We start from the raw sequence: 56515 nt of genomic DNA, 5'->3' as shown, positions 1-56515 counted from the left end.
CGCGGCTCATCTTCTCGATGTTTTCCGCAGGGTGCAGGTCGTCGCCGTCGAGATAGTTCGCGCCGATACGGGCGGCGAGCGCCGCGCCGACGGCGGACTTGCCGCAGCCGGCAACGCCCATCAGGACGATACGCCTGTTTTCCTCAGAGCGAGGCCGTGATGCCGCCGTCGACATAGAGCGTGTGTCCGTTCACGAAGGAGGAAGCGTCGGAGGAAAGGAAGATGCAGGCGCCAACCAGCTCCTCCACCTTGCCCCAGCGGCCGGCCGGCGTGCGCTTTTCCAGCCAGGCGGAGAAGGCGGGATCGGCGACGAGCGCGGCGTTCAGCGGCGTGTCGAAATAGCCGGGCGCGATGGCGTTGCATTGCAGGCCGTATTTCGCCCAGTCCGTCGCCATGCCCTTGGTGAGGTTGCCGACCGCGCCCTTGGTGGCGGTATAGGGGGCGATGCCCGGGCGGGCGAGCGCCGTCTGCACGCTGGCGATGTTGATGATCTTGCCCGCGCCGCGGCGGATCATGTGGCGGGCGACGGCTTGGCCGACATTGAAGACGGTGGAGACGTTGGTCTTCAGGAGCTGCTCGAAGGCGTCGGCGGGAAAGTCCTCCAGCGGCGTACGGTGCTGCATGCCGGCATTGTTGACGAGGATGTCGATGGCGCCGACCTCCGTCTCGAAGGCATCGATTACCGCGCGCACGGCCGCGTGATCGGTGGCGTCGAAGGCGAGCGTGTGTTTCGCGCCGAGCTCCTTTGCCGCGGCCGCCAGCTTGGCTGCGTCGCGGCCATTGAGGATGACCTCTGCGCCGGCATCGGCAAGGCCTTTGGCGAGCGCAAGGCCGATGCCCTGCGAGGAGCCGGTGACGAGGGCGCGCTTGCCAGTAAGGTCGAAGAGTTGCGTGCTCATGGATCCTTTGTCTCTTTGTTCCCGCAAGGGTGGATGAAAGCCGTCTTACGCTTTCCTGCCATTGCCGTCAGGCAAAAGCGATCTGCGTCTTCATCGATTGCCCCTTGTCCGAGGCGATCTCGAAGGCCTTCAGGGCGTCGGCGAGCGGCAGCGTATGGGTGATCAGCGGCTTCACGTCGATCAGCCCGCCCTGCATGAGCTTCACCGCCACGGCGAATTCCTCATGGAAGCGGAAAGAGCCGCGCAGGTCCAGTTCCTTGGCCGTGATCGCCATCATCGGCAGGCTCATTTCGCCGCCGAGGCCGAGCTGCACGATGACGCCGCGCGGGCGCAGCGCCTGGATGCCCGCGACGAGTGCCGGCTGCGCGCCGGAGCATTCGTAGAGCACGTCGAAATATCCTTTGTTCTCGCTGAACGGAACAAGGCCGTCGCGGTCTTCCGACAGGTTGACCGTACGGTCCGAGCCGACCGCGCGGGCAAAGCCGAGCGCCCGTTCGGAGAGGTCGGCGGCGACGATCTCGGCCGCGCCGGCCCGCCTTGCCGCGAGGATCGACAAGGTGCCGATCGGCCCGCAGCCGGTGACGAGCACGCGCTTGCCCAGCATTTCGCCGGCCCGGCGCGTGGCGTGCAGCGTGACCGAAAGCGGTTCGGCCATCGCGGCCTCCCCGGCGGAGAGGCCGTCGGCCTTCACGCACTGGCTGGCCTTGGCGACCAGCCGCTCGCGGAAAGCGCCCTGGATATGCGGGAAGGGCATGGCCGAGCCGTAGAAGCGCATGTTGAAGCAATGGTTCGGCAGGCCCTTGAGGCAATAGTCGCAAGCCCCGCAGGGCCGCGAGGGCGAGACGGCGACGAGATCGCCGATGGCAAGGCCGGAGACACCCTCGCCGAGCGCGGCGACATGGCCGGCCACTTCATGGCCGAGGATCATCGGCTCTTTCAGCCGCACCGTGCCGAAACCGCCGTGGTTGTAGTAGTGCAGGTCCGAGCCGCAGATGCCGCCGGCGGCAAGACGGACCTCCACCTCGCCGGGGCCGGGCGCCTCAACGGCGCTCTCCTCGATGCGCAGGTCCTTCGCCGCGTGGATGACGATCGCTTTCATGGTCTCTTCCTCACAGGACCGGGGTCGGTAGCGGGCGGCCGTCGAAATGGGCCGACAGGTTGTCGAAGACGAGCTGGCCCATCGCCTTGCGCGTCTCGACCGTGCCGGAGGCCATGTGCGGCTGGAGCAGGACGTTGTCGAGCGCAAGGAAGCGCGGATCGAGGTTCGGCTCGCCCTCGAAGACGTCGAGCGCAGCCGAGCCGAGCGCCTTGCTTTCGAGCGCGTCGAGAAGGGCGTCCTCGTCGATGTTGGAGGCGCGGGAGATGTTGATCAGCATGCCCTCCGGCCCGAGTGCCGCGATGACCTTGCGGCCGACGATGTGGCGCGTCTCGGCGGAGGCGGCCAGCGTGACGAAGAGGAAGTCGGAGCGGGCGGCCAGTTCCACCGGATCGGCGATGAAGGTCCAGTCCCCGGCAAAATCCTTCGGGCCGGTGTCGCTGTAGGCGATGCCCATGTCGAAGCCGGCAAGGCGCTTGGCGACCTCGTAGCCGATGCGGCCGAGGCCGAGAATGCCGGCGCGCTTGCCGTGCACGCGGCGCTTCAGCGGGTAGAGGCCTTTTTTCGCCCAGTCGCCGCTTTTGACCCATGTCTCGCCACCGATGACGCCGCGCGCCTCGGCGAGCATCATCGCCACGCCGAGGTCGGCGACGTCCTTGGTCAGCACGTCGGGCGTGTTGGTGACGCGGATGCCGCGCTCGCGGGCGGCGGCAAGATCCACCGCATCATAGCCGACGCCGTAGACGGAGATGACCTCCAGCTTCGGCAGCGCCTCGATCATCGCCCGGTTCGCGCCAAGCTCGCCGCGCGTGGCGATGCCGCGGATGTTCGCCCCATGCGCGGCCAGGAACGCCGCCTTGTCGGCCGCCTCGAAATAGCGGTGCATGGTGAAGTTGGCGTTCAGGCGCTCTTCGTCCCACGCTGGGTACGGCCCAACCTGCAACAGCTCGATCTTGCTCACGGGATTCCTCCGACATGCGTTTTGTTATCGATAACATATCGAGCTGAAGGGAATTGTCCAGCCCCATTTCGAAAAGCTATGGGGGGAGTCGAAGAGGCTTATGCAGTGCCCTTGACAGCTATGTTATCGATACCATACGATCATCCCATCGGCTTTGGGAGGAGCAGGTGGAAACGCAGAAACTTCTGGAATTTCGCGCCGTTTCGAAGGAATTCGGTGGCACGAAAGCGCTGACGAACGTGTCGCTCGACCTCAGGAGCGGCGAGATCCTCGCGCTTCTCGGCGAAAACGGCGCCGGCAAGTCGACCCTCATCAAGACGCTCGCCGGCATCTACCGGCCGGACGGCGGGGACATCCTGTTTCGCGGCGAGCCCTATCACCATCGCCCGCCGAGGCCGAACGAGCGCCAATCGGTCGCCTTCATCCACCAGGACCTCGGCCTCATCGAATGGATGACGGTGGCCGAGAATGTCGGCCTGGCGCAGGGCTTTTCGCTGCGCCGCAAGCTGATCGACTGGAACGCCACGGCGCGGCGCACCGCCGAGGCGCTGAAGCTGGTCGGCTGCGATTTCGATCCCTCCACCCGCGTGCAGAGCCTGACGCGCACCGAAAAGTCGCTGGTCGCCATCGCCCGGGCGCTCGCCGTCGAGGCGGACGTGCTCGTTCTCGACGAACCGACCGCGAGCCTTCCGGCCGACGAGGTGGAGCGCCTGTTCGATGCGATCCGGCCGCTCAAGGACCGCGGCGTGGCGATGATCTACGTCTCGCACCGCCTCGACGAGATCTTCCGCATCGCCGACCGCGTCGCCGTGCTGCGCGATGGGCATCTCGTCGGCGAGACGGCCGTCGCCGACACCAATCCGGACGAGCTGATCCGCATGATCGTCGGCCGCAAGGCGGACCAGCTCTTTGCCAAGGCCCATTCGACACCCGGTCCGGTGCTGGTGTCGGTCGGCGATCTTGCCTGCCGTGGTGCCGGCCCCGTCTCCTTCGAGCTCAGGCAGGGCGAGCTTCTCGGCCTTGTCGGCCTGCGCGGCGCGGGGCAGGAGCTGATCGGCCGCGCCCTCTTCGGCGCCGAACCCGCGACGGGCACGGTGACCATCCGCGGTGCGGCGCCCGATCTTTCCAGCCCGGAAACGGCGATCGCCTCCGGCATCGGGCTGATCGCCCGCGACCGGACGGAGGAATCGGTCGCCATGTCGCTGTCGCTGCGCGAAAACACTTTCCTCAATCCCGGCGCCTCCGGCCGCAGGCTCGCCGGCTTCCTGTCGCCGGCCCGCGAGGCCTGCATGGCCGCGGCCATCGGCGAGAAGGTGGGGCTGCGCCCCAACGACCAGGCGCTCGTCATCGAGGCGCTGTCGGGCGGCAACCAGCAGAAGGTGGTGGTCGGGCGCTGGCTTGCGACCGGCCGCAGGCTGCTGATCGCCGAGGACCCGACGGCCGGCGTCGATGTCGGTGCCAAGGCCGACATCTACCGCCTTATCGCGGCGGCGGTGGAGGAGGGGCTCGCCGTCCTCGTGATCTCCACCGACTTCGAGGAGATCGCGCATATCTGCCATCGGGCGCTCGTGTTCTCGCGCGGACGCATCGTTCGCGAACTGTCCGGCGCCGACCTCACCACCTCCGCCGTCATCGCAGCGGCCTCCGCCTCCGAGGCGGCCTGATTTCCGGGAGAAAGACGATGCAATCCATCCAGTCCAACGCGCTCGAGCCGACGCCCGCCGAACTGAAGGGGCTGTCGACCGGCGAGAGGCTGAAGCGCCTCCTGCCGGTCTATGGCCTCGTCATTCTGACGGTCCTGCTCATCCTCGTCTTCTCGGTCCTGCTGTCCGATACGTTCCCGACGCTGCTCAACCTGCGCTCGATCATCGCCAACAAGACGATCATCGCCATCCTGTCGCTGGCCGCGATGATCCCCATGGCCTGCGGACGCATCGACCTGACCATCGGCTACGGCATCGTGCTCTGGCATATCCTGGCGATCAGCCTGCAGACCATGCTGGGCCTGCCCTGGCCGCTGGCGGTCGCCGTCGTGCTGGTGCTCGGCGCGTTGACCGGCCTTCTGAACGGCCTGCTGGTCGAGGTGGCCAGGATCGACAGCTTCATCGCGACCCTCGGCACCGGCACGGTCATCTATGCCATCGCGCTCTGGCATACGGGCGGCCGGCAGGTGGTCGGCGTCTTGCCGGACGGGTTTCTCGCGCTGAACGGCACCATGCTCTTCGGCCTGCCGATCACCGGCTTCTACGTGCTGGCGCTGGCGATCGTGCTCTGGATCGTGCTCGAATACCTGCCGATCGGCCGCTATGTCTATGCCATCGGCGCCAATCCGAAGGCGGCCGCGCTGAACGGCATTCCGGTCCGCCGTTTCGTCATCGGCGCCTTCATCGCCTCGGGCGTCCTCTCGGCCGTCGCCGGCGTGCTGCTCGCCTCGCGGCTGCGCATCGGCCAGGCGAGCGTCGGCCTCGAATACCTGCTGCCGGCGCTCGTCGGCGCCTTCCTCGGCTCCACCACCATCAAGCCGGGCCGCGTCAATGTCTGGGGCACGATGATCGGCGTCATCATCCTTGCCGTCGGCATTGCCGGCATCCAGCAGTTCGGCGGCTCCTTCTTCGTCGAGCCGCTGTTCAACGGCGTCACGCTGCTCGTCGCCATCGGCATTGCCGGCTATGCCCAGCGCCGCCGCGGCGCGGCGGGCGCCATCAAGCCGAAGGGCGCGCCGGGGAAGGGGCCGGCAAGCCATCCTGAACCTTCGTTCCATCGTCGCATGTCTCACGTCCAAAGGGAGGACACTATCGTGAAACGCAGAGATTTCCTGGCCACCACGGCCGCCGCCGCCTTCGGCCTGATGCTCGCAAGCCCGGCCTTCGCGGATGCCATGGCGGATGCGAAGGCCGTCGTCGAGAAATATGCCAGCAAGGTCGAGAAATGGGACGGCCCGACGAGCGGTCCGAAGGCGGCGGAGGGCAAGACCGTCGTCGTGGTCGCTGCCGACATGAAGAACGGCGGCATCCTCGGCGTCGTCAACGGCATCGAGGAGGCAGCGGCCGCTATCGGCTGGAAGGTGACGGTGCTCGACAGCGCCGGCTCGATCGAGGGCCGCACCGCCTCCTTCGGCCAGGCGCTGACGCTGAAGCCGGGCGGCATCATCATCACCGGGTTCGATGCCATCGAGCAGCGCCCTTCCATGGAAGAGGCCAAGAAGGCAGGCATCCCGATGGTCGCCTGGCATGCCGCCCCGGCGGTCGGCCCCGTCGAGGATGTCGGCGTTTTCGCCAATGTGACGACGGATGCCATGGAAGTCTCCAAGGCGGCGGCCGACTATGCCTTCGTCGATGCCGGCGGCAAGCCCGGCGTGATCATCTTCACCGATTCGACCTATGCCATCGCTATCGCCAAGGCCGACAAGATGAAGGAGGAGATCGAAGCGCTCGGCGGCACCGTGCTGGAGTATGTCGATACGCCGATCGCCGAAACCTCGCAGCGCATGCCGCAGCTTACCACCTCGCTGCTCCAGCGCCATGGCGATCAGTGGACGCATGCGCTGGCGATCAACGACATCTATTTCGATTTCATGGGCCCGTCGCTCGCCGCGGCCGGCATTGCGGGTGATGGCGCGCCGAAGAGCGTTGCGGCCGGCGACGGTTCGGAAAGCGCCTATCAGCGCATCCGCGCCAGGCAGCACCAGTCCGTCACCGTGGCCGAGCCGCTCAACCTGCAGGGCTGGCAGCTCGTCGACGAGCTGAACCGCGCCTTTGCGGGCGAGCAATGGTCGGGCTACGTCTCGCCGCTCCATGTCGTGACGGTGGACAATGTCGAGTTCGATGGCGGGCCGAAGAACAGCTTCGACCCCGACAACGGCTATCGCGACGAATACAAGAAGATCTGGGGCAAATAGGCCTCCTTCCGGCGCCTGGGGGCGGGAAGACCCGCCCCCAGGCGAGATCAAAGCCCGGTCTCCATCGCCCTTGCCCGGGGCGGCATGATCGGTATCTTGCGCGGACGTGTATTGTGAAGGAAGAGGAGCGCCATGTCGTTTTTCGAGGCCGAGGATGCGCTGTTCTCAACCTTCGTGCTGGGAAATGCACCGCTGAAGACGCTGGCCGGCGGGTTCGACTGGGTCGAGGGCCCGGTCTGGTTCGGCGATCATGATTGCCTGCTGTTCTCCGACATTCCCAACAACCGCATCCTGCGCTGGAGCCCGACGCTCGGTATAAGCACGTTCCGCGAACCCGCCAATTTCTCCAACGGCAACACGCGTGACCGGGAAGGCCGGCTCGTCACCTGCGAGCACGGCACGCGCCGCGTCACCCGTACCGAGCATGACGGCTCGATCACCGTCATCGCCGACCGTTACGAGGGAAAACGGCTGAACTCGCCGAACGATGTCGTCGTCGCCTCGGACGGTGCCGTGTGGTTCACCGATCCGCATTACGGCATCGCCTCCGACTACGAGGGCACGCGCGCCGAGCAGGAGCTGCCCTGCAATGTCTACCGGGTCGATCCGCATTCGGGGGAGATCCGGGCGGTGCTCACCGATTTCCAGGGCCCGAACGGCCTTGCCTTCAGTCCGGACGAGACGCGGCTTTACGTTGCCGATACGGGCCGCATGTTCTCCAGCGATCCGCGCCATATCCGCGTCTTCGATGTCGGCAAGGGCTGGTCGCTCACCGGGGGCGACGTCTTCCACGTCGTCGGTCCCGGCTGCGCGGACGGCATGCGCGTCGATGCGGCCGGCAATCTGTGGACCTCGGCCGGCGACGGGGTGCACTGCATCGCGCCGGACGGCCGCCGGCTCGGGAAAATTCTCGTGCCGGAGACCGTCTCGAACATCTGCTTCGGCGGCCGGCATGGTCACCGGCTCTTCATCACCGCCTCCACCTCCCTCTATGCCGTCTCGCTCGCCATCCGCGGCGCGGTCCGGACCTCGCAATAGGAACGACAGACATGCCATTCACGGAAACGACCGCGAAGCTGACGGACGAGGGCGTGCTTGCCATGCTGAAGGGCGCCATCGAGGCCGCGAAGGCCTCGGGCCAGCCGCAATGCATCGTCATCGTCGACCAGAGCGGTGTGGTGCTCGGCTCCTTCCGCATGAACGGCTCGCGTTATCTCTCGCTGAAGAGCGCGACGGCCAAGGCCCGCACCGCCGCCTCCATCGGCGCCCCGAGCCACAGCCTGCCCGACCATGCGAAGCTGCCGCTTGCGGCGGCCACCCAGGGCGAGGTGACGGGCCTGCGCGGCGGCTTGCCGATCCGCTCGGCCGGCGTGCTTCTCGGCGGCATCGGCGTCGGTTCGGGGTCGGGGGAGCAGGACGAGGACGTCGCTCGCGCGGCACTGGCGGCGATCGGCGCGGACGCGGCGTGACCGGCCTTTGCGCGCGTGGGGATAACGGAACGCTCCGCTGTCGCCCGGCTTGCGGCATGGAAGGCCGGCGCGCTACGGTGTGGTAACGATAACGGAGCACGGGGAATGCGCAACGACAAGGCACCGACCATGGCGGACATCGCCCGCAAGACGGGTGTCTCCCCGATGACGGTATCGCGCGCGTTCAAGTCCGGCAGCCTGATCAGCAAGGACACGCGCGACGCGATCCTGAAGGCGGCGGAAGAGCTCGGCTATGTCTTCGATTCCACCGCCTCGAACCTGCGCTCGCAGAAGACGGATTTCATCGCCGTCACCATCCCGTCGATCAACAATGCGAACTTCGCCGATACGGTCGGCGGCCTTTCCGAAACGCTGAGTGCCCGCGGCTTCCAGATCCTGCTCGGCTATACGAACTACGATGTCGAGGAAGAGGAGCGGCTGATCGAGCAGCTCTTGCGCCGCAAGCCGCAGGCCATCGTCGTGACCGGCGGAAAACACACGCCGCGGGCGCGGAGGCTGCTGGAGAACGCCAGCGTGCCCGTCATCGAGACGTGGGACGTGCCGGCCGAGCCGATCGGTCATTTCGTCGGCTTTTCCAATGCCGACGCCGTGCGCAGCATGGTCGATCATTTCGTGGCGGCCGGCTATCGCCGCATCGCCTTCATCGGCGGTGATGCGAGCCGCGACACCCGCGGCAGCGACCGCCGCCTCGGCTTCATCGCCGCGCTCGCCAACCACGGCCTCGACGCCTCGCGCCTCATCGATGCCGGCGTGCCGCCGATCTCGATGCGGGAAGGCGCCAATGCCATGGCGCGGCTGCTGGCGGAATTCCCCGATACGGAGGCGGTGATCTGCGTGTCCGACCTTTCGGCCTTCGGGGCGCTGACGGAGTGCCAGCGCCGCGGCGTGCCCGTGCCCGGCCGCATCGCCATCGGCGGCTTCGGCGACTACGAGATCGGCGGCATCTGCGTGCCGGCGCTGACGACCATCGACGCCCAGGCGCGGCAGATCGGCGAGCGCACCGGCCGCCTCATCCTCGACCTGCTCGACGACCGGCCGGACGTGCCGCATGTCACCATCGAGCCGCGGCTGATCGTGCGCGATAGTAGCCGCTAGGCCTTCAGCTGTGCCCGGAGCCTGCCGGCGGCAAGATCCATGAAGGCCTGGATGCGCGGCGTGCGGCGCAGGTCCGGATGGACGAGGAGCCAGACTTCCGATTCCAGCGCGCCGATGAAATCGCCCTGCCGGTCGAGATCGAACGACCGGTGGAGATAATCCGGCAGAAGCGCTCTTCCGAGGCCGGCTGCGGCGGCCTGGGCGGCGGCCCACATGCTGTTCACCCGCAGCACGATCTCCTCCTGCGCCACATGGGCGGCCAGCCAGCGCGCGGCGGGAATGGTTGAAAGACTGTCGTCGAGCGCAATCCATGGCAGGTCTTCCCTGGTTCCGCTTTTCGCATAGATCGCATAGCGGAATGCGCCCGCCCGCTGGCCGACCAGCGTTTCCGGCGGGGAGCGGGTGGGGCGAATGGCCACTTCGGCCTCGTAGCGCGCCATGTCGGCAAAGGTGTTGGAGACCACGAGATCGAAGCGGATGCCGGCATGTTTCCGGCGTACCGGCGGGAGCAGCGTGGAAACCAGCGGGACCAGGGAATCGGGCGTCGTGAGGGTGATGCGGCCCGCAAGCCGCTGCTCACCGCCCGCCAGTTGTCGCCGCGCCTCGGCAAGGTTTGCCTCCATGGCTGTCGCGGCGCGGACGAGTTCGCTGCCGAGCGGGGTCGGGACGTATTGCCCGCCGAGCCGCTGAAACAGCGGCGCCCCGGCCTCCTGCTCCAATTCCTTCAGCCGGCGATAGACGGTCGCAAGATGCACGTTGAGACGGGTCGCCGCGGGGACGGGCTTTCCGCTGCGTGCCAGGGCTGCGATCAGAAGAAGGTCGTCGGTCGACAGCATTTTCGCACCTTTGCGAATTGGTTTCGCAATTCATGCAGAAGAATTCGCGACGGTGCAAATTTATATGTCGATCCAGCAAAGGAGATCGACATGACCGAACTGTTGCACATCAAGGCTTCGCCCCGTGCGGACCTCTCCCATTCCGGCAAGGCGGCGGCGGGTTTCATCGCCGCGCTTGAAAAGCATCGCCCCGGCCTCCGGGTCCGCGAGATCGACGTCTGGAAGGCGGACCTGCCGGCTTTTGACGGTCCCCTGCTTGCGGCGAAATATGCGCGTCTTACCGGCCGCCCCTTCACGCCGCAGGAGGCCGAAAGCTGGGCGGCGATCGAGGAACTGGTGCAAAGGCTCGACGCGGCGGAGGCCATCCTCATTTCCACGCCGATGTGGAACCTCTCCATTCCCTACCGGCTCAAGCATTATATCGACCTCGTGACCCAGCCGGGTCTCAGCTTCCGCTTCGATCCGCAGACCGGCTACACGCCACTTCTGCGGCCGCGCCCGGTCGTTGCGATCCTCGCAAGCTCCGGCGATTTTTCCGAGGGCCCGTCCTGGGGCCGGCCCGATCTTGCGACGCCGTATCTGCGGCAGGCCCTGAAGTTCATCGGCCTTCGCGATGTGGACATCGTCCCCGTCGGCCCGACTGTCGGCAAGCCGGATGACGTGCTGGCTGCGGCGGAAAAGGCACAGGCGCAACTGGCCGCCCTTGCGGCACGGCTTGCGCGGGTGCACGCATGAGCGCCGCGACGGGGTGGGTCTTCCTGGTCCTGTCCGGCGTGCTGGATGTCTTCTGGGCCCTGGCGACCAAGAAATCGAACGGCATGACCCATTGGGGCTGGAGTCTCCTTTCCCTCCTCCTGCTGGCGGCTTTCGTGTTTTCGCTCGCCAGGGCCCTGTCCGTCCTGCCGCTCGGCATGGCCTATGCGGTCTGGACGGGCATCGGCGCGGTCGGTTCGGTCCTCGTCGGCGCCATCATGTTCGACGAACCGCTGGGCGCCCAGCGCATCGCCTATGTGGCGATCATCGTGATCGCGATCGTCGGTCTGCATCTCGGCACAGGGCGGGAGGGTGCTGGCTGAGCAGGGTGGGGCCGGACCGTGCCTCGCGACGGGACCGTCCGGCAAACTTGCACGTATGCCCCGGCCGGGCATCGTCTATGTCGGTGTCTCCCGGCGAAAACCGGCCGGGCTCTTCGCCGTCCATTTGCGGAAGGCGCGGTGGAAGGCGCTGGGCTCGGAGAAGCCGAGCCGGGTGGCGATCTCCCCGACCCCGAGCGTCGTTGTCTGCAGCATCTCGATGGCGAGATCCCGCCGGATTTCATCGCGGATGGTCGCGTAGTTCTGGCCTTCTGCATGGAGGCGATGCCGGAGGGTCGAGGGGGACATGCGCATCTGCGCGGCGAGATCGTCGAAGGCGCCCCACGAGGTGGGGGGCACCTGACGAAGCCGCTTGCGGACGTTCGCCGCTAGGCCGGCATCGTAGCGGTAGCGCACCAGGATGTTGGCGGGGGCATTGCGCAGAAACTGTTTCAAGGCTTGCTCGCTGCGGGCGACCGGCAGCTTCAGCACGGAGGCGTCGAAGGCGAGCCGGCTGACCGGTTGCAGGAAGCGTACGGGGGCGCCGAAGAACAGCCGGTAGTCGGCGCCGTGATCCGGTTCGGCACAACAAAAATCGACCATGCGCAGCGGAATGCGTCGTCCGACGAGCCAGCACGTGATGCCGTGCAACAGGATCCAGTACGTCCGGTAGGCGAAGGCGGAGCGCGGGCCTGCAAGATCTTGGAGCACGATCTGGGCAAGCCCGTCGGAAATGTCGAGATGGCCTTGCGGGTCCTCCAGCATGGCGTTCAGGAAGCGCAGCGCGCGCCGCAATGCCTGGTCGAGGGTCTTGGCATGCAGGATGCAATGGCACAGCAGGGTGAAGCTGCCGCTGCGCATCGGCCTGCCGCCCATGCCGAAGAACTCGTCGTCCATTTCGGCCGCGATCGCCAGCCACAGGGCACCATAGCTTTCGGCGGAGATCGGTGCGTCGATCCGGGCGGGCAGGCCGACGGAGGCCAGCACCTTTCCAGGCGCCTTTCCCTGCCGTTTCAGGCAGTCGATCGCCTCTTCCACGAAGAAGGGTGATATCATCCGCCGTCCGGTTTCCGTCATCGTCATGCCCTGCGGAATATGGTAAAACTGGCCGAAAGTTCGAGACGCTTTGGTCATCGCATGCAATACCGCGCCATCGTAGAGTGAGGCAAGATGGATGGGCGGGCGCCTGTCGAAGCTGTGCGGCTCTGCAAGGCTCACGACACTTCGCGCCGGCCCTACGGACATGAACTGTGCTGAGGGAGAGCAGCCATGTTGATCCGCGCAAAGACCTTCGTCGTCACCGGCGGCGGTTCGGGCCTCGGTGCCGCCGTGGCGCGCATGCTGGTGGACGAGGGTGCGAATGTCGTGATCGCCGATGTCAATGCGGAGGCCGGCGCGGCCACAGTCGACGCGTTGGGAGGCAGCACCGCTTTCATCCGGACGGACGTGACGCAGGAGAAGGATGCGGAGGCCGCTATCGACCTCGCGCTGGCCCGCTTCGGCCATCTGCACGGGCTGGTGAACTGCGCCGGCGTCGCGCCCGGCGAGAAGGTGATCGGCCGCGACGGGCCGCACCGGCTCGACAGCTTCGCCCGCACCGTCGGCATCAATCTCATCGGCACGTTCAACATGATCCGGCTCGCCGCCGCGGCCATCGCCCGGCAGGAGCCGGCGGCGGACGGCGAGCGCGGCGTCATCGTCAACACGGCCTCGGTCGCCGCCTTCGACGGGCAGGTCGGCCAGGCAGCCTATGCGGCCTCCAAGGGGGGCGTCGCGGCCATGACGCTGCCGATCGCCCGGGAACTGGCGCGCTCCGGCATACGGGTGGTCTCCATCGCGCCGGGCATTTTCGAGACGCCGATGATGGCGGGCATGCCGCAGGAGGTGCAGGATTCGCTAGGGCGCAGCGTGCCCTTTCCGCCGCGTCTCGGCAAGCCGGTGGAATTCGCGGCCCTGGTGCGCCACATCTTGGAGAACGTCATGCTGAATGGCGAGGTCATCCGCCTCGACGGCGCGTTGCGCATGGCGCCGCGCTGAGGCTGGTTCGGGAGGTTTATGATGTTGCAGGATCCCATCGTCATCGTCGGCTCCGCCCGCACCCCTATGGGCGGCTTCCAGGGCGACCTCAAGGATGCCACCGCGCCGGAACTCGGCGCTGCCGCGATCCGCGCGGCGCTGGAGCGCAGCGGCGTCAGCCCTGAGATCGTCGAGGAGACGGTGTTCGGCTGCGTGCTGCCGGCGGGCCAGGGGCAGGCGCCTGCCCGCCAGGCCGCCATCGGCGCGGGCCTGCCCTTCGCCGCCGGGGCCACCACCGTCAACAAGATGTGCGGCTCGGGCATGAAGGCCGTCATGCTGGCGCATGACCTCATCGCCGCCGGCAGCGCCTCGATTGCCGTCGCCGGCGGCATGGAGAGCATGACCAATGCACCCTACCTGCTCGACCGGGCGCGCGGCGGCTACCGGCTCGGCCATGGCCGGGTCATCGACCACATGTTCCTCGACGGGCTGGAAGACGCCTATGACAAGGGCCGCCTGATGGGCACCTTTGCCGAGGATTGCGCCGAGGCCTACCAGTTCACCCGCCCCGCCCAGGACGATTACGCCGTCACCTCGCTCACCCGCGCCCGAAATGCCATCGAGAGCGGCGCCTTCGACGCCGAGATCGTTCCGGTGACCGTGAAGGCAGGGCGGTCGGAAACGGTCGTCAGCCGAGACGAGCAGCCCGGCAAGGCGAAGCTGGAGAAGATCCCGACGCTGAAGCCGGCCTTCCGCGAGAGCGGCACGGTGACGGCGGCGAACGCCTCCTCCATCTCCGACGGTGCGGCGGCGCTGGTGCTGATGCGCCGCTCCCAGGCGGAGCGCGAGGGTTTTCGCCCGCTCGCCACCATTGTCGGCCATGCCACGCATGCGCAGGCGCCCAATCTCTTCGCGACCGCGCCGATCGGGGCGCTCAAAAAGCTCGGCGAACGCACCGGCTGGGCACTTGGCGATGTAGACCTGTTCGAGATCAACGAGGCTTTCGCCGTCGTCGCCATGGCGGCGATGCGCGACCTCGACCTGCCGCATGACAAGGTGAATGTGCATGGCGGCGCCTGCGCGCTCGGCCATCCCATCGGTGCTTCCGGTGCGCGCGTGCTCGTCACGCTGCTGGCCGCGCTGGAGCGCTACGATCTGAAGCGCGGCATGGCGACGCTCTGCATCGGCGGCGGCGAGGCGACGGCGGTGGCGATCGAACGGCACTGAGCGGTTTCGGGAGGAGGCCGGACATGATCCTGACGGAACAGCAGACCCAGATCCGCGACATGGCGCGCGATTTCGCCCGCGAGCGGCTGGCGCCGGGCGCGGCCGGGCGTGACGCGGAGAGCCGCTTCCCGCGCGAGGAACTGAAGGAGATGGGTGAACTCGGCTTCCTCGGCATGCTGGTGCCGGAAACCTATGGTGGCTCGGAGACGGGCGCGGTCGCCTATGCCGTGGCGTTGGAAGAGATCGCTGCGGGCGACGGCCCCTGTTCGACCATCATGAGCGTGCACAGTTCCGTCGGCTGCGTGCCCATCCTGAAATACGGCACGGAGGAGCAGAAAGAACGCTTCCTGCCGAAGCTGGCCTCCGGGGGATGGATCGGCGGCTTTGCGCTGACCGAGCCGCAGGCCGGCTCCGATGCTTCGAACCTGAAAACCCGCGCCCGCCGCGACGGCGATCATTATGTCATCGACGGCGCAAAACAGTTCATCACCTCGGGCAAGAACGGCAACCTCATCATCGTCTTCGCCGTCACCGATCCCGATGCCGGCAAGAAGGGCATTTCCGCCTTTCTCGTGCCGACCGATACGCCCGGCTACGAGGTCGTGCGCGTGGAAGAGAAGATGGGCCTGCATTCCTCCGACACGTGCCAGATCGCCTTCAACGCCATGCGCATTCCGGTGGAGAACAGGCTCGGCGCGGAGGGCGAAGGCTACCGGATCGCGCTTTCGAACCTCGAAGGCGGGCGTATCGGCATCGCATCGCAATCCGTCGGCATGGCGCGGGCGGCCTTCGAGGCGGCGCGTGACTATGCCCGCGAGCGCACCGCCTTCGGTGTGCCGATCATCGACCATCAGGCCGTCGCCTTCCGCCTTGCCGACATGGCGACGCAGATCGAGGTGGCCCGCCAGATGGTGCTGCACGCTGCCCAGTTGAAGGAGGAGGGCCTGCCCTGCCTCACCGAAGCCTCGATGGCAAAGCTGTTCGCATCGGAAATGGCGGAAAAGGTCTGCTCCGACGCGATCCAGATCCATGGCGGCTATGGCTACATGTCGGATTATCCGGTCGAACGCATCTACCGCGATGTGCGCATCTGCCAGATTTACGAGGGAACGAGCGACGTCCAGCGCATCGTCATCGCGCGCAATCTGTAGTGTTTGGGCCGTGCCCGCCGCGGGGAGAGCGGTTGGTATGGCCGATAGGGAGGTATGACAGGGCATGACCGAGGTTCCGCATCTGAGCCTGCACGTCCCCGAGCCGGCGGTCCGGCCGGGCGGCGAGCCGGATTTCTCCAACGTCAAGATCGCCAAGGCCGGGTCGGTGCCGCGCCCGCCGGTCGACGCGGCGCCGGAGGACATCCGCGATCTCGCCTATTCGATCATCCGCGTGCTCAACCGCGACGGCGAGGCGGTCGGTCCCTGGGCCGGGCTGCTTTCCGACGAGGAGCTGCTGACGGGCCTGCGCAACATGATGAAGCTGCGCGCCTTCGACGCCCGCATGCTGATGGCGCAGCGGCAGGGAAAGACCTCCTTCTACATGCAGCATCTCGGCGAGGAGGCGGTCTCCTCCGCCTTCCGCAAGGCGCTTGACAAGGGCGACATGAACTTCCCGACCTACCGGCAGGCGGGGCTGCTCATCGCCGACGACTACCCGATGGTCGAGATGATGAACCAGATCTACTCGAACGAGGCCGATCCGCTGCGCGGCCGGCAATTGCCGATCATGTATTCCTCCAAGGCGCACGGCTTCTTCACCATCTCCGGCAACCTCGCCACGCAATATGTGCAGGCCGTCGGCTGGGCCATGGCGTCCGCCATCAAGAAGGACACGAAGATCGCGGCCGCCTGGATCGGTGACGGCTCGACCGCCGAATCCGACTTCCACTCCGCTCTCGTCTTCGCCTCCACCTACAAGGCCCCCGTCATCCTCAACATCGTCAATAACCAGTGGGCCATCTCGACCTTCCAGGGCATCGCCCGCGGCGGCTCGGGCACCTTTGCCGCCCGCGGCCTCGGCTTCGGAATTCCGGCACTACGCGTCGACGGCAACGATTACCTCGCGGTCTACGCCGTCGCCAAATGGGCGGCCGAGCGGGCGCGGCGCAATCTCGGCCCGACGCTGATCGAATATGTCACCTACCGCGTCGGCGCCCATTCCACCTCGGACGATCCGAGCGCCTATCGCCCGAAGACCGAATCCGAAGCCTGGCCGCTCGGCGATCCCGTCCTCAGGCTGAAGAAGCACCTGATCGTGCGCGGCGTCTGGTCGGAGGAGCGCCATACCCAGGCCGAGGCGGAGATCCTCGACGAGGTGATCCAGGCGCAGAAGCAGGCCGAAAGCCACGGCACGCTGCATGCCGGCGGAAAACCCTCGGTGCGCGATATCTTCGAGGGCGTCTATGCAGAGATGCCCGCCCATATCCGCCGCCAGAGGCAGAAGGCAGGATACTGACATGGCAAGAATGACGATGATCGAGGCCGTGCGTAGCGCCATGGATGTCTCGATGGGACGCGACGAAGATGTCGTCGTCTTCGGCGAGGATGTCGGCTATTTCGGCGGCGTTTTCCGCGCGACGCAGGGGTTGCAGGCGAAATACGGCAAGACGCGCTGCTTCGACGCGCCGATCAACGAATCCGGCATCCTCGGCACGGCCATCGGCATGGCGGCCTATGGCCTGAAACCCTGCGTCGAGATCCAGTTCGCCGACTATATGTATCCGGCCTATGACCAGATCACCCAGGAGGCGGCGCGTATCCGCTACCGCTCCAACGGCGATTTCACCTGCCCCATCGTCGTGCGCATGCCGACCGGCGGCGGCATTTTCGGTGGCCAGACCCACAGCCAGAGCCCGGAAGCGCTCTTCACCCATGTCTGCGGGCTGAAGGTGGTCGTGCCCTCCAACCCCTATGACGCCAAGGGCCTGCTGATCGCGGCCATCGAGGATCCGGACCCGGTGATGTTCCTCGAACCGAAACGCCTCTACAACGGTCCCTTCGACGGCCATCACGAAAGGCCGGTCACGCCCTGGTCGAAGCACGACCTCGGCGAGGTGCCGGAGGGGCACTACACGATCCCCATCGGCAAGGCCGAGATCCGCCGGTCCGGCAGTGCCGTCACCGTCGTCGCCTATGGCACGATGGTGCATGTGGCGCTCGCGGCGGCCGAGGAGACGGGGATCGACGCCGAGGTGATCGACCTGCGCAGCCTGTTGCCGCTCGATCTCGACACCATCGTCCAGTCGGTGAAGAAGACCGGCCGCTGCGTCGTCGTGCACGAGGCGACGCTGACCTCCGGCTTCGGCGCGGAGGTCGTGTCGCTGGTGCAGGAGCACTGCTTTTACAGCCTGGAAGCGCCGGTGGTGCGCGTGACGGGCTGGGACACGCCCTATCCGCATGCGCAGGAATGGGACTATTTTCCGGGACCCGCCCGCGTCGGCCGGGCGCTGAAAGAAGTGATGGAGGGCTGAGGGATGGGCGAGTTCGTCATCAAGATGCCCGATGTGGGCGAGGGTGTGGCCGAGGCCGAGCTGGTCGAATGGCACGTCAAGCCGGGCGATCCGGTGCGCGAGGACATGGTGCTCGCCGCCGTGATGACTGACAAGGCGACGGTGGAGATTCCCTCGCCGGTCAACGGTACCGTGCTCTGGCTCGGCGCCGAGATCGGCGATACGGTGGCTGTGAAAGCGCCGCTGCTGCGCATCGAAGTTGCGGGTGAGGGTGGGGGCGACAATGAGAGCGTGACGGAGGAGGGGCGGCAGCCTCTCCCTTCCCTCCAGCGGGGAGAAGGTCTCGCCGGAGGCGAGCCTGAGGACAGGCTTCGGGCGGATGAGGGGGTTTCTCCGCCCTCTCGGAAGGAGCCGCCCGCACCGAAGGAGCCATCCCCCTCATCCGGCCCTTCAGGCCACCTTCTCCCGAGAGGGAGAAGGGGAAAGCCTCGACGGCGGAGACAAGACCGCTTGCCTCGCCTGCCGTGCGGCTGCGCGCGCAGGAGGCGGGCGTCGATCTCAGGCAGGTGGCGGGCAGCGGCCCGGCCGGCCGTATCACCCATGACGACCTTGACCAGTTCATTGCGCGGGGCGCCCAGCCCGTCGCCGTTGCGGCGGGCCTTGCCCGCAAGACCGCCACGGAGGAGATCAAGGTCACGGGCCTGCGCCGTCGCATCGCGGAAAAGATGCGGCTCGCCGCCACGCGCATTCCCCACATCACCTATGTCGAGGAGGTGGATGTCACCGATCTCGAAGACCTGCGCGCGACGATGAATGCCGGCCGCAAGCCCGACCAGCCGAAACTGACCATCCTGCCCTTCCTGATGCGGGCGCTGGTCAAGACGCTCGGTGAGCAGCCCGGCGTCAACGCCACCTTCGATGACGATGCCGGCATCGTCACCCGCCACAGCGCCGTCCATATCGGCATTGCCACGCAGACGCCGGCCGGCCTGACGGTGCCGGTCGTGCGGCATGCCGAGGCGCGCTCGATCTGGGACAGCGCCGCCGAACTCACGCGCCTCGCCGATGCCGCCCGCAACGGCACGGCCGCGCGTGAAGAACTTTCCGGCTCCACCATCACCATCACCTCGCTCGGCGCGCTCGGCGGCATCGTCACGACGCCGATCATCAACCATCCGGAAGTGGCGATCGTCGGCGTCAACAAGATCATGACGCGGCCGGTCTGGGACGGCACCCAGTTCATCCCGCGCAAGATGATGAACCTGTCGTCGAGCTTCGACCACCGGATCGTCGACGGCTGGGATGCGGCGGTGTTTGTCCAGCGCATCAAGGCCCTGCTCGAAACTCCCGCCCTGATCTTCATCGAAGGCTGATGACATGAAAGAGATCGTCTGCAAGCTCCTCGTCATCGGTGCCGGTCCCGGCGGCTACATTTGTGCCATCCGCGCCGGACAGCTCGGCGTCGATACGGTCATCGTCGAGAAGGCAAAGGCCGGCGGCACCTGCCTCAATGTCGGCTGCATCCCCTCCAAGGCGCTGATCCATGCCGCGGAGGAGTTCGACACGGTGCGCCACATGACAGGCCCCAACGCGCTCGGCATCACGGTCGAGGCGCCAAAACTGGACCTTGCCCAGACCATCCGCTGGAAGGACGGCATCGTCGGCCGGCTGAACAGCGGCGTGCTCGGCCTCTTGCGCAAGGCCAAGGTGAAGATCGTGCATGGCGATGCGCGGTTCCGCGACGGCAAGACCGTGGAGGTGGAGACGGAGACCGGCACCCAGCTCATCCGCGCCGAGACGGTCGTCATCGCCACCGGCTCCGAGCCCGTCGAACTGCCGGTGCTGCCCTTCGGCGGCGCGATCCTCTCCTCCACCGGGGCGTTGTCGCTGCAAAGCGTGCCGCAAAGGCTCGCCGTCGTGGGCGGCGGCTATATCGGCCTCGAACTCGGCACGGCCTTCGCCAAGCTTGGCTCTGAAGTGACCGTGGTCGAGGCCATGTCGCAGATCCTGCCGCAATACGATGCCGAGCTCGTCAAGCCGGTCGCAAAGCGCCTCGCCGACCTTGGCGTCAGCGTGCTGACCGGCGTCAGGGCGAAGGGCTATTCCGGCGAAGCGCTGGTGATCGAGACCGCGTCCGGCGCGGAAAAGCGCATTGCCGCGGACAAGGTGCTCGTCACCGTCGGCCGCAGGCCGCGCACCGAGGGCTGGGGCCTTGAAGAGCTCGACCTCGACCGTGCCGGCCGCTTCATCCGCATCGACGAGCGCTGCCGTACCTCCATGCGCGGTGTCTACGCCATCGGCGACGTCACCGGCGAGCCGATGCTGGCGCATCGCGCCATGGCGCAGGGCGAGATGGTCGCGGAGATCGTCGCCGGCCGCAAGCGCACCTGGGACAAGCGCGCCATTCCCGCCGTCTGCTTCACCGATCCCGAGATCGTCACCGCCGGCCTATCGCCGGACGAGGCCCGGGCGCACGGCTACGAGATCCGCGTCGGCCTCTTCCCCTTCAATGCCAACGGCCGCGCCATGACGACCCAGTCGGAAGACGGCTTTGTCCGCGCCGTGGCGCGCGCGGATACGAACCTGGTGCTTGGCCTGCAGGCGGTCGGGGCCGGTGTGTCGGAGCTTTCCAGCGCCTTCTCGCTGGCGCTCGAAATGGGCGCGCGGCTGGAGGACATCGCCGGCACCATCCACGCCCACCCGACCCGCAGCGAAGGCTTGCAGGAAGCCGCATTGAAAGCCCTCGGCCATGCCCTCCACATCTGACCCGCAGACCCTGATTGACCGCACCGGCACGCTCGGCCGCATCCGGCTCAACCGGCCGAAGGCGCTCAACAGCCTGACGCTCTCGATGGTCCGCGACATCGAGGAGGCGCTGGACACGTTCGAAGCCGATCCCGGGATCGCCGCGGTGCTTATCACCGGCGAGGGCGAACGCGGGCTTTGCGCCGGTGGCGATATCCGCATGATCTATGACGGCGGCAAGGCGGGCTCCCGGGAGCCCGTCGATTTCTGGCGCGAGGAATACCGCCTGAACGCACGCCTGAACCGGCTGCAAAAACCCTTCGTCGCCTTCATGGACGGCATCGTCATGGGCGGCGGCGTCGGCGTTTCGGTCTATGCCAGCCACCGCATCGTCACCGAACGCACGCGGCTTGCCATGCCCGAGACGGGCATCGGCTTCTTCCCGGATGTCGGTGCGTCGTGGTTCCTCACGCGCCGGAACAACGAACTCGGCACCTATGCCGGATTGACGGGCGAACCGCTTGCGGCCGCCGACGCCATCGCCTTCGGCCTTGCCGACAGCCATGTGCCTTCGGATCGAATGGCGGACCTGGCCGAAAGGCTGTCCCGCCTGCCGGCTTCCGCCACGCGGGCCGATGTCTCGGCGGCGGTTGGCGCCTTTGCGGTTGCGCCGCCACCGGCGCAGGTGGCGGGACAAAAGCCATTAATCGACCGCCTCTTCGCCTTCGACACGATCGAGGAAGTTCTGGATGCGCTCGCGCAGGATGGGTCGGAGTTCGCCGAGAGGACACGCGGTGTTCTGCGGACGAAATCGCCGCTCAGCCTGAAGGTGACATTGCGCCTGCTCCGTCTCGGACGCGCGGAGGCGTCGCTCGAAGCCTGCCTGGAACGGGAGTTCGCCGCCACGGCGGCCGTGCTGCGCAGCCATGATTTCTACGAGGGTGTCCGGGCCGCGGTCGTCGACAAGGATCGCAATCCGCAATGGCGCCCGGCGCGGCTGGACGAGGTCACCGCCGAGGATGTCGCCGTCTTCTTCGAGCCGTCGGCAGGCCCGCTCTTTGCCGCGGATGCAGGGAAAGGAGAACGCTTATGAGCCCCGTCGCATTCATCGGCCTTGGCCATATGGGCGGCCCGATGGCCGCAAACCTCGTGAAAGCTGGCTACAGCGTGCGCGGGTTCGACCTTGCGCCCGCCTCGCTGGAACTGGCCCGGCAGAACGGGGTCTCGACCGCGGCCTCGGTCGCGGAGACCGTTTCCGGCGCGGGCATCGTAATCACCATGCTGCCGGCCGGCACCCATGTGCTTTCCGTCTGGCAGGAACTGGTCGCCATCGTTCCCTCGGGCACGCTGCTCATCGACTGCTCGACGATCGACATGGCCAGCGCCCGCAAGGCGCATGCGCTGGCCGAGGCACATGGCTGCCCGGCGCTCGACGCGCCCGTCTCCGGCGGGACGGGCGGCGCTTCGGCCGGTACGCTCACCTTCATGGTGGGCGGCGATGCCGATGTCTTTGCCGGTGCGAAAGCCGTCTTTGAAGCGATGGGCAGGAAGATCATCCATTGCGGCGGCGCCTCCGCCGGCCAGGCGGCGAAGATCTGCAACAACATGATCCTCGGCATCAGCATGATCGCCGTGGGCGAGGCCTTCGTGCTCGGCGAACGGCTCGGCCTCACGCATCAGGCGCTGTTCGACGTCGCCTCCGTCTCGTCGGGCCAATGCTGGTCGCTGACGACCTATTGCCCGGTGCCGGGGCCTGTCCCGACCTCGCCGGCCAATCACGAATACGAACCCGGCTTCGCCGCGGCGCTGATGCTGAAGGACCTGAAGCTTTCGCAGGCCGCGGCGGCGGATGCCGGCGCGATGACGCCGCTCGGCGCCAGGGCGGCAGCGCTCTATCAGCGCTTTGCCGACGACGGGTTCGGCGACAAGGATTTTTCCGCCATCATCACCATGTTACGGAACAAGACGGACACGGAATAGCCGGCATGGCATCGATCATCGAGGGAGTGGCTGCGGTGGAACAACCTGTTATCGTCGAGCGGCAGGGCCGCGTCGTCATCGTCACGCTGAACCGGCCGGCGGCTCGCAACGCGCTGAATTCCGAAATCATGCTGGCCTTGGCCGATGACCTTGCCGTGCTCGACCGCGACCCCGGCGTCGGCTGCTTCGTCGTCCGCGGCTCGGAAAAGGCCTTTGCCGCCGGTGCCGACATCAAGGAGATGGCGGACAAGACCTTTGCCGAGATGTACAGCGAGGACTTCTTCGCCGCCTGGGAGCGTTTCGCCGCGCTGCGCACGCCGAAGATCGCCGCGGTCTCCGGTTATGCGCTCGGCGGCGGCTGCGAGCTTGCCATGATGTGCGACATGATCTTCGCTGCCGACACCGCCATGTTCGGTCAGCCCGAGATCAAGCTCGGCGTGATCCCCGGCATGGGCGGCACGCAGCGGCTGACGAAGCTCGTCGGCAAGGCGAAGGCGATGGATCTCATCCTCACCGGCCGGATGATGGATGCGGCGGAAGCGGAACGCGCGGGCCTCGTTTCCCGCGTGATCGCGGCCGACAGGCTGATGGAGGAGACGCTCGCCGCCGCCGCGACGATCGCCACCTATGGAAAGGCGGCGGTGATAGCCGCCCGCGAGGCCGTGGACCGCGCGCTCGAAACGGGCCTGCGCGACGGGATCGCCTTCGAGCGGCGGCTCTTCCACGCCCTGTTCGCAACGGCGGACCAGAAGGAGGGCATGGCCGCCTTCATCGAGAAACGCACGCCGACCTTCACCGGAAAATAAGCGGATCGCCGCCAGCCTGAACGTATATTCGCTCCCAACTCGACGGGTGCGCCGGAACACGCGCCCGTGAACTTTCGGCCGCGCCCGATTGCCGCAGCGAGCGATTTCCCCTATGTTGACCAAGTGGTAAAAAAAGACGCTTTTCAATGAATTGCGCGATAAGCCAGAGGGGAATCGAATGCATCGCAATCCGTTCAATTTCGGCATTTCCAGAAGAACCCTGATCAAGGCCGCCGGCGCGTCTGCTGCGGTCGCTGCCGCGGGCCTGCCGGGCCGCGTGCTCGCCGCCGACCCGCTCAAGGTCGCGGCCATCTATACCGTGCCGGTCGAGCAGCAGTGGGTCAGCCGCATCCACAAGGCGGCCAATGCCGCCAAGGAGCGCGGGGACATCGAATATGTCTATTCGGAGAACACCGCCAACAACGACTACGAGCGCGTCATGCGCGAATATTGCGAGGCCGGCCACAAGCTGATCCTGGGAGAGGTCTTCGGCGTGGAGGACGCCGCCCGTGCCGTCGCCAAGGATTATCCCGACGTCGCCTTCCTGATGGGCTCGAGCTTCAAGCCCGATGCCGCCGTGCCGAACTTCTCGGTCTTCGACAACTATATCCAGGATGCCTCCTATCTTTCCGGCCTCGTCGCCGGCGCGATGACCAAGTCGAAGAATATCGGCATGGTCGGCGGCTATCCGATCCCGGAGGTCAACCGCCTGATGAACGCCTTCATGGCCGGCGTGAAGGAAGTGTCCCCGGACGCCAGGTTCCAGATCGCCTTCATCGGCTCGTGGTTCGATCCGCCCAAGGCCAAGGAAACCGCCTTCGCCCAGATCGATGGCGGTGCGGACCTGCTCTATGCCGAACGTTTCGGCGTGTCCGATGCGGCGAAGGAAAAGAACGTCCTGGCCATCGGCAATGTCATCGATACCCAGGCGGACTATCCGGAGACCGTGGTCGCCTCCGCGCTGTGGCATTTCGAGCCGACGCTGGACAAGGCGATCGCGGAAGTGAAGGCCGGCGCCTTCAAGGCGGACGACTATGGCGTCTATTCCTTCATGAAGAACGGCGGCTGTTCGCTCGCGCCGCTCGGCACCTTCGACAGCAAGGTTCCCGACGACGTGAAGGCCAGGATCGCCGAGAAGGAAAAGGCGATCAAGGACGGTTCGTTCACCGTCGAGATCAACGACGCAGAGCCGAAATCGAGCTAGCCTTCCACGTTCTGACGATCGCGGGGAGAAATGGCTGGCGGCATGAGGATATTTCCCTTGCTGCGGCCACTTCTCCCTGCGAGCAGAGCAACCCTGCCCTCAAAGTCCTTTCCCGGTCGCCAACGTGTCCGATACACCCGTCCTCCGTCTTTCCGGTATCAGCAAGCGTTTCGGTCCGCTGAGGGCCAACGACGACATTTCCTTCGACCTGAAGCGCGGCGAGGTCATTGCGCTGCTCGGAGAGAACGGCGCCGGCAAGACGACGCTGATGAACATTCTCTTCGGCCACTATGTCGCCGACGCGGGAACCGTGGAGGCCTTTGGCGAGCCGCTGCCGCCGGGCGATCCGCGTGCCGCGCTCGATGCCGGCATCGGCATGGTGCACCAGCATTTCACCCTGGCCGACAACATGACGGTGCAGGAGAACATCGCGCTGGGCACGCAAAGCCTCTGGCGTGCCCGGCTCGACAGAACGCTGGCGCGGCAGCGCATCGCGCAGCTCTCCGCCGACTTCGGCCTGGCCGTCGATCCCGCGGCCACCGTCTCCACGCTTTCGGTCGGCGAACGCCAGCGTGTCGAGATCCTCAAGGCGCTCTATCGCGACGCCCGCATCCTGATCCTCGACGAGCCGACCGCCGTTCTGACCCCGGCCGAGACCGATGCGCTGTTTCGAACGTTGAAGCTGCTTGTCGCCAAGGGCCTGTCGATCATCTTCATCTCCCACAAGCTGCACGAGGTGATGGCCGTCAGCGATCGCGTGCTGGTGCTGCGTGCGGGCCGGCTTGCCGGCGAACGCGAAACGGCATCGACCGATCGCAAGGAACTGGCCGCCCTCATGGTCGGCCAGGAGGTGAAGCCGGCGGAGGTCAGTCCGGCCACTGTCGGGGCGCCGCTCTTGGAGCTCGAAGGCGTCTCCACCGCGCCCTATAACGGGGCTGCACTCGACGACGTGTCGCTCACCCTCAGGGCCGGCGAGATCACCGGCCTTGCGGGTGTTTCCGGCAATGGCCAGGCGGCCCTTGCCGCGCTTATCGCCGGCACCCAGCGCGCCACCGGCGGCCGCATTTCCGTCGCCGGGCGGGAGGTTGCCGGCTGGTCGCCACGCGTCGCGCTCGACCACGGCGTGGCGCGCATACCGGAAGACCGCCATGCCGTCGGCACCATCGGCGACATGAGCGTCACCGAGAATGTGATCGCCGAGCGCTACGGCAGCCCGCGCTTCAGCCGCATGGGTTTTCTCGACTGGAAGGCCGCCCGTCGCTTCGCCGAGAAGATCATCGCCGACTATGATGTGAAGTGTCCCTCGCCCGAGGCGCGCATACGCCTGTTGTCGGGCGGCAACATGCAGAAGCTCATCCTGGGCCGTGCGCTTGATCCGGAGCCGGCGGTCATTCTCGCCAGCCAGCCGACGCGCGGCCTCGATGTCGGCGCCGTCGCCTACGTCCATCGCATGCTGCTCGCAGCGCGGGAACGGGGCGCGGCCGTGCTGCTGATTTCGGAAGACCTTGAGGAAATCCTGGCCTTGTCCGACCGCATCATCGTCATGTCCAAGGGACGCCTGTCGACCCCCTCCGCACGCGGCGAACGCAGCATTCGCGAACTGGGGGAACTGATGGCCGGCCACAGCGGGGAGCGCAGCGATGCGGCTTGAGCCGAAACCCGCGCCGACGCTGGCGGTCACCCTCCTGTTCCCGCTGGCGGCCGTCGTCGCCACGCTGCTGTTGGTCTCGCTTCTGGTCCTGGCCGCCGGCGCCTCGCCGCTCTCGGTGTTCTATCTCGTCGCCAAGGGTGCGGCCGGCTCGCAATTCGCGCTCTTGGAAACCCTGACCCGCGCGACGCCACTGATCTTCACGGGCCTTGCCGTCGCCGTCGCCTTCCGCGCCAAGCTCTGGAACATCGGCGCCGAGGCGCAGCTCTATATCGGCGGCGTGGTCACCGTGGTGCTCGGAACCGGTGCCCTGCCCCTGCCCTCGGTCATCCTGATCCCCGTGCTCATGGCCGCGGCGATGGCGGCCGGCGCGCTGCTGCTGCTCGGCCCCGCCGTGCTGAAGACGCGCTTCGGCGTCGACGAGGTGGTCACCACGCTGCTCTTGAACTTCATCGTCCTGCTCTTCGTGTCGATGCTGCTGGAGGGCGTGCTGAAGGATCCGATGGGGCTGGGCTGGCCGCAATCCCAGAAGGTCGTCGCGGAGGCGCAACTGCCGCGCCTCATCCAGGGCAAGCGCCTGCATCTCGGCTTCGTCATCGCAATCATCGCGGCCATCGTGGTGTGGATCATCACGAAGAAGACCAAGCTCGGCTACGAGATGCGCGCCGTCGGCCACAATCCCGAAGGCGCGCGTTTCGTCGGCATCCCGGTCAACCTCGTGCTGATGAAGACGGCGTTGCTCTCCGGCGGGCTGGCCGCGCTTGCGGGCTTTTCCGAAGTGTCCGGCCTCAAGGGTAACCTGACGCTCGATCTGTCGGCCGGTTATGGCTATACCGGCATCGTCGTCGCCATGCTGGCGATGCTCAATCCGCTCGGCGTCATCGCCTCGGCCATCTTCGTCGCGGGCATCTTCGTCGGCGCCGATGCGATGAGCCGCGCCGCCAAGGTTCCGAGCTACATCGCCGACGTCATGGTGGCCACCTCGCTTTTGACCATGGTGGTGGCGATCCTTCTGACGCGCTACAGGATCAGGTGGAGGTGATGATGGACGCGTTTGAAATCCTCTTCACCGCCTCCTTCTGGGTCGCCGTCATCCGCATCGCCTCGCCGCTGATCTTCGCGACCATGGGTGAACTGATCTGCGAGCGGGCCGGCGTGCTCAATCTCGGCATCGAGGGCATCATGACCGTCGGCGCCTTCGCCGGCTGGTTCACCGTCTATAGCGGCGGCGACCTGTGGGCCGGCGTGCTGGTGGCCGCCCTTGCCGGCGCCCTGTTCGGCCTGCTGCACGCCACGCTTACCGTGCCGCTCGGCCTGTCGCAGCATGTCGTCGGTATCGGCGTCACGCTGCTGGCGACCAGCTTCACCTATTTCACCTATCGCCTAGTGCTGCCGGAAGTGACGTCGCCGCCGAAGATCGAGCCGTTCCAGCCGCTGGCGATCCCGGGCCTCTCGAATATCCCCGTGCTCGGCGAGGCGCTGTTCACGCAGACGCCGCTGACCTACCTTGCCTTCCTGGCCGTTATCCTGGTCACCTGGGTGCTCTATCGCACGCCCGTCGGCCTTGCCGTGCGCGCGGCGGGCGAAAACCCGTCCGCCGTGGAAGCGCAGGGCATCTCGGTCACCGGCATCCGCATGGGCGCCGTCGTCGTCGGCAGTGCGCTGATGGCGGTCGGTGGCGCCTTCCTCACCATGTCGGCATTCAACTCGTTCTTCTTCCAGATGATCAATGGTCGCGGCTGGATCTGCATCGCGCTCGTCGTCTTCGGTTCGTGGCGGCCGGGCAAGGCGCTGGTCGGCGCTATCCTGTTCGCCGCCTTCGACGCCTATCAGATCCGCCTGCAGCAGATATCGGGCGGCATCGTGCCCTACCAGGTCTTCCTGATGATGCCCTATGCGCTGTCGATCCTGGCGCTGATCCTGGTGGCGCGCCGCGCCAGCTATCCCAAGGCTTTGATGATACCGTACCAGAAAGGCGAAAGATGAGCTTCGACCTGATCGTCAAGGGCGGCACGCTGCCCGATGGAACCGTCGCCGATATCGGCATCAAGGGCGAGACGATCGCCGCGATCGAGCCGCGGCTCGACGCCGCCGCCGGCCGTGTCGTCGACGCGTCGGGCAACCTTGTCAGCCAGCCCTTCGTCGACCCGCATTTTCATATGGATGCGACGCTCTCCTACGGCCTGCCGCGCATCAACGCCTCGGGCACGCTGCTCGAAGGCATTGCGCTCTGGGGCGAGCTCAAGCCGCTCCTGACGCACGAGGCCGTCAGGGAGCGCGCGCTTGCCTATTGCGACTGGGCGGTTTCCATGGGTCTGCTCGCCATCCGCACCCATGTCGATACCTGCGACGATCGCCTGCTGGCGGTGGAAGCCCTGCTCGAGGTGAAGAAGGAGATCGCCCCCTATATCGACCTCCAGCTCGTCGCCTTCCCGCAGGATGGCCTCTACCGCTCGCCCAATGCCCGCGAGAACACCATTCGTGCCCTCGACATGGGTGTCGATGTCGTCGGCGGCATCCCGCATTTCGAGCGCACCATGGCGGACGGCACGCGGTCGGTCACCGAGCTTTGCGAGATCGCGGCCGAGCGCGGCCTGATGGTGGACCTGCACTGCGACGAGACGGACGATCCGCTGTCCCGCCATATCGAGCAACTGGCCTACGAGGCCCAGCGGCTCGGCCTGCAGGGCCGGGTGGCGGGCTCGCATCTCACCTCGATGCATTCGATGGACAATTACTACGTCTCCAAGCTGCTGCCGCTGATTGCCGAGGCGGGCGTGTCGGCGATCCCTAACCCGCTCATCAACATCATGCTGCAGGGTCGCCACGACACCTATCCGAAGCGCCGCGGCATGACGCGCGTGCCCGAGATGCTGAAGGCCGGCATCCGTGTCGGCTGGGGCCAGGACTGCGTGCTCGACCCCTGGTACTCGCTCGGCACCGCCGACATGCTGGATGTCGCCTTCATGGGGCTGCACGTCGCCCAGATGTCCTCGCCCGCGGACATGCGCGCCTGCTTCGACATGGTGACGCGGGTCAATGCCGAGATCATGGGCCTCGACCATCTCGGCCTCGCCGTCGGCAAATCGGCAAGCCTCGTCGTGCTCGATGCGGGCAATCCCATCGAGGCAGTGCGCCTGCGCGCCGAACGACTCTGCGTCGTCTCGAAGGGCAAGGTCGTGGCCGAGCGCGAAAAGCGCGAGACCGCTCTCTCGATCGAGGGCCGCCCGGCAAGCATCAACCGCCGCCACGTCGTGCCGCCACAGGCGCGCTAAGCCTGCTCCCGCCACGACCCGCAGCAAGAGGCGGACAAGGGCCGCGGCGGATGGTTGCCGGGTGGCTGCCCGATCCCTCGCGGACATTCGCGGCGATCTGCCGTCTGGTGGCCATGGCCGCTGGTGTCGGTCCTCTTCCGGAGATCGCGGCCCGGCGCTGCCGGCCAACTGCATTCGGCTGCGCACGCTCTGGTGATACGCCGCCTGCTGCTCCACTCAACGATCCCGGTCGCTCGATCCCTCGCCTGCCGCCTGCTGGAGCATATCGTGGCCGGATGAGACCTGCGGGCATAACTCAAGCGGCCGCTGGACTGGCAGGAGCCTTCCTGATGCCGCCACGGACACTGGACAATCGGAATGTAACGCTATAACAAAACTATGTTACGTTATTACATTAATAGGAGATCATATGCCCCGCTCCGGTTCCGGCGTCCTTCTCGCCACCACCGTCCTCGCGACCCTCGCCCTTCCAATGGCCGTCCATGCGGACGAGGAGCCGCGCGCGACATGGCGGCTGTTCGTCGCCGATCACACGCAGCCCGTGGTTCGCGCCATCGATCTGGGCACGGATAAGGAAATCGGCCGCTTTGACCTGAAGGGCTATGCGGCCCTTTCCCTGAGTGAGACGGGACGCACCGTCTTCGCTGTCCAGGGCGATCAGAATGTGATCCACGCGATCGACACCGGCATTGTGCTTTCGGACCACGGCGAACATCGCGATATCGAGGTCAGGGAGCCAAGACTCCTTGCCACGACCATCAGCGGCGAGAAGCCCGGCCATGTGGTGGCCCATGGCGATGATCTCGCGATCTTCTACGACCGCGGCGGCAAGTTTGATCTCGTCAAGGAAAGTGCGCTTCTGGAAGGCAAGGCGGACCTGAAACCCTATGACACGATAGCAGCGCACCACGGCGTCGCCGTCCCGATGGGCAATCATCTGCTCGTTTCCGTGCCGGACATGGAAGCGGCGGTGAAGGAGGGCGAACTGCCGCCCCGTCTTGGCCTGCGCGTGCTGGACGGGGACGGAAAGCAGGTGGGCGACGTCGCGACCTGCACGGGGCTGCACGGCGAAGCGACCTCGGCGCGGCTGGTGGCTTTCGGCTGCGCGGAGGGCGTGCTTGTCGCCCGCCCGGGCGGCCTGGACGGTCCGAAGCTCGACATGCTCGCCTATGGCGACACGCTGCCGGAGGGCAAGGTCTCCACCCTGCTCGGCGGCACGTCCATGCAGTTCTTCCTGGGGAACTACGGCGAAGACAAGGTCGTGCTCATCGATGCGGACGCCAGGGAGCCCTACCGCCTGGTCGAACTGCCGCTGCGGCGGGTCGATTTCATCCTCGATCCCGCCAGGCCGCGCAACGGCTATATCCTGACCGAAGACGGCAAGCTCCATCTGCTGGACGTCGTGGACGGCGCGATCACCAAGTCCGAAACCGTCACCGAACCCTACAGCAAGGACGGGCATTGGCGCGACCCGCGCCCGCGTCTGGCGGTTGCCGGCGATCACATTGCCGTCACCGACCCGCGCAAGGGTCTCGTGCGTCTCGTCGATCCGGAGACGCTGAAGGAGACGCGCACCATCGCCGTCGAGGGCCAGCCCTTTGCGATCGTTGCCGCCGGCGGATCGGGCGCCACCCACTGAGGCCGTTTCGCCGAGGAATGCCGGCTTGCCGGCATTCCCTTCTCCGCCTGGACCTGCTCGGCAGGGGGCTGTCGAAAGCCGGCGCGGCGGAGGCGGACCACCCGGGCGAGCTTTGGGACGGCGCCTTCAGGAAAGGCTTCGCCTTCCCGCTGGGCGGCCTCGCCCCGAGAGGATGAGCGGCCGGCGCCACAGATCAGGCCCGCAGGATCTTTTCCATCGCCTTGCCTTTCGCAAGTTCGTCGACCAGCTTGTCGAGGTAGCGGATCTCCCGCATGGTCGGCTCCTCGATCTCCTCGACGCGGACGCCGCAGACCGTGCCCTTTATCGCGGATCGCGCCGGATTCATTGCGGGTGCCCGGGCAAAAAAATCCTCGAAGCTGGTTTTCCGTGCCAGTTGATCGTTGAAAGCCGCGAGGCTGTATCCGGTCAACCAGCAGATGATCTCGTCGACCTCCGCCTTCGTGCGGCCTTTCTTCTCCGCCTTCGCGACATAGTGGGGATAAACGCTGGCGACGCTGATGGAATAAATGCGATGTCCTGCCATGGTGTCCTCCTGATCGAGTCCGCTCCGGTCTCCACTGGCAGTGGGGCGGGAATGCGAGGGCCGTCAGGCCGCGCGCAACTTGCGGAGCCGGCGGCTCAGCCAGCGCCAGCCCGGCGCAACGGCCATGCTGACGACGGGGATCAAAACGGCGCCGACGACAAGCCCGATGATCCCAGAGCCGGCGGCCTGAACCAGCCAGGAGACGAGGCCACCGAGGGTGGGAACGGCGTGCGCGGCGGCCTCGCCGACGTCGTGCAGCATGTGGCCGGGTGCAGAGAAGCCGAATATCTCCGCGCCGTGCACCAGGATGCCGCCGCCGACCCAGATCATCGCCGCCGTACCGACCGCGCCGAGCAGTTTCAGGAGATAGGGCATGCCCTTGACGAGACCATGGCCGAGGAGGCGAAGGGCTGTATCGACCGGCGAGCGCGAGGGGCGGCCGGCAAGCCAGAGGCCCACATCGTCCGCCTTCACGATCAGCGCGACGACGCCATAGACGCCGGCGGTGATGACGATGCCGACAAGGGCGAGGATCAGCGCCTGCATGACGGGGCCGGAATCGGGCACCGAGGCGAGCGTGATCGCCATGATCTCGGCGGAGAGGATGAAATCGGTGCGGATGGCACCGGCGACTTTGCCGTCCTCGAAGGCTTTCGCATCGGCGCCTGCCGGATCGAGCTGCTCCTCATGGTGATGGGCGCCATGGGGCGAGATGAGTTCGTAGATCTTTTCGGCGCCTTCGTAGCAAAGGAAGAGGCCGCCGGCCATCAGCAGCGGCGTGATCGCCTGGGGCGCGACGAGGCTGAGCGCGATGGCGGCGGGCAGCAGGAAGAGAAGCTTGTTCTTCAGCGAGCCGAGCGCGATCTTGCCGATGATCGGCAGTTCCCGCGCGGGTGAAAAACCGGTGACGTAGCGCGGCGTCACGGCCGCATCGTCGATGACGACGCCCGCCGCCTTGGCGCCGGCCTTGCCGGCCTGCGCGGCGACGTCATCCAGCGAGGCCGCCGCCGCCTTGGCAAGCGCCGCGACATCATCGAGAAGGGCAATCAGGCCGACGCTCACGAAAAACCTCCATCTTCGACGGGACTGGTCGGATCGAGCAATAGCGCCTTCGCGGGGCCGGAAAAAGCACAAATACGCCGACGGTCGCAGGCGCGGCGCGACCGTCGGCTTGCCCATGGCATCGATCCCGTCGATCAGGGGGCTGTTCCGCTTCCCATGCTATTCGGCTTTGCTGGGGTCGCCTGAAGCCGGACGTTCTTCAAGGAAAGCGCGGCCAGCAGGCCCAGCGCGATCATGCCGGCCATGCTGAGGAACACGGGCCGGAAGGCGTCCGTATAGACGGCCGCAACCAGCGCGCGGACCTGTTCGGGCAGTGCGGCGAGTTCCGCCGGGGTCAGCCCTTCGATGCTGGTGACGCCGGGAATGCTGTGCCCCTGTCCGGAGACGAAGGCGGCGAGCATGGCGCCGTAGATGCTGATGGCGATCGAGGCTCCTGCCATGCGGGTCAGCGTGACGGCGCCGGTGGCGGCGCCGAGATCGGCCGCATTGGCGGCATTCTGCACCCCGATCACCGGGACCTGCTGGCCGAAACCGACGCTGAGGCCCTGCAGGAGCATCAAGAGGCCGATCAGGTAGACCGGCGTGCCGGGATGGACGGTGGCGAACAGGAGGAAGGTCACCAGCCCGCCGGCCGTGCTGACGACGGAAAAGACCTTGTATCGGCCCGTCAGCGAGATCAGCCGCCCGGCTGTCAGGGAGCCGGCTGCGATGCCGGCCGTCAGCGCCATGAACAGGAGGCCGGCCTGCGAAGGGGAAAGGCCGGTGGTGGTCTGCAGGAAGAGGGCGATATAGTTGATCGAACCGATGCCGATCGCTCCGCTTACCAGCGAGACGACCAGGAGAAGGTTGACGGTCTGGTTGCGGAACAGGCCGAGCGGAACGATCGGCTCGGGAACGCGGCGCTCGACACGGACCCACGCAACCAGGCAGACCGCGCCGAAAGCGACGACGGCAAGGCTTCCGGCGGAGACGAGCGAACCGAAGATCTCCCGGCTGTCGGCCCACAGCACCACGCTCGACACCACGGCGGCAAGCAGGATTGCCCCGGTAAAATCGATCTTCGGCCGGCGGCTCGGCTTGCGATAGGGCAGGATCAGGGCAAGGCCCGTGAGCACGACGATGCCGATGGGCAGGTTGACGAGAAAGATCGAGCGCCAGCCGAAGAGGTCGGAGAGCACGCCGCCCAGCGTGGGGCCGACCGCGCCGGCCGCCATCAGCATCAGGCTCGAATAGCTCTGGTAGCGCGCCCGCACGCGCGGTTCGAAAAGATCGGCATTGATCGAGAAAATCGAGACCATGATGCCGCCGCCGCCGAGCCCCTGCAGCACGCGGGCGACGATGAGCGTATTCATCGAAACGGCAAGGCCGCAGGCCAGCGAGCCCAGCGCGAAGATGAAGATCGCGGTCATCATTACATATTTGCGGCCGAAGAGGTCGCCCAGCTTGCCATAGACCGGCATCACGGCGCTGGTCGCCAGCAGATAGGCCGAGCCCACCCAGCCGAACCGCTCCAGCTCGCCGAATTCGCCGACGATGGTCGGCAGTGCGGTCGAGACGATCTGGTTGTCCAGCGCCGCCATGAAGATGCCCGTCATCAGCAGGCAGACGACCAGCATCCGGCGGCGCGGGTCGGGTACGAGCGATGCATAGCCTGTTTCGTTGTCTTTGTCGGGGCGCGGACGGGCATCCATGGCGGCAACTCGGTCTCTGTCTTTCCTGGGGTGACGGGTTTGTGTGCCTTTATCACATATATGTCAATCGCACATATGTGATAAAGGCACAAATATGTTTTGACGCCGGCGGAAATCTGCTAACCCATGGACATGAGCAGCGATGACGAACAGAAGACCGCCGCCGCCGGCACCAGCGCTTTCGCCCGCATCGGCGCGGCAATGGGACGGATGCGGATCATGACCGGCCGGCGCTATATCGGGCGCCTTGCCATTTCGCGCGTCGGCGCGGGATTGGAGCTTTCGCATCTCGACGCCCTGTCCCTGGTCCGGCGCCTCGGCCTCGAGCAGGAGGTCACGGTCGGTGCGCTCGCCGAGCAATTGCGGATCGACCATTCGCGCGCGAGCCGCATCGTCGCGGATCTCGTCAAGCGCGGCGTCGTGCGCCGCGCGGCGTCCCAGGAGGACGGGCGGCGTACCATCGTCACGCTGACGAAGGCCGGCATGCACTGGCTCGACCAGGTGAACGGCGTCAAGGAAGAGGTGTTGTCAAAGGTCCTGTGCGACTGGACGGAGGAGGAGATGGCGACCTTCGCAGATCTCTATACCCGCTTCATCGAGCGGCTCGAAGCACAGGCGAAGGATTTCGACACCGGGAGCGCCGGCAAATAGAGCCGGCCCCGGCAACGCCATTCGGGGACAAGGTTTTCCCGAAACGCGAAGCGTAGGAGATGTGCCGCGATGACGGAGAGAAACGTCTCAGTCCCTTGGGCACGGCCAGCTTGCCGGCGCCGCGAGGCCCTCCGGAAGCCTGGTCTTCGCATCGCCGCAGGCCATGTCGATCTGGGACTGGTCGAGACCGGTCGCGCGGGAAAGATCGAGCCCTTCGATCCGCGTCAACAGCATGAAGGCCCTTTCGAGGCCGATCGTTCCCGCGACGCTTGCCTTGCTCAGATCGGCGCGGGAAAGATTCGCATAGGCAAAGCTTGCGCCCGAAAGCACCGTCTCGTCGAAGGACGCGCGGCTGAGATCGGCCTTCTCGAAGCTCGCATAACTGAGGTCGGCGCCGTCGAATGCGGCGCGCTGGAGTTCGGCGGATGCAAACGAGGCCCCTTTGGCAACGACCTTCTGAAAGCTGGAGCGATAGGCTTCCACCCGTGCGAAATTCGCCTTTTCCATACGCGCGCCGGTGAACCAGGTCCGGATCATCGTCGCCTTTTCCAGGACGGCCGCCGTCAGGTTCGTCTCGCGCATGTCTGTGTAGCTGAGGTCGGCATCCCGGAAATTCGCACCGGTGAAATTGCTGCCGCCCAGCATCAGGTTCTTCTTGCTGCAGGCGCTCCAATCCACTTCGGGCTCGGGGTCCGCCCGGCAATCTGCGGCATCGGCTTGGTGGAAGGGAAGACCTGCGGCCATCACCAGGCATGCCGCGAAGAAGCCAAGAAGCATACCCTTCTGCAGTCCGCTCACTGATGTAACTCCCGTTGCAAAGGCCGTGTCCAATCCGACAATACCTTAAATATGGCAATCGGGAGCCGAATGTCATCAGCTAACCGTATATCCGCGCGCCAAATCGGCCACCCGCTTGTGACGGATCGTCAAGCATCTCCAGGCCGGCTGCGTGCGGCGCATAGCGGCGGAGGCATCGATGATGTCGATGGCGGGGCTATTCCGCCGCGACGATATGGAATTGGCGCGCGCCGTCGCATTTTCCCGCGCCGGCCATGATGTAGATGAGACAGCTCGTCCTCAACAGCGAGGCGAAATTCGACACCGAGCCGTTGATCTCAAGCGCCTCGTCATAGAGTGTCGAGAGGAAGCGGGACGTCGACAGGCCCTGGCCTGCGGCCATCTCGTCGATCAGGTCCCAGAACGCGGCTTCGATCTGGATACTGGTCGAATGTCCGCCGATCCGCACGGAACGGTTGACAGGCCGATAGCGTTGCGGGTCCTGGCCCGCAAAGACCTCACACATGGTTTATCCTCCAGTCTTGTTCTTATGGCCGTGATTATGCGGCGGCCCCCGGCTTTGGTCAAATCATCCCAGTGGTGCCGGATCGGCGAAAAATCCTTCGCATGAAACTCCGGAAATGAAAATCTGCGTGCGGTAACGGGCTGCTACCCATGGCCGTGATTCCGGGCGCAAAATCTCCTCACAACACGAATTGCAGACAGGAGAAGAACAGCGTGGCGAAGTCGATCCACTCCATGATCCGGGTTCTGGACGAGGACCGGTCCGTGGATTTCTACAACAAGGCGTTTGGGCTCGACGTGGCCGACCGGCTCGACTTCGAGACCTTCACGCTCGTCTATATGAGCAATACCGAAAGCGAATTCGAGCTCGAGCTGACGATCAACAAGGGCCGCAGCGAAGCCTATAATCTGGGCGACGGCTACGGCCATTTCGCCGTCTCCGTCTCCGACCTCGACGGCGAGCACGCCCGCATATCGGCGCTCGGCTTCACGACGGGCAAGATCGTCGAGTTCAACCGAGACGGCGGCCTGCTCGCCCGCTTCTTCTTCGTCACCGATCCTGACGGCTACAAGATCGAGGTCCTGCAACGGCACGGCCGCTTCAAATGAACGGACGGGCGGCCGGAGGAGGGCCGCCCGTTCCAGATGCAACGGGAGGAATGCGACATGACGACCATCTACGAGCAGCGCCCCGGGCTCTCCCGGCGCGAGCTTCTCAAGCGCGGCACGATCGGCGCTGCGCTCATCATCACCGGCAATGCGGTGATCAGTCCCGACAAGGCCTGGGGCCTGGAGACGACGGCGCTGAAGCCGGACACCATGGCGACCCTCATCAAGCTCGCCCGTGACATCTATCCGCACGATTCCATCGCCGACCGGTTCTATGCCATCGCCGTGAAAGGCCATGACACGAAGGCCGGCAGGGATGGCGCGCACAAGGAACTGATCGAGGCGGGCATCGCCGACCTCGATACGCGCGCCGGCGCGGGCGGCTATCGTGGCCTCGGCTGGGAGGACGACCGCGTCGATATTCTCAAGCAGATCGAGGCGACGCCCTTCTTCCAGGCGGTGCGCGGCGACCTCGTGGTCTCCCTGTATAACCAGAAGGAGCTCTGGCCGCATTTCGGTTACGAGGGCGAATCCTATTCCAAGGGCGGCTACATCGCCCGCGGTTTCGACGACATCGAATGGCTTTGACGGCGATCCGGCAGCCGGCGCCGGAGGAGGCGCGGCTGCAAGGCGTGTAACGCCGATCGCCCATGTTTCGGGAGGAAACCATGGCAGCTCCTTATGATCTCAACGACGACAGCGTGGTCGTCATCATCGGTTCGGGTGCCGGCGGTGGCACGCTCGGCAACGAACTGGCGCAGAAGGGCATCGACGTCGTCGTGCTCGAAGCCGGCGCGCGCATTGAACACGAGGACTTCATCAACGACGAATGGGACAGCTTCGCCCAGCTCGCCTGGCTGGATCACCGCACGACCGGCGGCGGCTGGCGCGTCTCGAAGGACTTTCCCAACCTGCCGGCCTGGATCGTCAAGGCAGTCGGCGGCACGACGACGCACTGGGCAGGCGCCTCGCTGCGCTTCCAGGAGCACGAGTTCAAGACGCTGACGCACTACGGCAAGGTCGAGGGCGCCAACCTGCTCGACTGGCCGCTGACGCTGGCCGAGCTGGAGCCCTATTATGCCAAGGCCGAGGACAAGATGGGCGTGACCCGCACCAACGGCATCGAGGGCCTGCCCGGCAACAACAATTTCAAGATCCTCAAGGCCGGCGCGGACAAGCTCGGCTACAAGGACTGTCACACCGGCAACATGGCGATCAACTCGGCCGATCGCGACGACCGCATGAGCTGTCAGCAGACCGGCTTCTGTTTCCAGGGCTGCAAATGGGGCGCCAAATGGTCGACGCTCTATACCGAGATCCCGAAGGGCGAGGCGACCGGCAAGCTGGAGGTGCGGCCGAATTCCCACGTCGTCAAGATCGAGCATGACGACAGCGGCAAGGTCACGGCCGTCGTCTACGCCGACAAGGACGGCACGCTGCAAAGCCAGAAGGCGCGCATCGTCTGCGTCGCCGGCAATTCCATCGAAAGCCCACGCCTGCTGCTCAATTCCGCGTCGAGCAAATATCCGGACGGGCTTGCCAACTCCTCCGGCCAGGTCGGCAAGAACTACATGCGCCATACGACCGGTTCGGTCTATGCCGTGTTCGAAAAGCCCGTTCATTTCTACCGCGGCACGACCATGGCCGGCATCATCCGCGACGAGGCCAAACACGATCCGTCGCGCGGCTTCGTCGGCGGCTACGAGCTGGAGACGCTGGCACTCGGCGTGCCGTTCATGGCGGCCTTCCTCGATCCCGGCGGCTGGGGCCGTTCCTTCGCCTCCGCCATGGACAGCTACGCCAACATGGCGGGTCTATGGATCGTCGGCGAGGACATGCCGCAGGAACAGAATGCCGTGAAGCTGCATGGCGAATTGAAGGACAAATACGGCATGCCGATCCCCGACGTCTGGTTCACCGACCATGCGAACGATATCGCCATGCGCAACCATGCCTACCAGCAGGGGCAGGCGATCTATGCCGCCGTCGGCGCGACGCGCAGCTTCCCGACGCCGCCCTATCCCTCGACGCACAATCTCGGCACCAACCGCATGAGCGAGAAGCCGCAGGACGGCGTCGTCAACAAATGGGGCCAGGCGCACGACATCAAGAACCTGTTCGTCTCCGATGGCAGCCAGTTCACCACGGGGGCAGCGGAAAACCCGACGCTGACGATCGTCACGCTCGCCATCCGCCAGGCCGACTACATCGCCAGGGAAATGGGCGCCGGCACGATCTGAGCAAAACCGCGATCCTCCCCGGTCGCCCAAGGGCGGCCGGTGATCGCGTGCGGCTGGTGAAGCCGCGCCACCTTTGGCCGGCTTCAGCCGGCCGCTTTTTGCCGTCAACGCGGAGCAAGCATGAAAAGTCTCGCCGTTCTCACCATTCTGGTGCTCCCCGTCGCCGCAAATGCCGCCGATGGCTCGGCGGAAGCCGGCGCCGCCGTCTTCAAGAAATGCACCGCCTGCCACAATGCCGAGCAGCCCGTGAACAAGGTCGGCCCCCATCTGGTCGGCATCATCGACCGCCCGGCCGCCTCCCTCGGTGACTATGGAAAATACTCCGAGGCGATGAAGGCGGAAGGCGGGAAGGGTCTCAGATGGGACGAGGCGACGCTGGCCGCCTATCTGGCCGGGCCGAAGAAAATGATCCCGAAAACACGCATGGCGTTTTCCGGCCTGAAACCCGACGACGCCGATGACGTCATCGCCTATCTCCGCTCCCTTGCCTCGGCCCGATAGAAGGCCGTGCTCGCCATGCACTGGGCAAACAGGCCCGGTGTGTTGCCGGGCCTGTTCGTTGCAGAGAACGCATCCTCGAAGGATGGCGCCGCGGACGTGCGCCATCCGACCGGCATTACTGTGCGATCGGCGCGTAGTTGCCGTTGCTCCAGCGGTTGATGTCGTAGCTGGCGTTCTTCAGGTCGCCCTTTTCGTCGAAGGTGACGGTTCCGACGACGGTGTCGATCGGCTGGCCGTTCTTCAGGGCTTCGGCCACCTTGGTCGGATCGTCCGAGCCGGCGCGCTCGATACCCTGGGCGAAGGCCTGGATCACGGCGTAGGAGAAGAGGGTGAAGCCTTCCGGCTTGAAGCCGCCGGCCTGGATCTTCTCGACGGCTTCCTTCGCTTCGGGCTTGGCCTGCGGATCGGACGGGAAGACGAACATCGTGCCTTCGCCGGCCGGGCCTGCGACCTGCCAGAATTCGGGCGAGGCGATGGAGTCCGGCATGATCAGTTGGAACGAGTAGCCCTGCTCGGCGGCCTGGCGCAGGATGAGGCCGGCTTCCGGGTGGTAGCCGCCGAAGTAGACGACATCGATCTTGGCATCCTTCAGCTTGGTCACCAGCGCGTTGTAGTCCTTCTCGCCGGCATTGATGCCTTCGGCAAGGATCTCCTTGAGGCCGTTTTCATTCATCGTGGCGCGCACGGCATCCGCAACGCCCTGGCCGTAGGCCGTCTTGTCGTGCAGGACCGCGACGTTCTTGCCGGCATATTGCTTGGCGATCCAGGGGCCGATGAAGGCGCCCTGGGCGTCGTCGCGGGTATAGAGGCGCATGATGTTGGTCCAGCCCTTGGCGGCGGCATCGTCCGTCATGACCGGGTTCGAGGAGGCCGGGCTCATCATCAGCGTGCCGTTCTCGGCATAGACCGCCGATGCCGGAATGCTGGAGCCCGAGCAGGCATGGCCATCGACGAACTGGATGCCGCTGGCGGCGATGCGGTTTGCAACCGAAACCGCCTGCTTCGGGTCGCACTGGTCGTCCTCGAACTGCAGCTTGATCTGGCGGCCCAGCACGCCGCCCTTGGCGTTGATGGCGTCGGCGGCGGCCTGCGCACCCTGCTTGAACTGGTCGCCGATCGTGGCGAGCGGCCCGGTCAGCGGGCCGGCAACGGCGAATGTCAGGTCCTCCGCCCGGGCGGCGGTGCTCATGAGCAGGCCGAGGGCCGTGCCGATAATCAGAATGTTTCTCACTGTCTCAACTCCCTTTTTCGCCCGCACCAGCGCGGGTCGTTCCTTCCACAACGAAACGTCATCTTGGGGCGGGTTCACCGATCCCGCCCAGAAGAGGCTGACATTCGAGCCACTCCCACAGATAGGAAGCAAGCCCCCGGTCGACATGAATCCGCAGGGTCCCGGCCTCGGCATGCCTGTAGATCGTCGCCATCATCCCGGCAAACGACATGGCGGCGCAAGGCCCGGGATTGTCCGGGTCCAGCGCCGTTCCCCGTGCCAGGAGATCGCGGATGCCTTCTCCCCTCGCTTCGACGACGCGAAGGGCGGCGCTGACGGTCGTCACGGCCCAGCCCTCGTCGTGCCACCCGTCCGCCAGCTCTGCAGGGGAAATCCCGACGACCAGCAGCCGATCGCGGGCAACGCGCACCGCATAGCGCTCGCCAAGGGCAAGGCCCAGCGCGCCGACATCCCTGCCGAGATCGTATCGGGCAAGAAAGCGGTCGACATCACCGCTGACGAGGCGCTGTGTGAGACCGGTGACGAGGCAGATCGCGATGCCGGGGCCGGAGAGGCGGGCAAGCGCCCAGTCCGGCTCGGGCCGCCATTTCGAGGAAACGTCAAGCATGGAGGCGGCTTCCTTCCTCGTCGAAGGCGCAGGCGGATACGATGCGGGCGCGCCTGATCTCCCGAAGGTGCTGCAGCTCGATGATGTCGCCCATGCGGGAAAGGCCGCGCTCGATCAGCCCCAGCGCGATCGGCTTCTGCAGCGCCGGGCTGAAATAGCTGGAGGTGACATAGCCGGCGCTGCGCACGCCACGCCCCTCGCGTGCGATGCCGTGCGCACCGGTCGGCAATACGCCCTTGCCGTCGACGGCTTCGAGGCCCACGAACTGCCGCCGGTCCGCGCGTGTAGCATCTTCCGTGATCAGCGACCGGCGACCGATGAACTCGGCCTTCTTGCGCTCCAGCGGCGCGGTGAGGCCGAAATCCATCGGGCGGCTGGTGCCGTCGGTGTCCTTGCCGATGACGATATAGCCTTTTTCGGCGCGCAGGATCATGAGGGCTTCGAGGCCGAGCAACGTCGCACCGAAAACCTCGCCTTCCCGTCGCAGCCGCGCCCAGAGTGCCGCGGCCCGGTCGGCGGGTACCGAGATCTCGTAGGAGCGGTCGCCGGTAAAGCTGATGCGGGCGATCCGCACCGCGATGCCTTCGAACGTGCCGGCAGCGACGGCCATGTGCGGCAGGGCCGCGTCGTCCAGCGGGATATCGAAGCCGACGGCCTCCATCAGCGCCCGTGCCCGTGGGCCGGTGACGGTCAGCGTCGCCATCTCGGCCGTCGCGTTGTGGATGAAAATGCGCCGCCGGTCGAAGCGGTCCTGCCGCCACTCCTCCAGAAGGGCGTGCACGCCCGCCACATGCGAGGAGGAGCACGAAACGACGAAGCGGTTCTCGTCGAGCCGGACCAGCACGCCGTCATCATAGACGTTGCCGCCCTCCGTGAGGATGAAACCGTAGCGGCAGCGGCCGGACGGAAGCGTCGACATGGTGTTGTAGTAGATGAAGTCGAGAAACCCTGCGGCATCCGGGCCGATGACCTCGATCTTGCCGAGCGGCGAGCCGTCGAAGAGTGCGACGCCCTCGCGCGCCGCGCGGGCTTCCGCCTGAATGCGTGTGTCCGCGGGGCCGGCGCCATAATAGGCGGGGCGCAGCCAGCCGCCATAGTCGCGGAACACGGCGCCATCGGCGCGATGTTGCTTTTCCAGCGGCAGACGGCGGAGCGGGTTCATGCGCGTGCCGGAGCGGGCACCTGCGAAGGAGGCGAGCGGGACCGGCGTGAAGGGCGGGCGGTAGGTCGTCGTGCCGACCTCGGGAATGCGGCGGCCGGTGAGTTCCGCCATCAGCGCCAGGCCGTTGACGTTGGAGGTCTTGCCCTGGTCCGTCGCCATGCCGAGCGTCGTATAGCGCTTCAGGTGCTCGACGGAGACGAAGTTTTCCCGCACGGCGAGTTCCACGTCCTTGGCGGTGACGTCGTTCTGGAGGTCGATCCAGACCCGCTGCCTAGTGCCCGGTTCCGGCCAGGCCGCGACGATGCCGAGCGCCCGGCCGGCGCGCTCCGCAAGTTCCGCCGGAAGGCCGAAATCGCCGGCAGCGGCACCCACCACCGTGACGCCCTCGACTGGCCGGCCGGGCACGAAGGCGAGAATATCGTCGCGCCAGTCGAGCTTGCCCTGCGCCTGGCAATAAAGATGCACGGTCGGCGTGAAGCCGCCGGAGGCAAGCACGGCGTCGGCCTCGAGCACGCTGCCGTCGGAAAGCCTGACGGTATGGACGGCACCGCGGCCGCTGGCGGAGAGGATGGTGCGTCCCGCGAGCACGCGAAGGCCGGCGGGCGACGGCGCATCGGCGCGATAATCGACGACGGTGACATGCGCCCCGGCCGCGGCCAGGGCCTCCGCCGTCTCATAGGCAAGGCCGTTGTTCGTCGCGACCACGACCTTGCGCCCCGCGGCGACGCCGAAGCGGCGGAGATAGACGAGCGCGGCTTCCGCCGACATGATGCCCGGCAGGTCATTGTTGCCGAAGGGCAGCGGCCGTTCGATGGCGCCGGTGGCAAGCACGATCGACCCGGCGCGGATCCGCCAGAGGCGATCCGGCGCGCCGTCCCCGCCCTTCTGGCTGAGGCCGGCCAGGTGATGGTCGTAGATGCCGAAGGCCGTCGTGCCGGCCAGGACGAGAGCTCCGCCCCCCGCCAGTTTCGCGGCCACGTCCGCCGCCCATTCCGGGCCGGTTTTGCCCTCGATGGTCGCGGCGCGGAAGAGCAGGCTGCCGCCGGCCTGCCGGCCGTCGTCGCAGAGAACCACGCGCTTACCGGCGCGCAGCGCCTTGCGGGCGGCAAGCAGGCCCGCCGGTCCCGCGCCGACCACCAGCACGTCGCAATGGTGGTTCACCTGCTCGACGAAGGCGGGGCCTTGCGCCGCCGCGTCAAGCGTCCCGAGGCCTGCCATCTGCCGAATGCGCGGCTCGAAGAGATGCCAGTCCGGAAACATGAAGGTCTTGTAGTAGAAGGCGGCCGGAATGAAGCGTGAGAAGGCATCGAGGAAGGCGTGGCGGTCCTTCTGCGCGCTCGGTTCGGCATTCACGCTGCGCACCGCCATGCCGTCGGCGGCGAGCGCCTGCGTGGCCCGGGTGTTCGGCATGCCGCCGGCGATATCGACAAGGGCGTTCGGCTCTTCGACGCCCGCGCCCCAGAGGCCCCGCGGGCGATGATACTTGAAGCTGCGGCCGAGGACGGAGATGCCGCTGGCCAGGAGCGCCGAGGCTACCGTATCGCCGGCAAAGCCCTCGACCTCGCGCCCGTCGAAGGAAAAGCGCAGCGGCCGCGAACGGTCGATGGCGGAGCCGCCCTCAGTGCGCCATGCCGTCATGACCGTCTCCCTCTCCCGGTGCGAAGGACCGTGCCACGCGATGATGCACGGTATCCCGTTCCATGCGGAAGACCTCGCCGCAGGTCATGTGCATCCAGATTTCGTTTGCCGCCCCGCGCGGATTGTTGCGTGCATGGAGGTAATTGCTCCATTCGCCATCCGTCACGGCGCGAAACCCTTCCGGGCGATGGTTGCCGGCATCTCCGCCGAAATGGAATTCGCTCTCGCTTCGCGGGCCGCAGAAGGGGCAGGGAAAGAGCTGCATGGGTGCCTCCTAGTGCGCGATGCCGGAGCCGGCGGCTTCATCGATCAAGCGGCCGCGTGCGAAGCGGTCGAGATCGAAGGGGCGGCTGATGTCGTGGTGCGTGCCCGTCGCCAGCAGGTGGGCGAGCAGCGTGCCGCCGGCCGGAATGGCCTTGAAGCCGCCCGTTCCCCAGCCGCAGTTCAGGAAGAGACCCGGCAGCGGGCTCTCCCCGAGGATGGGCGATGAATCCGGGGTCACGTCGACGATGCCGGCCCATTGCCGCATCAGCCGGAGCTGGCGGAACGACGGGAACATTTCGAGAAGGCCCGAGACGACATCTTCCAGCACCGGCAGGTTGCCGCGTTGCCCGTAGGAGGGAACCCGGTCGAGGGCACCGCCGATGACGAGTTCGCCCTTGTCCGACTGGCTGGCATAGGTGCCGGTTCCGGGGGACAGCACGACCGTGTCGAGCACCGGCTTGATCGGCTCGGAAACGCAGGCCTGCAAGGCATAGGAGGTGATCGGCAGGCGGAAGCCGGCCTTGGCCGCAAGATGCGAGGAATGGCCGGCGACGACCATGCCCGTCCGTTCGGCGCGGATCTCGCCGCGGCTCGTCCTGACGCCCCGGCAGCGCCCGCCCTCGACCAGGAATTCCTCCACTTCGCAGGACTGGATGATGTCGACGCCCAGCCTGTCGGCGGCGCGGGCATAGCCCCACGCGACCGCATCGTGGCGCGCCGTCCCTGCCCTGCCCTGCCAGACACCGCCGAAAACCGGATAGCGCGCCTGCGGCGAGACGTTGAGCAGCGGCAGCACGCGCCGCACGTCTTCCGCATCGAAGAGTTCGGCATCCGTGCCGTTGATCTGCATGGCGTTGACGGTCCGCGCCGCCATTTCCATCTCCGCCTCGCTATGGGCAAGGGTGATGATGCCGCGCTGGGAGAGCATGATGTTGTAGTTGATATCCCGGCCGAGCGTTTCATAGAGGCGCAGCGCAAGGTCGTAGAGCGCCGTGCTTTCCGGAAAGAAATAGTTCGAGCGCACGACGGTCGTGTTGCGGCCGGTATTGCCGCCGCCCAGCCAGCCCTTCTCGATGACAGCGACATTGCGGATATTGTGCACTCTGGCGAGGTAATAGGCCGTCGCAAGGCCATGTCCGCCGCCGCCGATGATCAGGATGTCGTAGCGCGGCTTCGGCTGTGGCGAGCGCCAGGCCTGCTGCCAGCCCTTCTGGCCCCTGAGGCCCTCCTTGAAGAGCGAGAAGGCGGAGTAATGCCGTGTCATCGCGCGCCGTTGCTCCTTGCGCGGCCGCACGATGGCAAGGCTGAGTGCTGCTTCATGTGCCGCCCCATGGCTGAAGACCATCCCCTCCGAGCCGTTTCCGCTCGGCAGGCATTATGCGTATTCTCTCTGGACACTAATGTCCAGAAGATTGCGGCACAATACATGGGAAAACGGATCGCTGGCCGAACACCGCCTCAAGAACCAAAAACCTGAAGCGTACAAACATGTCCATCGGTCAGCCGTCCGGCTGAACGCGCCGCATCAATGTCTCGAAAGCCTCGACCTCGTCGTCCGATGCCGTGCGGCCCGTGAAACTGAGGAGATAGGGCCGCAGGAAGCGCAGCCGCATTTCGCGGTCGTCGCGCATGCCGAGCGTGTAGTGGCCGATCTGCGTGAAGTAGAGGACGCGCGCGCGGATGAAGGCCTCGTCGTCCGGATAGCCGTAGCGCTGGAACATGCGCGTGACGGCGTCCACGCGCTGATCGTCCGCCTGGTCGACGACGTCGCGCACCAACGCGTCCACCTGCGCCCAGGAGCGGACCGCCGCATCGAGGCGGGGGCTGAAGAGGCTTGGATCCACCCAGCATTCGAAGATGTGGCACACGGCCTTCGTGACCGTCGGCGCGGGGCGGAGCGCCCGTTCGATGATCGGGCTGGTGTTCTTGCGCAGCCAGTGTTCGAGCAGCTCCCCATGCAGTTCCTGCAAATCGGCGAAGAACCAGTAGAAGCTCGAGCGCGACACGGCGAGTGTCTTCGCCATGACCTGGATCTTCACATTGGCGATACCCTCCTCGACAAGCGCCGCAATGCCCGCCTCGATCCAGGCCTCCCGCGTCATGCGGCCGGCTGCCTGTTTTCCGGCAGACGCTTTCGCCCTCGGGGGTCGCGTAGCGCTCACGATGTCTCCTCCTGGCAGGCCTGTCCGACACCCGATGGACGGGCGCCACGTTGAGCAAGGCACGAGGGATATCAAGTTCGGGACAAGAATCCACCCTGACATCGTGCGCGGGCGATGCCGGGTGGCGATGGCGCCGAAGGTTCTCCCGGCATTCGTGTGTCGGTGGACTGTTCAGCGCCAGAATTTCTTTGCGTCGAGCAGGTCGTCCAACGCGGCCTGCGAGCGCTCGATCAGTTTCGTTTTGTTGCGGGGACTGCGCCCCTGCTCCGACCCTTCCAGGTCGTCCAGACCATATTTCGCTGCGACGTCCGGGCCGGTGACGAGGTCGTTCAAGACGCCGAGCCGGTCCTGCAACTTTTCCATCGCGTCAGAGAAAAGCGCGAAGCGGCGCGCCCCGCGTTTCTCTTCGAACAGCGAGCAGAAGAACTCGGCCGCATAGCGCAGCTTCTTGGCGTCCTTGCGGATCTGGTGCCGTTCGCCGTCGGGCAGCCCGGCGAGGTCCTTGCCGTTCTTCTTCAGCCTCTTGCGCTGTCTGTCGAGGGCATGCGCGGCAAAATCGACCGCGGGCTTGCCGAGGGCGGGTTCTCGACGGTAGCTCCCCGACTGGAGCCACTCGTTGAAATCGATCATGAGAGCCCGGGCCTGGGGTGACGACAGCGCAGCAAGGGCGGCTTCGTGGGCGGTCCTTCGCGCCTCCTGAAGGTTTCCGTGTGCCGCAGGCGACGCCGTCTTTGCCACCAGCACATCGAGATCACGGGCGTCCCCCAGCAGCCCGGCAAGCCAGCGGAACGCATCGGACAATCGTTTTGCCTCATCCCCGAGATGGGCCTTGAACACCGAGAGTGCGGAGCGAAGCCGCCGCAGGGCGACCCGCGCCTGGTGGAGGGCCTCCTCCGCGTTTTGCCGACGAAGCAGGATCGCTTCGTTGAGCCGGAACTGGCGAAAGCAGGATCCGGCGATCACGCGAAACGCATGCCCTGCGGTATCGTCCATGTCGAGGTAGATAGGCTCGGCCTTGATGGCCACGGGCGCTGCGTCGAGAAGGCGGTAACCGCGTTCCGCCCTGGATTGGACGCCGATCGTCACCGGAGCGATCGCTTCGATCTTTCGCGCCAGCCGGAAAACATCGACCAGCTCGCCGTCCTTCAATACGAGTTCCAGTTCGCAAACGGCAAGCCGCCTTTCCCCCGCGATGAGCTCGCCGCGGTCGGCCGAAACCTCGATGCGGGATGTGTTCTCGACCATGGTCCAGGTCTGGCGGAGAACATTGACCTCGAACAGGGGCGAAAGCGCAGGGGCGATGTCTCCAAACCTGGACGCCAAGGGGGTCGTTCCGTCGATGACGGGCTGCTCCGACGTCACGGGCATTTCCCACTGCGGCCGGGCAAAGCGGGTCGCCGCCGGACCGGTTGCCTTGACGGTCTGAACGAGCGCGGCACCAGAGCGGCATATGCAGAGCGAAAAGCCCGCCCTCTCGAGGCTGTTCTCAGGGGTGTCGAAATAGGTCGCGTGCTGTTCGAGGGTGCCGGCCGGTTCACTGAACAGTTCCGACGCCGCGAGGGCCTCCAGATCATCGGGTGTGATATCCAGCTTCAGTTCGGTCTCCGACATCCTGGTTCTCCCGCTGTTGCTCGAAATCGGCCGGTGGAAGGCTCACCGCTTCGAAACGGCCCGTGGATCCGGTGGCGCGGAGCAAAGGCACATCAGGATACGGCCACGCGCTCAAGAGGCAAGTCGGTGAAATGGAAAGGGATACGGATGCACCCCCGCGACCTGCGTCGCGGGGGTGCATTCTGGCCAGCAATATGGGCCGGCCTGAACAATCCGGTTTGTCGATGGGAGTCGAATCCTTCCTCCCGTCGGCAGCGCCAAAGTAGCGGCGCGTCAGCCCTTGCGGGTCACCAGCCGGGTATCGAGATAGGCCTGCAGCGCTTCGGATCCTCCCTCCGTGCCGTGGCCCGAATCCTTGATGCCGCCGAAGGGAACTTCGGGCAGGGCCAGGCCCAGATGGTTGATGGAGACCATTCCGGCCTCCACCTCGTTGCCGAGCCGCGTCGCGGTGGCGCTGCTGCGCGTGAAGGCGAAGGCGGCAAGGCCGTAGGGCAGGCGGTTCGCCTCGCTGATCGCCTCGCCGAGATCGCCGAAGCGGTTGACGACCGCGACGGGGCCGAAGGGCTCCTCGTTCATGATGCGTGCCGCCACCGGCACGTCGGCCAGCACGGTCGGCTCGAAGAACCACCCTTCATTGCCGATGCGGCGGCCGCCCGTCTTCAGCGTCGCCCCATGCTCGACGGCGTCGCCGATCAGGCTTTCCAGCGCAGGAATGCGGCGGTCGTTTGCCAGCGGTCCCATCTCGATGTCGGCATCGAGGCCATTGCCCACCCGAACCGCCTTCGCCCCGGCCGTGAACCGCTCGGTGAAGGCATCGGCGAGCTTCTCCTGCACGAGGAAGCGCGTGGGTGAGACGCAGACCTGCCCGGCATTGCGGAACTTGTTGCCGACCATCAGGTTCACGGCGAGGTCGAGGTCCGCATCCTCGGCGACGATGACCGGCGCATGGCCGCCGAGCTCCATCGTGGCGCGCTTCATATGCGCGCCGGCGAGCGCGGCAAGCTGCTTGCCGACCGGTGTCGATCCGGTGAAGCTGATCTTGCGGATGACCGGGTGCGGGATGAGATATTCCGAAATCTCGGCCGGAACGCCATAGACGAGATTGATGACGCCGGCCGGGATACCCGCATCGGCGAAGGCTTGGATGAGGGCTGCGGGCGATGCCGGAGTTTCCTCCGGGGCCTTGACGATGATCGTGCAGCCGGCGGCAAGCGCTGCGGAAAGCTTGCGGACGACCTGGTTGATGGGGAAGTTCCACGGCGTGAAGGCGGCAACCGGCCCGACGGGACGCTTCAGGGTGATCTGCAGCACATCCGGCGCACGGGAGGGGATGACCTGCCCGTAGGCGCGCTGCGCTTCGCCGGCGAACCACTCGATGACATCGGCGCCGGCGAGCGTCTCCATCCGCGCCTGCGACATCGGCTTGCCCTGTTCCAGCGTCATCATGACGGCGATCTCGTCCGCCCGCTCGCGCAGGATATCGGCGGCGCGGCGCATCAGCCTCGCGCGCTCATGGGCCGATGTCGCGCTCCACTGCGGGAAGGTACGGTCGACGGCCGCCAGCGCTTCGTCGAGATCGGCACGATCCGCCCAGGCGACGGTGCCGATCGGCTGGGCCGTTGCCGGGTTGAGGACGGGAATGGTCCGGCCGCCGGAGGCCGGGCGCCACACACCGTCGATGAAAAGCAATGTGTCGGGATAGGTCGTCATCGTAAAATCCTCGCTCGTATCATATGGGCTTTGCTTCGGCGCGGCCCATCTGGAACATCGGCCCGCCGCGCGTCCGTGGAAAACCGTAGCCGTGGACCTCGACGAGGTCGATATCGGCAGCGTTTGCCGCAATGCCTTCCTTCAGGATCGCCTGCCCTTCCTGTGCCATCGCGGCCATCAATCTGGCAACGATTGCCTCGCCCGCCATCTCCGTTCGTGGTCCCACGAGCGGCGCGATGATCCGCTCCGTTTCGGCGGAGGGCCGGGGACGGCGGTCACTGGGGGCATAGTCATACCAGCCGCCACCGGTCTTCTGCCCCTTGCGCCCCGCGCGCACGAGAAGGTCGCCAGGCAGAACCGGCACGGGCTCGCCCCGCGCGCGGGCCGCCTCGCGATGGAGGAACGCGATGTCGAGGCCCGCCATGTCCTGCATTTCGAACGGCCCCATGGCAAAGCCGAAGCCGCGCATCGCCGCATCCACGGCGGCAATGGGAACGCCACCACGGACCAGCGCCTCCGCTTCCGCCCGGAACCGGCGGAGGATGCGGTTGCCGATGAACCCGTCGCAGATGCCAGCGCGTACAGGAATCTTGCCGAGGCGGCGGGCAAGGTCGAAGCCCGTCGCCAGCACGTCCGGCGCCGTTTCCGGCGTCGGCACGATCTCCAGGAGTTTCATGATCTGCGCCGGGCTGAAGAAATGCAGGCCCAGAAAACGCTCCGGTCCCGGCAGGCCTTCCGCGATCAGCCGCGGATCGATGTAGGAGGTGTTGGTGGCAAGAATCGCATCCGGCCGGCAGATGTGCCCCAGCGCGGCGAAGACGGCGCGCTTGACCGCGAGATCCTCGAACACGGCTTCGATCACGAGATCGCACCGCTCCACGCCGTCATAGCCGATGCTCGTTTCGAGACGGTTCAACCGCTCCGCCGCCTCTTCGCCCGTTATCTGCCCCCGGCGCCGGGACGCCTCGAAGAGGCCCGCGATCGCGTCGCGTGCCCGCGAAACGCCGGCCGTGTCCTGCTCGACAAGCACGACGGAAAGACCGGCATTGAGAAGCACCGCGGTGATGCCGCTACCCATCGTCCCGCCACCGACGACGCCCGCCGTCGCGACAAGCCTCGGTGCTATCCCGCGGATGTCTGCCGGCCGGAGTGCCGCGCGTTCGGCGAAGAACAGGTGACGCAGGGCGGCCGCCTCCTCGCTCCCGCGCAGCGAAAGGAAAGTCGACCGCTCGCGCGCAAGGCCAGCCTCGGTATCCTGCTCGATCCCGTATTTCAGGGCCTCCAGGGCCTGCAGGGGTGCTGACGCTCCCTTCGTGCGCGATGCGATCCTCCTTTCCGCCTCCGTCCAGACCTCTTGCGCGGGGGCGGATGGCGGGCGATCGAGGCTTGGCGGGGGCAAGGTCTTTTCGAGCGCTTCGCGCGCGAAGGCGATGGCGCCCCGCAGCAGCGGTTCCCCGATCAGCGCATCGACCAGCCCGAGCCGTACCGCCTCCGCGGCGTCCATCGTGTGGTTCTCCGCAACAACCCGGATCGCCTCGGCGACACCGATCACCCGCGGCAGGCGCTGCGTGCCGCCGGCACCCGGAATGATGCCGAGATTGACCTCCGGCAGGGCGAAACGGGCGGTTCCGGTCGCCACCCGCAGGCGGCATCCGAGCGCAAGTTCCAGGCCGCCGCCGAGCGCCGCACCGCGGATCGCCGCGATCCACGGCTTTTCCGCCCGCTCGATGCGCGCGATGACGTCGGGAAGGAACGGCGGTTCCACCGGCCGGTCGAATTCGGTGATATCGGCTCCCGCGACGAAGAGGGTACCGGCGCCGGTCAGGACGACGGCCCGGATGGCCGGGTTGCCGTCGAACTCCTGCGCCAGGGCCAGCAGCCGCTCCCGCACGGTCTTGTTGATGGCATTGACCGGCGGATTTGCGATCGTGACGATCGCGATCCCGCCGTCGATATCGACACTGACGGTCATCTCGTTCCCCGATGTTGCGGGCTCCTATCGTGCAGCCACACGCCTATGCGATCGCGCTTTGGACGGGTTGCGGCGAAGGTGCGCTTCTGACGTCTCGGCAGGCGATGACGCCGGCAAGGGCCAGGCTCTCGATCCGCGCCTCCTCGAAACCCAGCACATCGCGCAGCACACCGCGTGTATCCTCGCCGAGGAGTGGCGGCGCCTTCGCATCGGCACTTGCCTGTGCAGCAAGCCCGTGGGCGGGGCGGATCAGCGCAACGACGCCGAGCTCCGGGTGTTCAAGACGCTGCACGACGCCCCGTTCCGTCACGCTCGGGCTCTGCAGCGCCTCCGAGACGGACTTCACCTGTCCAGCCGGCACGCTCGCCGCAAGGCAGGCGGCAAGCCAGTGCTCGCAGGTCTCGCCGCCGATGATCGCCGCAAGGAGCGGCAGCAGCTCGTCCCTGTGCAGGGCGCGCTGGTGGGAGGTAACGAACCGCGGGTCGTGGGCAAGGTCGGGCCGGCCGATGACCTTTTCGCAGAAATCGACGAACATGCGGTCGTTGCCGACGGCAAGCGCGAAGGTGCCGTCGCTTGCCTTGAAGATCTGGTAGGGCACGACCGTCGGATGCGCGTTGCCGTAGCGTACCGGCTCCACGCCGGCGTTGAGATATCCCGTTCCGACATTGATCAGGAGGTTGAGCGTGGCATCGAGCAGGGCCACATCGATATACTGCCCCTCGCCCGTATCCCGGCGCTGGTAGAGCGCAGCGAGGATCGACTGGGTGGCGACCATGCCCGCCACCACATCGGTGAAGGCGACGCCGAGCCGGTTGGGTGGGCCGTCCTCCTCGCCCGTGATGGACATCAGGCCGCTTTCCGCCTGCATAATGAAATCGTAGCCCGGCCTGTCGCGCTCTGGACCCGTCTGGCCGTATCCGGAAATCGCGCAGTAGACGATGCCCGGATTGATCTTCCGGATATCCGCGTAGCCGATGCCCAGCCGGTCGACCGTGCCGGCACGGAAATTCTCCACCACGACATCGGCCCTGGCCGCGAGATCAAGCACGATCTGCCGGCCCTGCGGCGTCTTCAGGTCGAGCGCGATGCTCTGCTTGCCGCGGTTGGCGCACAGATAATAGGTGCTGACCCCCTTGAAGTTCGGCACGGACCAGGCGCGCGTATCGTCGCCGCCTTTGATGTTCTCGATCTTCCAGACCTCGGCGCCAAGATCCCCGAGGCTCATGGTCGTCCATGGCCCCGCAAGAACGCGCGTCAGGTCGAGGACGCGAATGCCCTCGAGCGGCAATTTCAATTGCGTCATTCCATTCCTCCAGGCCCGCTCTTCTGACGGGCCGACAAACCGGTCTCCATGGCATTCGGAAAGTGGCAGGCGACCGAATGGCCTTCCTCTCGTTCGTTCAGCGGCGGCTCCACCTCCGCGCAGAGCTTCTGGGCGATGGGGCAGCGCGTGCGGAAGCGACACCCGGACGGCGGATTGAGCGGGCTCGGCAGGTCGCCCTTCAGCACGATGCGCGAGCGGCTGCGCTCGAGCGCGGGATCGGCCAGCGGCACGGCGGACATCAGGGCCTGGGTATAGGGATGCATCGGTGCCCGGTAGAGCCGGTGCTTTTCGGCGATCTCGACGATCTTGCCGAGATACATGACGGCCACCCGGTGCGAGATGTGCTGCACGACGGACAGGTCATGCGCGATGAAGACATAGGCGGTGCCGAAATCCCGCTGAATATCCTTGAGGAGGTTGAGCACGCCCGCCTGCACGGAGACGTCGAGCGCGGAGACCGGCTCGTCGAGCACGAGCAGCTCCGGCTTCAGTGCGAGGGCCCGGGCGATCACCACGCGCTGGCGCTGGCCGCCGGACAGTTCGTGCGGATAGCGCTGGCCGTGCTCCGGGTTGAGGCGGACGAGATCGAGCATCTCGGCGACCCGTTCCTTGCGCTGAACATGCGAAAGGTCGCTGATGCGCAACGGCTCGGCGATGTTCTCGGCCACCCGCATGCGCGGATGCAGCGATGCATAGGGATCCTGGAAGACCAGCTGGATCTTGCGGCGCAGGGCACGCATCTCCGCGGGGCTCGCCGCGTTGATATCGCGGCCGCGGAACAGGGTCTGCCCGCTGGAGGGCTCGATCAGCCGCAGGATGCAGCGGCCGAGGGTGGACTTGCCGCAGCCGGATTCGCCGACCAGCCCCAGCGTTTCGCCGGGCTTGACGTCGAAGGACACGCCGGTCACCGCGTTGACCTCGGCAATCTCGCGCTCGAAGATCAGGCCGCCGGTGACGGAGAAACGCTTCGAGAGGTCCCTGACGGAGAGGATGGGTTCCGGCCCGGTCATGCAGCGCTCCCGACAGGAAGGGTGGCGAAATGGCAGGCCGCCCGATGATCGCCGTCCGAGCGGACCGGCGGCGGCACATGCCGGCAGATATCCTGCGCCTGCGGACAGCGGGGATGGAAGGCGCATCCGCCGGGCAGCTTGCCAAGGGGCGGCGGCGCGCCGTCGATCGAGAAGAGCCGTTCCTTCTCCTCTGCCATGTTGGGGATCGAGGCGATGAGGCCTCGCGTATAGGGATGGGCCGGCCGCGCGAAGAGATCATCGACGCCGGCCTGTTCGACGACCTCGCCCGAATAGACGACCGCGACCCTGTCGGCATGCCCGGCAAGCACGCCGAGATCGTGGGTGATCAGGATGAGCCCCAGGTTCAGCCGCCGTCGCAGATCCGTCAGGACATCCATGATCTGCGCCTGCACGGTCACGTCGAGGGCGGTCGTCGGCTCGTCGGCGATCAGGAGATCGGGATCGTTGGCGACGGCCATGGCGATCATCACGCGCTGGCGCATGCCGCCGGAAAATTCATGCGGGAACTGGTGGATCCGCCGGTCCGGCTGGGGAATGGCGACGAGGGCGAGCAGTTCGGCGGCGCGGTCCATCGCCGCCCGCTTCGAGACGCCCGCATTGTGCAGCCGGATCGTTTCGGCGATCTGCGCGCCGACCGTCATGACCGGATTGAGCGAGGACAGCGGGTCCTGGAAGATCATGGCGATGCGCGATCCGCGCAGGGCGCGCAGCTGCGCCATGGGCATGCCGACGAGCTCGCGCCCGTTGAACCGGGCCGATCCGCTGACGGAGGCGGTCTTCGGCTGGAGGCCGAGGGCGGAGAGCATGCCGACCGACTTGCCGGAGCCGGATTCACCGACGATGCCCAGCACTTCGCCGTGGTCGACATGCAGGCTGATGCCGCGCACGGCCTCGAAGGATTGCCCGCGGCGGGTGAAGGAGACGCGAAGGTCGCGAACGGCAAAGAGCGGTTCCTGTTGCATGGTGCGCCTCATTTCGACTTCGGATCGAAGTAGTCGTGCAGGCCGTCGCCGATGAAGTTGAAGCCGAGCACGATGGTCAGGATGGCAAGGCCCGGCCCGAGGGCGACCCACCAGGAATAGAACTGCGCCGCGCCGTCTGAGATCATCGAGCCCCATTCCGGTGTCGGCGGCGTGGCGCCGAGGCCGATGAAGCTGAGCGATGCGGCAAGAAGGATCACCTGGCCGAGATCCATCGTCGCGCTGATCAGCACCGGCGTCCAACAGAGCGGCAGGATATGCTTGAAGAGGATGCGCCCCTTGCCGGCGCCCGCCGCGACCGCGGCCTCGACATGCTCGCGCTCGCGGATTTCCAGAACCTGAGCGCGCATGAGGCGGGCATAAACGGGCCACCAGACGATCACCATGGCGACGGTCGCATTCTCAAGGCCGGGACCCAGCGAGGCCGCGACGGCCATGGCGAGGAGCATCGGGGGAAAGGAGAGGGTGACGTCGACGAGCCGCATGATCGCCGAACCGAGCAGACCGCCGGCATAACCGGAAATCGCGCCCAGCATGGCCCCGATCGTGACGGAGAGGGCGACCACGACGATGGCGATCGGGATCGAGTGCTGCGCGCCATAGAGGGTTCGGCTGAGGACGTCCCGCCCCAGCGCGTCGGTCCCCAGCCAATGGCTCCAGCTCGGCGCCTGAAGCCGCCGTCCGACCATGTCGAGCGGCGCATAGGGGCTCATCAGCGGCGCGAGCACCGTGACGGCGAGCCAGAAGACCACGATCGCGATCCCGATGGCCAGGGGAATCGACAGCCATACCGGCCGGCGGAAGGGAACGAGGGTCGTCGCGATCATGTTCTTACCCCAGACGGACGCGCGGATTGGCAATGACATAGGCAATGTCGGTGATGAGGTTGGTCA

52 protein-coding genes and 2 pseudogenes (2 of these 54 only partly in view) are annotated in these 56515 nt (G+C 66.4%); 29 read left to right on the top strand and 25 right to left on the bottom strand.

The features are described 5' to 3' along the window. The 4 genes from shn_RS32785 to shn_RS32770 all read right to left on the bottom strand — a co-directional run. A protein-coding gene (locus shn_RS32785) for a gluconokinase (protein ID WP_084438728.1) crosses the window boundary here: on the bottom strand, positions 1–121 show its start. It extends 362 nt beyond the left edge of the window; 121 of the gene's 483 nt are visible here — the first part of the coding sequence; the start codon lies at positions 119–121; its stop codon lies beyond the left edge, outside the window. Between the two features lie 22 nt (positions 122–143). Next, positions 144–899 (bottom strand): SDR family oxidoreductase, encoded by a 756-nt coding sequence (locus tag shn_RS32780; protein ID WP_064334626.1) that lies wholly within the window; start codon positions 897–899, stop codon positions 144–146. A gap of 67 nt (positions 900–966) precedes the next feature. Beyond that, positions 967–1998: an L-idonate 5-dehydrogenase gene (locus shn_RS32775; protein WP_064334625.1), complete on the bottom strand. Its 1032-nt coding sequence runs from the start codon at positions 1996–1998 to the stop codon at positions 967–969. A gap of 10 nt (positions 1999–2008) precedes the next feature. Then, the gene (locus shn_RS32770; protein WP_064334624.1) at positions 2009–2956 is read right to left on the bottom strand and encodes a 2-hydroxyacid dehydrogenase; all 948 of its coding nucleotides are present in this window, start codon (positions 2954–2956) and stop codon (positions 2009–2011) included. 167 nt (positions 2957–3123) lie between these two features. Between shn_RS32770 and shn_RS32765 the strand changes: the two genes are divergently transcribed. The 6 genes and pseudogenes from shn_RS32765 (at position 3124) to shn_RS32740 (ending at position 9439) form a co-directional block, all read left to right on the top strand. Further along, positions 3124–4620, top strand: coding sequence for a sugar ABC transporter ATP-binding protein (locus shn_RS32765; RefSeq protein ID WP_064334623.1), 1497 nt, complete (start codon positions 3124–3126; stop codon positions 4618–4620). A 17-nt stretch (positions 4621–4637) separates the two neighbouring features. After that, a pseudogene (locus shn_RS32760) lies at positions 4638–5666 on the top strand (ABC transporter permease); the annotation flags it as partial. An 87-nt stretch (positions 5667–5753) separates the two neighbouring features. Then, complete coding sequence (locus shn_RS32755; RefSeq protein ID WP_064334642.1) at positions 5754–6854, top strand: substrate-binding domain-containing protein; 1101 nt, start codon at positions 5754–5756, stop codon at positions 6852–6854. A gap of 132 nt (positions 6855–6986) precedes the next feature. Then, on the top strand, positions 6987–7892 hold the full coding sequence (locus shn_RS32750) for an SMP-30/gluconolactonase/LRE family protein (protein ID WP_064334622.1): 906 nt from the start codon (positions 6987–6989) through the stop codon (positions 7890–7892). An 11-nt stretch (positions 7893–7903) separates the two neighbouring features. Beyond that, a complete protein-coding gene (locus shn_RS32745; RefSeq protein ID WP_064334621.1) occupies positions 7904–8323 on the top strand; it encodes a heme-binding protein in 420 nt (139 codons plus the stop codon). Positions 8324–8428: 105 nt separating this feature from the next. Further along, a complete protein-coding gene (locus shn_RS32740; protein ID WP_064334620.1) occupies positions 8429–9439 on the top strand; it encodes a LacI family DNA-binding transcriptional regulator in 1011 nt (336 codons plus the stop codon). Here shn_RS32740 and shn_RS32735 read toward each other — a convergent pair. Next, complete coding sequence (locus shn_RS32735; RefSeq protein WP_064334619.1) at positions 9436–10275, bottom strand: LysR family transcriptional regulator; 840 nt, start codon at positions 10273–10275, stop codon at positions 9436–9438. The genes shn_RS32740 and shn_RS32735 overlap by 4 nt on opposite strands. Positions 10276–10365: 90 nt before the next feature. On the opposite strand from shn_RS32735, the gene shn_RS32730 reads away from it, so the two are divergent. Both shn_RS32730 and shn_RS32725 read left to right on the top strand, forming a co-directional pair. Then, positions 10366–11010, top strand: coding sequence for an FMN-dependent NADH-azoreductase (locus shn_RS32730; RefSeq protein WP_064334618.1), 645 nt, complete (start codon positions 10366–10368; stop codon positions 11008–11010). Next, on the top strand, positions 11007–11351 hold the full coding sequence (locus shn_RS32725) for a multidrug efflux SMR transporter (protein ID WP_064334617.1): 345 nt from the start codon (positions 11007–11009) through the stop codon (positions 11349–11351). The genes shn_RS32730 and shn_RS32725 overlap by 4 nt, the downstream gene beginning before the upstream one ends. Positions 11352–11426: 75 nt before the next feature. On the opposite strand, the gene shn_RS32720 is transcribed toward shn_RS32725, so the two are convergent. After that, positions 11427–12425, bottom strand: coding sequence for an AraC family transcriptional regulator (locus shn_RS32720; protein WP_084438731.1), 999 nt, complete (start codon positions 12423–12425; stop codon positions 11427–11429). 192 nt (positions 12426–12617) lie between these two features. On the opposite strand from shn_RS32720, the gene shn_RS32715 reads away from it, so the two are divergent. The 16 genes and pseudogenes from shn_RS32715 (at position 12618) to aztD (ending at position 31330) form a co-directional block, all read left to right on the top strand. Further along, positions 12618–13385 (top strand): 3-hydroxyacyl-CoA dehydrogenase, encoded by a 768-nt coding sequence (locus shn_RS32715; RefSeq protein WP_064334616.1) that lies wholly within the window; start codon positions 12618–12620, stop codon positions 13383–13385. Between the two features lie 18 nt (positions 13386–13403). Further along, positions 13404–14591, top strand: a complete 1188-nt coding sequence (locus shn_RS32710; protein ID WP_064334615.1) for an acetyl-CoA C-acyltransferase — start codon at positions 13404–13406, stop codon at positions 14589–14591. Between the two features lie 23 nt (positions 14592–14614). Beyond that, positions 14615–15742: an acyl-CoA dehydrogenase family protein gene (locus tag shn_RS32705; protein WP_064334614.1), complete on the top strand. Its 1128-nt coding sequence runs from the start codon at positions 14615–14617 to the stop codon at positions 15740–15742. 64 nt (positions 15743–15806) lie between these two features. Further along, the gene (locus tag shn_RS32700) at positions 15807–17039 is read left to right on the top strand and encodes a 3-methyl-2-oxobutanoate dehydrogenase (2-methylpropanoyl-transferring) subunit alpha (RefSeq protein WP_064334613.1); all 1233 of its coding nucleotides are present in this window, start codon (positions 15807–15809) and stop codon (positions 17037–17039) included. A 1-nt stretch (position 17040) separates the two neighbouring features. Further along, positions 17041–18054, top strand: a complete 1014-nt coding sequence (locus tag shn_RS32695) for an alpha-ketoacid dehydrogenase subunit beta (RefSeq protein ID WP_064334612.1) — start codon at positions 17041–17043, stop codon at positions 18052–18054. Positions 18055–18057: 3 nt separating this feature from the next. Further along, positions 18058–19406: pseudogene (locus tag shn_RS32690) on the top strand (dihydrolipoamide acetyltransferase family protein). A 4-nt stretch (positions 19407–19410) separates the two neighbouring features. Then, a complete protein-coding gene (gene lpdA / locus shn_RS32685; protein ID WP_064334611.1) occupies positions 19411–20799 on the top strand; it encodes a dihydrolipoyl dehydrogenase in 1389 nt (462 codons plus the stop codon). Next, positions 20783–21871: an enoyl-CoA hydratase/isomerase family protein gene (locus shn_RS32680; protein ID WP_064334610.1), complete on the top strand. Its 1089-nt coding sequence runs from the start codon at positions 20783–20785 to the stop codon at positions 21869–21871. The genes lpdA and shn_RS32680 overlap by 17 nt, the downstream gene beginning before the upstream one ends. Then, a complete protein-coding gene (gene mmsB / locus shn_RS32675) occupies positions 21868–22758 on the top strand; it encodes a 3-hydroxyisobutyrate dehydrogenase (protein ID WP_064334609.1) in 891 nt (296 codons plus the stop codon). The genes shn_RS32680 and mmsB overlap by 4 nt, the downstream gene beginning before the upstream one ends. A gap of 5 nt (positions 22759–22763) precedes the next feature. Further along, on the top strand, positions 22764–23564 hold the full coding sequence (locus shn_RS32670) for an enoyl-CoA hydratase (RefSeq protein ID WP_064334608.1): 801 nt from the start codon (positions 22764–22766) through the stop codon (positions 23562–23564). Positions 23565–23742: 178 nt separating this feature from the next. Beyond that, a complete protein-coding gene (locus tag shn_RS32665) occupies positions 23743–24768 on the top strand; it encodes a BMP family protein (protein WP_064334607.1) in 1026 nt (341 codons plus the stop codon). 124 nt (positions 24769–24892) lie between these two features. After that, positions 24893–26419, top strand: coding sequence for an ABC transporter ATP-binding protein (locus shn_RS32660; RefSeq protein WP_064334606.1), 1527 nt, complete (start codon positions 24893–24895; stop codon positions 26417–26419). Next, the gene (locus shn_RS32655) at positions 26409–27458 is read left to right on the top strand and encodes an ABC transporter permease (RefSeq protein ID WP_064334605.1); all 1050 of its coding nucleotides are present in this window, start codon (positions 26409–26411) and stop codon (positions 27456–27458) included. The genes shn_RS32660 and shn_RS32655 overlap by 11 nt, the downstream gene beginning before the upstream one ends. 2 nt (positions 27459–27460) lie before the next feature. Then, positions 27461–28402: an ABC transporter permease gene (locus tag shn_RS32650; protein WP_064334604.1), complete on the top strand. Its 942-nt coding sequence runs from the start codon at positions 27461–27463 to the stop codon at positions 28400–28402. After that, positions 28399–29691, top strand: a complete 1293-nt coding sequence (locus shn_RS32645; protein WP_064334603.1) for an amidohydrolase family protein — start codon at positions 28399–28401, stop codon at positions 29689–29691. Before shn_RS32650 ends, shn_RS32645 begins: the two co-directional genes overlap by 4 nt. A gap of 409 nt (positions 29692–30100) precedes the next feature. Further along, on the top strand, positions 30101–31330 hold the full coding sequence (gene aztD / locus shn_RS32640) for a zinc metallochaperone AztD (RefSeq protein ID WP_064334602.1): 1230 nt from the start codon (positions 30101–30103) through the stop codon (positions 31328–31330). A 193-nt stretch (positions 31331–31523) separates the two neighbouring features. Here aztD and shn_RS32635 read toward each other — a convergent pair whose 3' ends face one another. The 3 genes from shn_RS32635 to shn_RS32625 all read right to left on the bottom strand — a co-directional run bounded on the left by shn_RS32635 (position 31524) and on the right by shn_RS32625 (position 34627). After that, on the bottom strand, positions 31524–31874 hold the full coding sequence (locus shn_RS32635) for a DUF2200 domain-containing protein (protein ID WP_064334601.1): 351 nt from the start codon (positions 31872–31874) through the stop codon (positions 31524–31526). Positions 31875–31937: 63 nt separating this feature from the next. Then, positions 31938–32936, bottom strand: coding sequence for a DUF808 domain-containing protein (locus shn_RS32630; protein WP_064334600.1), 999 nt, complete (start codon positions 32934–32936; stop codon positions 31938–31940). A gap of 134 nt (positions 32937–33070) precedes the next feature. Beyond that, on the bottom strand, positions 33071–34627 hold the full coding sequence (locus tag shn_RS32625) for an MDR family MFS transporter (protein WP_064334599.1): 1557 nt from the start codon (positions 34625–34627) through the stop codon (positions 33071–33073). A 126-nt stretch (positions 34628–34753) separates the two neighbouring features. On the opposite strand from shn_RS32625, the gene shn_RS32620 reads away from it, so the two are divergent. Next, on the top strand, positions 34754–35278 hold the full coding sequence (locus shn_RS32620) for a MarR family winged helix-turn-helix transcriptional regulator (protein ID WP_064334598.1): 525 nt from the start codon (positions 34754–34756) through the stop codon (positions 35276–35278). An 87-nt stretch (positions 35279–35365) separates the two neighbouring features. On the opposite strand, the gene shn_RS32615 is transcribed toward shn_RS32620, so the two are convergent. Both shn_RS32615 and shn_RS32610 read right to left on the bottom strand, forming a co-directional pair. Then, entirely contained in the window at positions 35366–36055 is a 690-nt protein-coding gene (locus tag shn_RS32615; RefSeq protein ID WP_064334597.1) for a pentapeptide repeat-containing protein, read from the bottom strand. Between the two features lie 217 nt (positions 36056–36272). Next, the gene (locus tag shn_RS32610) at positions 36273–36581 is read right to left on the bottom strand and encodes a ribbon-helix-helix domain-containing protein (protein ID WP_064334596.1); all 309 of its coding nucleotides are present in this window, start codon (positions 36579–36581) and stop codon (positions 36273–36275) included. 212 nt (positions 36582–36793) lie between these two features. On the opposite strand from shn_RS32610, the gene shn_RS32605 reads away from it, so the two are divergent. From shn_RS32605 to shn_RS32590, 4 genes are all read left to right on the top strand, one after another. Continuing rightward, positions 36794–37189 carry a VOC family protein gene (locus tag shn_RS32605; protein WP_064334595.1) on the top strand — a complete coding sequence of 132 codons (396 nt, stop codon included), beginning with the start codon at positions 36794–36796 and terminating at the stop codon, positions 37187–37189. A 57-nt stretch (positions 37190–37246) separates the two neighbouring features. Then, a complete protein-coding gene (locus shn_RS32600) occupies positions 37247–37777 on the top strand; it encodes a hypothetical protein (RefSeq protein ID WP_064334640.1) in 531 nt (176 codons plus the stop codon). Between the two features lie 80 nt (positions 37778–37857). Then, complete coding sequence (locus shn_RS32595) at positions 37858–39429, top strand: GMC family oxidoreductase (RefSeq protein ID WP_064334594.1); 1572 nt, start codon at positions 37858–37860, stop codon at positions 39427–39429. A gap of 120 nt (positions 39430–39549) precedes the next feature. Continuing rightward, positions 39550–39930, top strand: a complete 381-nt coding sequence (locus tag shn_RS32590; RefSeq protein WP_064334593.1) for a cytochrome c family protein — start codon at positions 39550–39552, stop codon at positions 39928–39930. A gap of 115 nt (positions 39931–40045) precedes the next feature. On the opposite strand, the gene shn_RS32585 is transcribed toward shn_RS32590, so the two are convergent. The 14 genes from shn_RS32585 to shn_RS32520 all read right to left on the bottom strand — a co-directional run. After that, positions 40046–41119 carry a branched-chain amino acid ABC transporter substrate-binding protein gene (locus tag shn_RS32585; protein ID WP_371328643.1) on the bottom strand — a complete coding sequence of 358 codons (1074 nt, stop codon included), beginning with the start codon at positions 41117–41119 and terminating at the stop codon, positions 40046–40048. Between the two features lie 100 nt (positions 41120–41219). Then, positions 41220–41768, bottom strand: a complete 549-nt coding sequence (locus shn_RS32580; RefSeq protein WP_064334591.1) for a sarcosine oxidase subunit gamma family protein — start codon at positions 41766–41768, stop codon at positions 41220–41222. Next, positions 41761–44568, bottom strand: a complete 2808-nt coding sequence (locus shn_RS32575; protein WP_064334590.1) for a 2Fe-2S iron-sulfur cluster-binding protein — start codon at positions 44566–44568, stop codon at positions 41761–41763. Before shn_RS32575 ends, shn_RS32580 begins: the two co-directional genes overlap by 8 nt. Next, a complete protein-coding gene (locus shn_RS32570) occupies positions 44549–44833 on the bottom strand; it encodes a sarcosine oxidase subunit delta (protein WP_064334589.1) in 285 nt (94 codons plus the stop codon). The genes shn_RS32575 and shn_RS32570 overlap by 20 nt, the downstream gene beginning before the upstream one ends. Before the next feature lie 9 nt (positions 44834–44842). Beyond that, the gene (locus tag shn_RS32565) at positions 44843–46096 is read right to left on the bottom strand and encodes a sarcosine oxidase subunit beta family protein (RefSeq protein WP_064334639.1); all 1254 of its coding nucleotides are present in this window, start codon (positions 46094–46096) and stop codon (positions 44843–44845) included. Between the two features lie 235 nt (positions 46097–46331). After that, a complete protein-coding gene (locus shn_RS32560; RefSeq protein ID WP_245337544.1) occupies positions 46332–46994 on the bottom strand; it encodes a TetR/AcrR family transcriptional regulator in 663 nt (220 codons plus the stop codon). 171 nt (positions 46995–47165) lie between these two features. Further along, positions 47166–48605, bottom strand: a complete 1440-nt coding sequence (locus shn_RS32555) for a CYTH and CHAD domain-containing protein (protein ID WP_064334587.1) — start codon at positions 48603–48605, stop codon at positions 47166–47168. A 273-nt stretch (positions 48606–48878) separates the two neighbouring features. Further along, complete coding sequence (locus tag shn_RS32550) at positions 48879–50315, bottom strand: NAD-dependent succinate-semialdehyde dehydrogenase (protein ID WP_064334586.1); 1437 nt, start codon at positions 50313–50315, stop codon at positions 48879–48881. Positions 50316–50334: 19 nt separating this feature from the next. Further along, positions 50335–52287 carry a 3-hydroxyacyl-CoA dehydrogenase NAD-binding domain-containing protein gene (locus shn_RS32545; protein WP_064334585.1) on the bottom strand — a complete coding sequence of 651 codons (1953 nt, stop codon included), beginning with the start codon at positions 52285–52287 and terminating at the stop codon, positions 50335–50337. A 43-nt stretch (positions 52288–52330) separates the two neighbouring features. Further along, positions 52331–53590 (bottom strand): CaiB/BaiF CoA-transferase family protein, encoded by a 1260-nt coding sequence (locus shn_RS32540; protein WP_064334584.1) that lies wholly within the window; start codon positions 53588–53590, stop codon positions 52331–52333. Next, on the bottom strand, positions 53587–54621 hold the full coding sequence (locus tag shn_RS32535) for an ABC transporter ATP-binding protein (RefSeq protein WP_064334583.1): 1035 nt from the start codon (positions 54619–54621) through the stop codon (positions 53587–53589). Before shn_RS32535 ends, shn_RS32540 begins: the two co-directional genes overlap by 4 nt. Beyond that, positions 54618–55616, bottom strand: a complete 999-nt coding sequence (locus tag shn_RS32530; RefSeq protein WP_064334582.1) for an ABC transporter ATP-binding protein — start codon at positions 55614–55616, stop codon at positions 54618–54620. The genes shn_RS32535 and shn_RS32530 overlap by 4 nt, the downstream gene beginning before the upstream one ends. Further along, positions 55613–56449: an ABC transporter permease gene (locus tag shn_RS32525; protein ID WP_064334581.1), complete on the bottom strand. Its 837-nt coding sequence runs from the start codon at positions 56447–56449 to the stop codon at positions 55613–55615. The genes shn_RS32530 and shn_RS32525 overlap by 4 nt, the downstream gene beginning before the upstream one ends. Before the next feature lie 4 nt (positions 56450–56453). Further along, positions 56454–56515 carry the end of an ABC transporter permease gene (locus shn_RS32520; protein WP_371328642.1) on the bottom strand. 919 nt of this gene lie beyond the right edge of the window, so the window shows 62 of its 981 coding nt (coding positions 920–981); the start codon falls outside the window, past its right edge — the gene reads right to left on this strand; its stop codon occupies positions 56454–56456.

Origin of the sequence: Shinella sp. HZN7 (assembly GCF_001652565.1) — a bacterium.
GTDB lineage: Bacteria > Pseudomonadota > Alphaproteobacteria > Rhizobiales > Rhizobiaceae > Shinella > Shinella granuli.
This window is presented reverse-complemented; position numbering and strand designations above follow the sequence as displayed.

Excerpts from the sequence above, each read along its gene's own strand:
- shn_RS32575 (WP_064334590.1), bottom strand. The coding sequence starts at position 44,568 with ATGACGGCATGGCGCACTGAGGGCGGCTCCGCCATCGACCGTTCGCGG.
- shn_RS32680 (WP_064334610.1), top strand. The coding sequence starts at position 20,783 with ATGCCCTCCACATCTGACCCGCAGACCCTGATTGACCGCACCGGCACG.
- shn_RS32705 (WP_064334614.1), top strand. The coding sequence starts at position 14,615 with ATGATCCTGACGGAACAGCAGACCCAGATCCGCGACATGGCGCGCGAT.
- shn_RS32625 (WP_064334599.1), bottom strand. The coding sequence starts at position 34,627 with ATGGATGCCCGTCCGCGCCCCGACAAAGACAACGAAACAGGCTATGCA.
- shn_RS32655 (WP_064334605.1), top strand. The coding sequence starts at position 26,409 with ATGCGGCTTGAGCCGAAACCCGCGCCGACGCTGGCGGTCACCCTCCTG.
- shn_RS32650 (WP_064334604.1), top strand. The coding sequence starts at position 27,461 with ATGGACGCGTTTGAAATCCTCTTCACCGCCTCCTTCTGGGTCGCCGTC.
- mmsB (WP_064334609.1), top strand. The coding sequence starts at position 21,868 with ATGAGCCCCGTCGCATTCATCGGCCTTGGCCATATGGGCGGCCCGATG.
- shn_RS32570 (WP_064334589.1), bottom strand. The coding sequence starts at position 44,833 with ATGCAGCTCTTTCCCTGCCCCTTCTGCGGCCCGCGAAGCGAGAGCGAA.
- shn_RS32700 (WP_064334613.1), top strand. The coding sequence starts at position 15,807 with ATGACCGAGGTTCCGCATCTGAGCCTGCACGTCCCCGAGCCGGCGGTC.
- shn_RS32695 (WP_064334612.1), top strand. The coding sequence starts at position 17,041 with ATGGCAAGAATGACGATGATCGAGGCCGTGCGTAGCGCCATGGATGTC.
- shn_RS32620 (WP_064334598.1), top strand. The coding sequence starts at position 34,754 with ATGGACATGAGCAGCGATGACGAACAGAAGACCGCCGCCGCCGGCACC.
- shn_RS32590 (WP_064334593.1), top strand. The coding sequence starts at position 39,550 with ATGAAAAGTCTCGCCGTTCTCACCATTCTGGTGCTCCCCGTCGCCGCA.
- shn_RS32720 (WP_084438731.1), bottom strand. The coding sequence starts at position 12,425 with ATGACGGAAACCGGACGGCGGATGATATCACCCTTCTTCGTGGAAGAG.
- shn_RS32780 (WP_064334626.1), bottom strand. The coding sequence starts at position 899 with ATGAGCACGCAACTCTTCGACCTTACTGGCAAGCGCGCCCTCGTCACC.
- shn_RS32535 (WP_064334583.1), bottom strand. The coding sequence starts at position 54,621 with ATGACCGGGCCGGAACCCATCCTCTCCGTCAGGGACCTCTCGAAGCGT.
- shn_RS32550 (WP_064334586.1), bottom strand. The coding sequence starts at position 50,315 with ATGACGACCTATCCCGACACATTGCTTTTCATCGACGGTGTGTGGCGC.
- shn_RS32585 (WP_371328643.1), bottom strand. The coding sequence starts at position 41,119 with ATGAGCACCGCCGCCCGGGCGGAGGACCTGACATTCGCCGTTGCCGGC.
- shn_RS32750 (WP_064334622.1), top strand. The coding sequence starts at position 6,987 with ATGTCGTTTTTCGAGGCCGAGGATGCGCTGTTCTCAACCTTCGTGCTG.
- shn_RS32725 (WP_064334617.1), top strand. The coding sequence starts at position 11,007 with ATGAGCGCCGCGACGGGGTGGGTCTTCCTGGTCCTGTCCGGCGTGCTG.
- shn_RS32665 (WP_064334607.1), top strand. The coding sequence starts at position 23,743 with ATGCATCGCAATCCGTTCAATTTCGGCATTTCCAGAAGAACCCTGATC.
- shn_RS32645 (WP_064334603.1), top strand. The coding sequence starts at position 28,399 with ATGAGCTTCGACCTGATCGTCAAGGGCGGCACGCTGCCCGATGGAACC.
- shn_RS32740 (WP_064334620.1), top strand. The coding sequence starts at position 8,429 with ATGCGCAACGACAAGGCACCGACCATGGCGGACATCGCCCGCAAGACG.
- shn_RS32545 (WP_064334585.1), bottom strand. The coding sequence starts at position 52,287 with ATGACCGTCAGTGTCGATATCGACGGCGGGATCGCGATCGTCACGATC.
- shn_RS32540 (WP_064334584.1), bottom strand. The coding sequence starts at position 53,590 with ATGACGCAATTGAAATTGCCGCTCGAGGGCATTCGCGTCCTCGACCTG.
- shn_RS32745 (WP_064334621.1), top strand. The coding sequence starts at position 7,904 with ATGCCATTCACGGAAACGACCGCGAAGCTGACGGACGAGGGCGTGCTT.
- shn_RS32775 (WP_064334625.1), bottom strand. The coding sequence starts at position 1,998 with ATGAAAGCGATCGTCATCCACGCGGCGAAGGACCTGCGCATCGAGGAG.
- shn_RS32715 (WP_064334616.1), top strand. The coding sequence starts at position 12,618 with ATGTTGATCCGCGCAAAGACCTTCGTCGTCACCGGCGGCGGTTCGGGC.
- lpdA (WP_064334611.1), top strand. The coding sequence starts at position 19,411 with ATGAAAGAGATCGTCTGCAAGCTCCTCGTCATCGGTGCCGGTCCCGGC.
- shn_RS32525 (WP_064334581.1), bottom strand. The coding sequence starts at position 56,449 with ATGATCGCGACGACCCTCGTTCCCTTCCGCCGGCCGGTATGGCTGTCG.
- shn_RS32530 (WP_064334582.1), bottom strand. The coding sequence starts at position 55,616 with ATGAGGCGCACCATGCAACAGGAACCGCTCTTTGCCGTTCGCGACCTT.
- shn_RS32580 (WP_064334591.1), bottom strand. The coding sequence starts at position 41,768 with ATGCTTGACGTTTCCTCGAAATGGCGGCCCGAGCCGGACTGGGCGCTT.
- shn_RS32710 (WP_064334615.1), top strand. The coding sequence starts at position 13,404 with ATGATGTTGCAGGATCCCATCGTCATCGTCGGCTCCGCCCGCACCCCT.
- shn_RS32635 (WP_064334601.1), bottom strand. The coding sequence starts at position 31,874 with ATGGCAGGACATCGCATTTATTCCATCAGCGTCGCCAGCGTTTATCCC.
- shn_RS32610 (WP_064334596.1), bottom strand. The coding sequence starts at position 36,581 with ATGTGTGAGGTCTTTGCGGGCCAGGACCCGCAACGCTATCGGCCTGTC.
- shn_RS32565 (WP_064334639.1), bottom strand. The coding sequence starts at position 46,096 with ATGACACGGCATTACTCCGCCTTCTCGCTCTTCAAGGAGGGCCTCAGG.
- shn_RS32600 (WP_064334640.1), top strand. The coding sequence starts at position 37,247 with ATGACGACCATCTACGAGCAGCGCCCCGGGCTCTCCCGGCGCGAGCTT.
- shn_RS32555 (WP_064334587.1), bottom strand. The coding sequence starts at position 48,605 with ATGTCGGAGACCGAACTGAAGCTGGATATCACACCCGATGATCTGGAG.
- shn_RS32735 (WP_064334619.1), bottom strand. The coding sequence starts at position 10,275 with ATGCTGTCGACCGACGACCTTCTTCTGATCGCAGCCCTGGCACGCAGC.
- shn_RS32595 (WP_064334594.1), top strand. The coding sequence starts at position 37,858 with ATGGCAGCTCCTTATGATCTCAACGACGACAGCGTGGTCGTCATCATC.
- shn_RS32615 (WP_064334597.1), bottom strand. The coding sequence starts at position 36,055 with ATGCTTCTTGGCTTCTTCGCGGCATGCCTGGTGATGGCCGCAGGTCTT.
- shn_RS32730 (WP_064334618.1), top strand. The coding sequence starts at position 10,366 with ATGACCGAACTGTTGCACATCAAGGCTTCGCCCCGTGCGGACCTCTCC.
- aztD (WP_064334602.1), top strand. The coding sequence starts at position 30,101 with ATGCCCCGCTCCGGTTCCGGCGTCCTTCTCGCCACCACCGTCCTCGCG.
- shn_RS32670 (WP_064334608.1), top strand. The coding sequence starts at position 22,764 with ATGGCATCGATCATCGAGGGAGTGGCTGCGGTGGAACAACCTGTTATC.